This window comes from Pantoea sp. JV6, from assembly GCF_025910055.1.
Taxonomy (GTDB): domain Bacteria; phylum Pseudomonadota; class Gammaproteobacteria; order Enterobacterales; family Enterobacteriaceae; genus Pantoea; species Pantoea agglomerans.
Genome location: NZ_JAPCIM010000002.1, coordinates 1 through 56,991, shown reverse-complemented (window position 1 = coordinate 56,991; position 56,991 = coordinate 1). Strand labels below are relative to the sequence as shown.

At 55.5% G+C, this 56,991-nt stretch carries 53 protein-coding genes, 6 tRNA genes and 1 other RNA gene (1 of these 60 only partly in view); 33 read left to right on the top strand and 27 right to left on the bottom strand.

Annotation, left to right across the window (positions count from 1 at the left end; genetic code table 11):
* On the top strand, positions 1-356 hold the end of the coding sequence (locus OK412_RS01015; RefSeq protein WP_264352583.1) for an HlyD family secretion protein. It extends 673 nt beyond the left edge of the window; 356 of the gene's 1,029 nt are visible here — the last part of the coding sequence; its start codon lies beyond the left edge, outside the window; its stop codon occupies positions 354-356.
* Between the two features lie 202 nt (positions 357-558).
* Complete coding sequence (ypdK, locus tag OK412_RS01010) at positions 559-633, top strand: membrane protein YpdK (protein ID WP_099257831.1); 75 nt, start codon at positions 559-561, stop codon at positions 631-633.
* Between the two features lie 51 nt (positions 634-684).
* Here the strand turns inward: ypdK and alaC are convergent, their stop codons facing one another.
* On the bottom strand, positions 685-1,917 hold the full coding sequence (gene alaC / locus OK412_RS01005; protein WP_052272202.1) for an alanine transaminase: 1,233 nt from the start codon (positions 1,915-1,917) through the stop codon (positions 685-687).
* Between the two features lie 117 nt (positions 1,918-2,034).
* Complete coding sequence (locus tag OK412_RS01000; protein WP_031590544.1) at positions 2,035-2,559, bottom strand: GNAT family N-acetyltransferase; 525 nt, start codon at positions 2,557-2,559, stop codon at positions 2,035-2,037.
* Positions 2,560-2,838: 279 nt separating this feature from the next.
* Between OK412_RS01000 and OK412_RS00995 the strand changes: the two genes are divergently transcribed.
* Positions 2,839-4,509: a sensor histidine kinase gene (locus OK412_RS00995; RefSeq protein WP_010257859.1), complete on the top strand. Its 1,671-nt coding sequence runs from the start codon at positions 2,839-2,841 to the stop codon at positions 4,507-4,509.
* Positions 4,506-5,234: a LytR/AlgR family response regulator transcription factor gene (locus OK412_RS00990; RefSeq protein ID WP_033769736.1), complete on the top strand. Its 729-nt coding sequence runs from the start codon at positions 4,506-4,508 to the stop codon at positions 5,232-5,234. Before OK412_RS00995 ends, OK412_RS00990 begins: the two co-directional genes overlap by 4 nt.
* 154 nt (positions 5,235-5,388) lie before the next feature.
* Here OK412_RS00990 and glk read toward each other — a convergent pair whose 3' ends face one another.
* Complete coding sequence (glk, locus tag OK412_RS00985; protein WP_010257856.1) at positions 5,389-6,354, bottom strand: glucokinase; 966 nt, start codon at positions 6,352-6,354, stop codon at positions 5,389-5,391.
* A 160-nt stretch (positions 6,355-6,514) separates the two neighbouring features.
* Complete coding sequence (gene ipdC, locus OK412_RS00980; RefSeq protein ID WP_264352582.1) at positions 6,515-8,167, bottom strand: indolepyruvate decarboxylase; 1,653 nt, start codon at positions 8,165-8,167, stop codon at positions 6,515-6,517.
* Between the two features lie 219 nt (positions 8,168-8,386).
* Between ipdC and mgrA the strand changes: the two genes are divergently transcribed.
* Complete coding sequence (mgrA, locus tag OK412_RS00975; RefSeq protein ID WP_010257851.1) at positions 8,387-9,376, top strand: L-glyceraldehyde 3-phosphate reductase; 990 nt, start codon at positions 8,387-8,389, stop codon at positions 9,374-9,376.
* Positions 9,377-9,548: 172 nt separating this feature from the next.
* Positions 9,549-9,944: a DUF2502 domain-containing protein gene (locus OK412_RS00970; RefSeq protein ID WP_010257849.1), complete on the top strand. Its 396-nt coding sequence runs from the start codon at positions 9,549-9,551 to the stop codon at positions 9,942-9,944.
* Between the two features lie 46 nt (positions 9,945-9,990).
* Here OK412_RS00970 and OK412_RS00965 read toward each other — a convergent pair whose 3' ends face one another.
* Positions 9,991-11,232 (bottom strand): Nramp family divalent metal transporter, encoded by a 1,242-nt coding sequence (locus OK412_RS00965; protein ID WP_010257845.1) that lies wholly within the window; start codon positions 11,230-11,232, stop codon positions 9,991-9,993.
* Between the two features lie 369 nt (positions 11,233-11,601).
* On the opposite strand from OK412_RS00965, the gene OK412_RS00960 reads away from it, so the two are divergent.
* Positions 11,602-12,792, top strand: a complete 1,191-nt coding sequence (locus OK412_RS00960; protein WP_010671371.1) for a NupC/NupG family nucleoside CNT transporter — start codon at positions 11,602-11,604, stop codon at positions 12,790-12,792.
* A gap of 326 nt (positions 12,793-13,118) precedes the next feature.
* Here the strand turns inward: OK412_RS00960 and OK412_RS00955 are convergent.
* Both OK412_RS00955 and OK412_RS00950 read right to left on the bottom strand, forming a co-directional pair.
* Positions 13,119-13,194, bottom strand: a tRNA-Ala gene (locus OK412_RS00955).
* Between the two features lie 44 nt (positions 13,195-13,238).
* A tRNA-Ala gene (locus OK412_RS00950) sits at positions 13,239-13,314 on the bottom strand.
* A gap of 359 nt (positions 13,315-13,673) precedes the next feature.
* On the opposite strand from OK412_RS00950, the gene OK412_RS00945 reads away from it, so the two are divergent.
* From OK412_RS00945 to OK412_RS00935, 3 genes are all read left to right on the top strand, one after another.
* The gene (locus OK412_RS00945; protein ID WP_010257841.1) at positions 13,674-14,462 is read left to right on the top strand and encodes a formate/nitrite transporter family protein; all 789 of its coding nucleotides are present in this window, start codon (positions 13,674-13,676) and stop codon (positions 14,460-14,462) included.
* 111 nt (positions 14,463-14,573) lie between these two features.
* A complete protein-coding gene (locus tag OK412_RS00940; RefSeq protein ID WP_010257838.1) occupies positions 14,574-14,927 on the top strand; it encodes a YfeC-like transcriptional regulator in 354 nt (117 codons plus the stop codon).
* A 24-nt stretch (positions 14,928-14,951) separates the two neighbouring features.
* A complete protein-coding gene (locus OK412_RS00935; protein ID WP_010257835.1) occupies positions 14,952-15,305 on the top strand; it encodes a YfeC-like transcriptional regulator in 354 nt (117 codons plus the stop codon).
* Positions 15,306-15,338: 33 nt separating this feature from the next.
* Here OK412_RS00935 and gltX read toward each other — a convergent pair whose 3' ends face one another.
* The gene (gene gltX / locus OK412_RS00930; protein WP_010257834.1) at positions 15,339-16,754 is read right to left on the bottom strand and encodes a glutamate--tRNA ligase; all 1,416 of its coding nucleotides are present in this window, start codon (positions 16,752-16,754) and stop codon (positions 15,339-15,341) included.
* Positions 16,755-17,026: 272 nt separating this feature from the next.
* Between gltX and OK412_RS00925 the strand changes: the two genes are divergently transcribed.
* The 6 genes from OK412_RS00925 to OK412_RS00900 all read left to right on the top strand — a co-directional run bounded on the left by OK412_RS00925 (position 17,027) and on the right by OK412_RS00900 (position 18,403).
* Positions 17,027-17,102, top strand: a tRNA-Val gene (locus OK412_RS00925).
* A 41-nt stretch (positions 17,103-17,143) separates the two neighbouring features.
* A tRNA-Val gene (locus tag OK412_RS00920) sits at positions 17,144-17,219 on the top strand.
* A gap of 34 nt (positions 17,220-17,253) precedes the next feature.
* A tRNA-Val gene (locus OK412_RS00915) sits at positions 17,254-17,329 on the top strand.
* Positions 17,330-17,333: 4 nt separating this feature from the next.
* A tRNA-Lys gene (locus OK412_RS00910) sits at positions 17,334-17,409 on the top strand.
* A gap of 43 nt (positions 17,410-17,452) precedes the next feature.
* A non-coding RNA gene (locus tag OK412_RS00905) (RtT sRNA) lies at positions 17,453-17,588 on the top strand.
* A 473-nt stretch (positions 17,589-18,061) separates the two neighbouring features.
* Complete coding sequence (locus OK412_RS00900) at positions 18,062-18,403, top strand: FlxA-like family protein (RefSeq protein ID WP_010259880.1); 342 nt, start codon at positions 18,062-18,064, stop codon at positions 18,401-18,403.
* Here OK412_RS00900 and OK412_RS00895 read toward each other — a convergent pair.
* Positions 18,400-19,320 (bottom strand): LysR family transcriptional regulator, encoded by a 921-nt coding sequence (locus OK412_RS00895; protein ID WP_010259882.1) that lies wholly within the window; start codon positions 19,318-19,320, stop codon positions 18,400-18,402. The genes OK412_RS00900 and OK412_RS00895 overlap by 4 nt on opposite strands.
* 95 nt (positions 19,321-19,415) lie before the next feature.
* On the opposite strand from OK412_RS00895, the gene OK412_RS00890 reads away from it, so the two are divergent.
* Complete coding sequence (locus OK412_RS00890; RefSeq protein WP_124890186.1) at positions 19,416-20,429, top strand: bile acid:sodium symporter family protein; 1,014 nt, start codon at positions 19,416-19,418, stop codon at positions 20,427-20,429.
* A gap of 27 nt (positions 20,430-20,456) precedes the next feature.
* Here OK412_RS00890 and OK412_RS00885 read toward each other — a convergent pair whose 3' ends face one another.
* The 3 genes from OK412_RS00885 to zipA all read right to left on the bottom strand — a co-directional run bounded on the left by OK412_RS00885 (position 20,457) and on the right by zipA (position 23,770).
* The gene (locus OK412_RS00885; RefSeq protein WP_003848878.1) at positions 20,457-20,675 is read right to left on the bottom strand and encodes a DUF3820 family protein; all 219 of its coding nucleotides are present in this window, start codon (positions 20,673-20,675) and stop codon (positions 20,457-20,459) included.
* Positions 20,668-22,695, bottom strand: a complete 2,028-nt coding sequence (gene ligA / locus OK412_RS00880) for an NAD-dependent DNA ligase LigA (RefSeq protein WP_022624163.1) — start codon at positions 22,693-22,695, stop codon at positions 20,668-20,670. Before ligA ends, OK412_RS00885 begins: the two co-directional genes overlap by 8 nt.
* A 76-nt stretch (positions 22,696-22,771) precedes the next feature.
* Positions 22,772-23,770: a cell division protein ZipA gene (gene zipA, locus OK412_RS00875; protein WP_207091446.1), complete on the bottom strand. Its 999-nt coding sequence runs from the start codon at positions 23,768-23,770 to the stop codon at positions 22,772-22,774.
* Positions 23,771-23,988: 218 nt separating this feature from the next.
* On the opposite strand from zipA, the gene cysZ reads away from it, so the two are divergent.
* From cysZ to crr, 5 genes are all read left to right on the top strand, one after another.
* Positions 23,989-24,756, top strand: a complete 768-nt coding sequence (gene cysZ, locus OK412_RS00870) for a sulfate transporter CysZ (protein WP_264352581.1) — start codon at positions 23,989-23,991, stop codon at positions 24,754-24,756.
* Positions 24,757-24,897: 141 nt separating this feature from the next.
* Positions 24,898-25,866: a cysteine synthase A gene (gene cysK / locus OK412_RS00865; protein ID WP_010671366.1), complete on the top strand. Its 969-nt coding sequence runs from the start codon at positions 24,898-24,900 to the stop codon at positions 25,864-25,866.
* A gap of 387 nt (positions 25,867-26,253) precedes the next feature.
* On the top strand, positions 26,254-26,511 hold the full coding sequence (ptsH, locus tag OK412_RS00860; protein WP_003848868.1) for a phosphocarrier protein Hpr: 258 nt from the start codon (positions 26,254-26,256) through the stop codon (positions 26,509-26,511).
* Between the two features lie 161 nt (positions 26,512-26,672).
* On the top strand, positions 26,673-28,400 hold the full coding sequence (gene ptsI / locus OK412_RS00855; protein ID WP_010259908.1) for a phosphoenolpyruvate-protein phosphotransferase PtsI: 1,728 nt from the start codon (positions 26,673-26,675) through the stop codon (positions 28,398-28,400).
* A 42-nt stretch (positions 28,401-28,442) separates the two neighbouring features.
* The gene (crr, locus tag OK412_RS00850; protein ID WP_010259911.1) at positions 28,443-28,943 is read left to right on the top strand and encodes a PTS glucose transporter subunit IIA; all 501 of its coding nucleotides are present in this window, start codon (positions 28,443-28,445) and stop codon (positions 28,941-28,943) included.
* Between the two features lie 61 nt (positions 28,944-29,004).
* On the opposite strand, the gene OK412_RS00845 is transcribed toward crr, so the two are convergent.
* From OK412_RS00845 to OK412_RS00800, 10 genes are all read right to left on the bottom strand, one after another.
* A complete protein-coding gene (locus tag OK412_RS00845) occupies positions 29,005-30,345 on the bottom strand; it encodes an ATP-binding protein (RefSeq protein WP_010259915.1) in 1,341 nt (446 codons plus the stop codon).
* Positions 30,342-31,022 carry a response regulator transcription factor gene (locus OK412_RS00840; protein ID WP_010671364.1) on the bottom strand — a complete coding sequence of 227 codons (681 nt, stop codon included), beginning with the start codon at positions 31,020-31,022 and terminating at the stop codon, positions 30,342-30,344. The genes OK412_RS00845 and OK412_RS00840 overlap by 4 nt, the downstream gene beginning before the upstream one ends.
* A gap of 168 nt (positions 31,023-31,190) precedes the next feature.
* Complete coding sequence (cysM, locus tag OK412_RS00835; RefSeq protein WP_033772372.1) at positions 31,191-32,075, bottom strand: cysteine synthase CysM; 885 nt, start codon at positions 32,073-32,075, stop codon at positions 31,191-31,193.
* 81 nt (positions 32,076-32,156) lie between these two features.
* Positions 32,157-33,245, bottom strand: a complete 1,089-nt coding sequence (gene cysA / locus OK412_RS00830) for a sulfate/thiosulfate ABC transporter ATP-binding protein CysA (RefSeq protein ID WP_010259925.1) — start codon at positions 33,243-33,245, stop codon at positions 32,157-32,159.
* Positions 33,235-34,110 (bottom strand): sulfate/thiosulfate ABC transporter permease CysW, encoded by an 876-nt coding sequence (cysW, locus tag OK412_RS00825; protein ID WP_010259929.1) that lies wholly within the window; start codon positions 34,108-34,110, stop codon positions 33,235-33,237. Before cysW ends, cysA begins: the two co-directional genes overlap by 11 nt.
* Positions 34,110-34,943 carry a sulfate/thiosulfate ABC transporter permease CysT gene (gene cysT, locus OK412_RS00820; RefSeq protein WP_010259932.1) on the bottom strand — a complete coding sequence of 278 codons (834 nt, stop codon included), beginning with the start codon at positions 34,941-34,943 and terminating at the stop codon, positions 34,110-34,112. The genes cysW and cysT overlap by 1 nt, the downstream gene beginning before the upstream one ends.
* The gene (locus OK412_RS00815) at positions 34,943-35,959 is read right to left on the bottom strand and encodes a sulfate ABC transporter substrate-binding protein (protein WP_192072746.1); all 1,017 of its coding nucleotides are present in this window, start codon (positions 35,957-35,959) and stop codon (positions 34,943-34,945) included. The genes cysT and OK412_RS00815 overlap by 1 nt, the downstream gene beginning before the upstream one ends.
* 253 nt (positions 35,960-36,212) lie before the next feature.
* Entirely contained in the window at positions 36,213-36,830 is a 618-nt protein-coding gene (locus OK412_RS00810; protein WP_264352580.1) for an RpoE-regulated lipoprotein, read from the bottom strand.
* 65 nt (positions 36,831-36,895) lie between these two features.
* The gene (locus OK412_RS00805; RefSeq protein ID WP_010259942.1) at positions 36,896-37,363 is read right to left on the bottom strand and encodes a DUF2919 family protein; all 468 of its coding nucleotides are present in this window, start codon (positions 37,361-37,363) and stop codon (positions 36,896-36,898) included.
* On the bottom strand, positions 37,353-37,778 hold the full coding sequence (locus OK412_RS00800; RefSeq protein ID WP_003848834.1) for a GNAT family acetyltransferase: 426 nt from the start codon (positions 37,776-37,778) through the stop codon (positions 37,353-37,355). Before OK412_RS00800 ends, OK412_RS00805 begins: the two co-directional genes overlap by 11 nt.
* Positions 37,779-37,985: 207 nt before the next feature.
* On the opposite strand from OK412_RS00800, the gene amiA reads away from it, so the two are divergent.
* From amiA to ampH, 5 genes are all read left to right on the top strand, one after another.
* Complete coding sequence (amiA, locus tag OK412_RS00795; RefSeq protein ID WP_061703712.1) at positions 37,986-38,834, top strand: N-acetylmuramoyl-L-alanine amidase AmiA; 849 nt, start codon at positions 37,986-37,988, stop codon at positions 38,832-38,834.
* 100 nt (positions 38,835-38,934) lie between these two features.
* Positions 38,935-39,849, top strand: coding sequence for an oxygen-dependent coproporphyrinogen oxidase (gene hemF, locus OK412_RS00790; protein WP_010259951.1), 915 nt, complete (start codon positions 38,935-38,937; stop codon positions 39,847-39,849).
* A 368-nt stretch (positions 39,850-40,217) separates the two neighbouring features.
* Positions 40,218-41,168, top strand: coding sequence for a transaldolase (gene tal / locus OK412_RS00785; protein ID WP_010259954.1), 951 nt, complete (start codon positions 40,218-40,220; stop codon positions 41,166-41,168).
* 57 nt (positions 41,169-41,225) lie between these two features.
* Positions 41,226-43,226 carry a transketolase gene (gene tkt, locus OK412_RS00780; protein WP_264352579.1) on the top strand — a complete coding sequence of 667 codons (2,001 nt, stop codon included), beginning with the start codon at positions 41,226-41,228 and terminating at the stop codon, positions 43,224-43,226.
* Between the two features lie 256 nt (positions 43,227-43,482).
* Positions 43,483-44,646: a D-alanyl-D-alanine-carboxypeptidase/endopeptidase AmpH gene (ampH, locus tag OK412_RS00775; protein WP_010259962.1), complete on the top strand. Its 1,164-nt coding sequence runs from the start codon at positions 43,483-43,485 to the stop codon at positions 44,644-44,646.
* Here ampH and OK412_RS00770 read toward each other — a convergent pair.
* The 4 genes from OK412_RS00770 to OK412_RS00755 all read right to left on the bottom strand — a co-directional run bounded on the left by OK412_RS00770 (position 44,643) and on the right by OK412_RS00755 (position 48,674).
* Entirely contained in the window at positions 44,643-45,716 is a 1,074-nt protein-coding gene (locus tag OK412_RS00770) for a DUF1176 domain-containing protein (protein WP_033772384.1), read from the bottom strand. The genes ampH and OK412_RS00770 overlap by 4 nt on opposite strands.
* Before the next feature lie 189 nt (positions 45,717-45,905).
* Entirely contained in the window at positions 45,906-46,484 is a 579-nt protein-coding gene (gene nudK, locus OK412_RS00765; protein ID WP_031592577.1) for a GDP-mannose pyrophosphatase NudK, read from the bottom strand.
* Between the two features lie 142 nt (positions 46,485-46,626).
* Positions 46,627-48,123, bottom strand: a complete 1,497-nt coding sequence (gene ansP, locus OK412_RS00760; RefSeq protein ID WP_010259970.1) for an L-asparagine permease — start codon at positions 48,121-48,123, stop codon at positions 46,627-46,629.
* Positions 48,124-48,401: 278 nt separating this feature from the next.
* Entirely contained in the window at positions 48,402-48,674 is a 273-nt protein-coding gene (locus OK412_RS00755) for a DUF1471 domain-containing protein (protein ID WP_010671356.1), read from the bottom strand.
* Between the two features lie 254 nt (positions 48,675-48,928).
* On the opposite strand from OK412_RS00755, the gene narQ reads away from it, so the two are divergent.
* From narQ to acrD, 3 genes are all read left to right on the top strand, one after another.
* Positions 48,929-50,617: a nitrate/nitrite two-component system sensor histidine kinase NarQ gene (narQ, locus tag OK412_RS00750; RefSeq protein ID WP_029519734.1), complete on the top strand. Its 1,689-nt coding sequence runs from the start codon at positions 48,929-48,931 to the stop codon at positions 50,615-50,617.
* A gap of 137 nt (positions 50,618-50,754) precedes the next feature.
* Positions 50,755-51,384, top strand: coding sequence for a response regulator (locus tag OK412_RS00745; RefSeq protein ID WP_033758590.1), 630 nt, complete (start codon positions 50,755-50,757; stop codon positions 51,382-51,384).
* 167 nt (positions 51,385-51,551) lie between these two features.
* Positions 51,552-54,668, top strand: a complete 3,117-nt coding sequence (gene acrD / locus OK412_RS00740; RefSeq protein WP_033758593.1) for a multidrug efflux RND transporter permease AcrD — start codon at positions 51,552-51,554, stop codon at positions 54,666-54,668.
* 104 nt (positions 54,669-54,772) lie between these two features.
* On the opposite strand, the gene OK412_RS00735 is transcribed toward acrD, so the two are convergent.
* Positions 54,773-54,964, bottom strand: coding sequence for a hypothetical protein (locus tag OK412_RS00735; protein WP_010259981.1), 192 nt, complete (start codon positions 54,962-54,964; stop codon positions 54,773-54,775).
* A 284-nt stretch (positions 54,965-55,248) separates the two neighbouring features.
* On the opposite strand from OK412_RS00735, the gene OK412_RS00730 reads away from it, so the two are divergent.
* The 3 genes from OK412_RS00730 to OK412_RS00720 are packed head-to-tail and all read left to right on the top strand — an operon-like array spanning position 55,249 to position 56,957.
* A complete protein-coding gene (locus OK412_RS00730) occupies positions 55,249-55,617 on the top strand; it encodes an ArsC family reductase (protein WP_187492419.1) in 369 nt (122 codons plus the stop codon).
* A 1-nt stretch (position 55,618) separates the two neighbouring features.
* A complete protein-coding gene (gene dapE, locus OK412_RS00725; protein WP_264352578.1) occupies positions 55,619-56,746 on the top strand; it encodes a succinyl-diaminopimelate desuccinylase in 1,128 nt (375 codons plus the stop codon).
* Positions 56,747-56,768: 22 nt separating this feature from the next.
* Entirely contained in the window at positions 56,769-56,957 is a 189-nt protein-coding gene (locus OK412_RS00720) for a YpfN family protein (protein ID WP_003848800.1), read from the top strand.
* Positions 56,958-56,991 lie beyond the last annotated feature (34 nt).

Sequence of the window (56,991 nt, the reverse complement as noted above, 5' to 3'; positions counted from 1 at the left end):
CGGTGCGGACCGGCGCGTACGTATCAGCCGGCACCCGTCTGCTGGCGGTGGTGCCACTGCAGCAAACCTACATAACCGCTAACTATCTTGAGACGCAGTTAAGCGATGTGCGTCCCGGCCAGCGGGCGCGGATCCGGGTGGACGCCCTGCCGGGCGAGACCTTTACCGGTCATGTGGACAGCATCGCACCGGCCACCGGCGCAACTTTTTCGGCGATCTCTCCCGATAACGCCACCGGCAACTACACTAAAGTCGTTCAACGTCTGCCGGTGAAAATTGTGCTGGATGGCGACCAACAGCATCTGGCTCAGTTACGTGTAGGCATGTCGGCGATCCCTGAAATCGAAGTGCCGTAAAATTGTGAGCAATATCTCAGAACGGACCTATTTCATTTGGGGAGGATTACGCGTAAATTAGCGCTCGATCCTGTTCTGAGTTATTCAGATCAACCCGGAAGAGAGCAGACCATGACTGTAAATGGCGATCTCTTTTCCACATCTGTTCGCGTTGCACTGGTTTGGGATCGCCATCATCGTAACCGCTCAGAGGAGTTGCTTTGTGAAATATGCCTTGATGGGAATATCTTTTTTCGCGTTACTTTGGTTCGGAACCTTTGTTCTGCTGCTGAAGTAATGGCGTGACAGTGCCGCCACGGGGCGACCCCTGAGTCGCCCCTGCTGGCTGTCAGCGTTCTTCTTCCATTTTTATGCTGCCTGGCAATATGCCATCGGCACGAAACATTGCTTTAATTCCCCGTACCGCCTGACGAATACGATCGCTGTTCTCTATCAGCGCAAAACGCACGTGCGTGTCGCCATAGTCGCCAAACCCGATACCGGGCGAGACACAGACTTTCGCCTCCTGCAGCAGTCTCTTGGCAAACTCCAGCGACCCCAGATGTGCGTAATGGTCCGGTATTTTTGCCCAGACGTACATTGAGGCTTTCGGGTTATCCACCATCCAGCCCGCTTCATGCAATCCTTTGACCAGCACATCACGGCGACGTTTGTACTGCTCTGCGATGTCGCGTACGCACTGTTGATCCCCTTCCAGCGCCGCAATCGCCGCCACCTGCAGTGGCGTAAAGGTGCCGTAGTCATGATAACTTTTGATTCGCGCCAGCGCGGCGACCAGCTCTTTGTTGCCCACCATGAAACCGATACGCCAGCCCGCCATGTTGTAGCTTTTTGACAGGGTAAAGAATTCGACGGCGACATCACGCGCGCCCGGCACCTGCATAATCGATGGCGCTTTCCAGCCATCGTAGACGATGTCGGCATAGGCCAGATCGTGGATCACCAGCACGTTGTACTGCTTCGCCAGCGCAATCACCCGTTCGAAAAAGTCGAGCTCCACACACTGTGCGGTGGGGTTGGACGGGAAGCCGAGGATCATCATTTTTGGCTTGGGATAGCTCTCGCGGATGGCGCGTTCCAGCTCATTGAAGAAGTCGACACCCGCCACCAGCGGCACCGAGCGTACCTGCGCCCCGGCAATCACCGCACCGTAGATATGGATCGGATAGCTGGGATTGGGCACCAGCACGGTATCACCGTGATCCAGCGTCGCCAGCATCAGGTGCGCCAGCCCCTCTTTGGAACCGATGGTGACAATCGCCTCTGATTCAGGATCGATCTCAACCTGATAGCGATCGGCGTACCAGCGCGAGATCGCCCGGCGCAGGCGCGGAATACCGCGAGAAGTGGAATAACCGTGGGTATCGTCACGCTGCGCCACCTGGCATAACTTTTCGACGATGTGTGGCGGAGTCGGACCATCCGGGTTGCCCATTGAAAAGTCGATGATATCTTCGCCGCGCCGACGCGCAGCCATCTTCAGTTCAGCGGTGATGTTGAAAACGTAAGGGGGTAAACGTTCGATACGCGAGAAACGACGGGGTGTGCTGTTATCAGCCATGATGTCCTCTGGATTACGTAAGCGCCCGGACCGTCCGAGCGACGCGGGTCACTGTGGTGACCCGTTACGAACATAACGTGGCGAGGATCATTTTGTCGAGGGTGGCGGAAAATATTTTTATTTTTGCGGATTCAGCCGCCCCAGCAGCCAATCGTTCACCCAGCAGCCGTTCAGCAGATAATTATCCCGTAGCGTGCCCTCCAGCTGAAAGCCGTTTTTCTCCAGAATACGGCGTGACGCCCAGTTCCCTTCAATCACCATCGCTTTGAGTTTGTGGAAATCGGCTTCAAGCAAAAACTGACACAGCGCCGCCAGGGCTTCGCTGCCATATCCCTGCCCACAGTGGCGATGCAGCAGCATATAGCCCACCTCCGCCTGACGGTATGGCTCCCATTCGGGGCTGCAGCCAAACAGGCCAATCGGCTCACCGTTGTCACGACGTCGCGCAACCAGGCAGAGCATATGAAAACTGCTCGCCTGCCAGGGGGCCAGACGCTCGGTGAAGCGCTGGCGGATATCCGCTTCATCGGGGACTTCGCTCACCCAGGTCATGGTGTCGCGATCTTCATGGACGGCACGAAACAGTTGCCAGTCTTCTGGCTGTAATTTACTCAGGGTTAATCTGGCGGTGACAAGTTGCATCTGCTGCTCCCGATGGGCGCGGTTTTCCAGCGGTCACTGGCGCACCTCATCGCGCAACATAGCAAAACACCACCTTAGCGACCAGCCTCTGCAGGGCGAAAAAACTGTTCCCCTTTAATGCACTCAACCTTTCCTCTTTTTGCAGATATGCCGTAAAAATTGATCTGAAACACTAACTCCCGCCGTGATTGATCGGGACGCTAGCGGTTCGCGATCACATTTTTTATCATAGAGGCACTTTCCATTGCCGACGAGTCGCCTGTGTCCTCCCACTTCACGATGTTACTGGCAGTATTTGACCGCGCCGCCCTGATGCTGATCTGCCTGTTCTTCCTGACACGCACCCGCCCGTTTCGTCAGCTGCTGCAAAAAGATGAACACACCCGTGCGGAGAAAGTAGCCGTTACTGCCATCTTTTCCCTGTTTGCGCTGTTCAGTACCTGGTCGGGTGTCGATGTCGATGGTTCACTGCTGAATGTGCGGGTCATCGCCGTGATGGCGGGTGGCATTCTGTTTGGCCCCTGGGTCGGGATCGCCACCGGGGTTATCGCCGGTCTGCACCGTTTTCTGATCGATATTCACGGCGTGACCTCCGTGCCCTGCCTGATTACCAGCATCATTGCCGGTATCGTCGCGGGCGGTATTAATCGCCGGGTACTGAAAGAGCACCGCTGGCGTGCCGGTATCGTCGGCGGCATGCTCTGTGAAGCCCTGACGATGTTGTTGATTGTTGTGTGGGCGCGCCCCACCTCACTCGGGCTGGCGATTGTGTCAGAAATTGCTCTGCCGATGATCCTCGGTGCCTCCAGTATCGGCATCATTGTGCTGCTGGTGCAGAGCGTCGAGGGGGAAAAAGAGGCGATTGCCGCCCGCCAGGCCAAGCTGGCGCTGGAGATCGCCAATAAAACCCTGCCGCTGTTCCGTCAGGTGAACAGCGACTCGCTGCGCAACATCTGTGACATTATCCGACGGGAGATCAAAGCCGATGCGGTGGCGATGACCGATAAAAAACAGATTCTGGCCTACGTCGGCTATGGCGAACATAATTATAAACATGGGGATGATGGCATCAGCCCCACCACGGCGCAGTCGATCGCCAGCGGTAAAATTATCATTAAGAACAACGATGAAGCGCATCGCACCAAAGATATTCACTCCATGATCGTGATCCCGCTGTGGGAGAAAGGCAAAGTCACCGGCACGCTGAAAATCTACTATCGCCGCGCACACCGTATTACCGGCTCGCTGAAGGAGATGGCGATCGGCCTGTCACAAATCATCTCAACCCAGCTTGAAGTGTCGCGTGCCGAGCAACTGCGCGAGATGGCTAATAAAGCGGAACTGCGTGCGCTGCAAAGTAAAATAAATCCCCATTTCCTGTTCAACGCCCTGAATGCTATTTCCTCTTCTATCCGGCTCAATCCCGATACCGCCCGCCAGCTGGTGATCAACCTGTCACGCTATCTGCGCTACAACCTGGAACTGAACGACGATGAGCTAATCGACATCCGTAAAGAGCTGTGGCAGGTGAAAGATTACATCGCCATCGAGCAGGCCCGGTTTGGCGATAAGCTGACGATGATCTATGACGTCGATGAGGATCTCCATTTTCTGCTGCCGAGTCTGCTGATCCAGCCTCTGGTGGAGAATGCCATTGTCCATGGCATCCAGCCCTGTAAAGGCAAAGGCGTGGTGACGCTGAGCGTCCGGGATCTGGGCGATCAGGTGCGGATCTCGGTGCGGGACACCGGTCAGGGCATCAGTGACGAAGTGATAGCACGGGTGGCGCGTAACGAAATGCCCGGTAATAAAATCGGCCTGCTCAATGTGCATCATCGGGTAAAACTTTTGTCGGGTCAGGGATTGAATATCGTGCGGCATCAGCCGGGCACCGAGATTTCCTTTACGCTGAGTAAGAATGGCCAGCGCCTGGCGGAGAATCTGTTATGAAAGCCATTATTGTGGAAGATGAATTCCTGGCGCAGCAGGAGCTGAGCTGGATGATTCAGCATCACAGCAAAATCGAGATTGAAGCCTGTTTTGACGATGGTCTGGACGTGCTGAAGTATCTGCAACAGCATCGGGTTGATGTGATTTTTCTCGATATCAACATCCCCTCACTGGATGGCATGCTGCTGGCACAGAATATCCATCAGTTTGCCCATAAGCCACTGATTGTCTTTATTACCGCGTGGAAAGAGCATGCGGTAGAAGCGTTTGAGCTGGAGGCGTTTGACTACATTCTCAAGCCCTATCAGGAGTCGCGGATTGTCACCATGCTGAACAAGCTCGAAGCCACAGCGCAGGCGCAGCAGGCGGTCAGCCATCTCAGCGCCACGCCCGCGCCGCAGACGGTCAACCTGATCAAAGATGAGCGCATTATCGTCACTGACGTGAATGATATTTACTACGTTGAGGCGCATGAGAAGCTGACCTTTGTTTATACCCGGCGCGAATCCTACGTGATGTCGATGAATATTACCGAGTTCTGTTCACGCCTGCCGGAACAGCAATTTTTCCGCTGCCACCGCTCTTTCTGCGTCAGCCTCAGCAAGATTCGTGAAATCGAGCCGTGGTTTAACAACACCTATCTGCTGAAGCTGCGCGATCTGGAGTTTCAGGTGCCGGTCAGCCGCAGTAAGGTGAAGCAGTTTCGACAGCTGATGCGCCTGTAGCGCAGGAGGGTTAAAGACCTGTTCAGAAAGAGGTGTGGCGAAGCAGGAGAGCAGCAAAAAGTCCGGGGGGATTTCCCGATCCTGCCCCGCTGAAGCAGGCAGATCGGGAAAATCGCTCGCGCGCAAATGGCAGTGCGCGCGAGGTAAAGCAGAATCAGATTTCGCGACCCAGCGTCTGGCGCAGATGCGCGCCCGCGCCCAGCAGGCCAGGCTGGTCGTGCGTAATCATATAAACCGGGATGCTGGCAACATAGTCGCGGAAGCGGCCTTTATCTTCAAACGCCGCACGGAAACCCGACGACTTAAAGAACTCCAGGAAGCGTGGCACGATGCCGCCGGCAATATAGACACCACCAAAGGTGCCAAGATTCAGCGCCAGGTTGCCGCCGAAACGGCCCATGATGACGCAGAACATTGACAGCGCGCGACGGCAGTCGGTGCAGCTGTCATCCAGCGCACGCTGGCTGACATCTTTCGGCTTCAGGTTTTCCGGCACGCGATTATCCACTTTAACAATCGCACGATAGAGGTTAACCAGACCGGCACCTGACAGCACACGTTCCGCTGAAACATGGCCCAGCTCTTCGCGCAGCACTTCCAGGATCTGATCTTCTTCTTCGCTGTTGGCAGCGAAGTCGACATGACCGCCCTCACCTGGCAGGCTGACCCAGCGCTTGTCCACATGCACCAGATGGCTGACGCCTAATCCGGTGCCGGCACCATAAATCGCGATAGGTTTATCTTTGACTGGCTCTGTACCGCCAAACTGAATCACGTTTTCGGCGGTCAGCATCGGGATCGCCATGGATACCGCAGTGAAGTCGTTAATGATTTCCAGGTGTTCAAAACCGATGTTCTCTTTGAGCTTGCGCGTGGAAAACGCCCAGTCATGGTTGGTCATTTCAACCCAGTCATCGGTAATCGGGCAGGCAATGGCAATACAGCCATCTTTAACGTCCTGCTGTTGTTCATCAAGATAGTGGCGGATGACGGCTTCGAGGCTGTCGTATTCTGATGTTGAGAATGTTTTGGCCTGGGTGATGCTGCCGCTTTCCACCTCACACAGGGCGAGGCGTGCGTTAGTACCGCCGACATCGCCGACCAAGGCATAGGTTGTCATTCTTCTGTTGCTCCGCTTGGGGTCTTAAGAGTTGGAGGACACTATAAAATTCTGCCCATAAAACAACAACGCTCACCGGTGCGATTGGTGAGCGTCTTACTCAGGTGTGCTACAGCCTAACCGCGATAGTCCACCCTGCACAGCGGCAACTATCTGAATCTTAGCCGCCGTTGCGTTGATTCAGGCAGGCGGTGACTTTTCGTAGCAGTGGCGGCAAATCCTCTTTCTGCATAACGACTTCAACCAGAGAGAGCCACTTCGGCTCTGAGAGTCGCGCCATCACTTCCTCTAACTGCACCGTTTCACTGATACGCCAGCTCTGCGCCTGGCCCTGCAGGCTAAGGGCGTGCGGTAAGGCCGTCCAGTTCCATTGGGCAATATCATTGTAACGTTGTGTTGCGCCGTGAATCGCCCGTTCAACGGTATAGCCTTCATTATTCAGCAAAAAGAGTATCAGTCGCTGCTGGTCGCGCAGCATCGAACCCAGTTCCTGAATTGTCAGCTGCGCCGAACCGTCCCCGATGATCAGGATAACCCGGCGATCAGGATCGGCAGTCTGCGCGCCAAATGCTGCCGGAAGAGTATAGCCGATTGATCCCCATAATGGCTGAACCACCAGCTGCGCCTGCGAGGGCAATCTTAACGCGGCGGCCCCAAAGGCGGCTGTCCCCTGCTCGGCCAGAATAAGGTCGCCGGGTTGCAGGAATGCCTGCATCGCCTGCCAGAACGCCTGCTGGCTGATCACCGCCGCCGGTTCTGCAGGCTGCGCGGCGGGCGGTGCGGCGGCGGGTTGCCACTGCTGGCCATAGCGTTTAAACAGCGGCAGCAGTTCGCTCAGCGCATCCGCCATCGACAGCGGCGCAAAACGTTCACCGCCCACGCTGGCGCTGGAGGGCTGCAGATCAATCAGTCGCTCAGGGTTAAACTGCTGCGTGAAGCCAGCAGTAATGGTGTCGGTAAATCGCACCCCGACGCAGATCGCCACATCCACCTGCTCGATCTGTTCGCACACCTGACCTGCGCTGGCCTCACCGGCATAGGTACCGACGTAACCCGGCTGCTGTTCATCCAGAACCCCCTTGCCCATCAGCAGGCTGGCACAGGGAATCGCACGCTGTTCACGCAGCGCGGCCAGTGCGGACTGCTGCTGCCAGCGCAGCGCAAGAAAATCGGCCAGCAGTGAAACCCGCTGCGCCGGTGCCAGCAAACGTTCCGCCGCGTCGCTGAAAGCGCGACGCGCAGCGGGCGAAGAGGATTGATGACTGTTCAGGGGCTGCGCGGGTGGCTGCACCTCCATGGCCGCCACGTCGACGGCCAGCGATAAATAGCCGGGACGGCGGGCCTGCAGCGCACAGACGATCACCCGATCAATCTCAGCCGTGGCGTTGTCGGCGGTAAGCTGTGCCGTTGCCGCACTGACTTCTGCGGCCATGCGAATAAAATGCTGGAAATCGCCATCGCCCAGCGAATGATGAACACAATCCCCCTGCAACTGGGCCTGCGTCGCAGGCGCGCCAACGATATGGATCACCGGCAGATACTCGGCATAACTGCCTGCAATGCCATTAATCGCGCTGAGCTCGCCCACACCAAACGTGGTCAATAGCGCTCCTGCGCCGTTGCAGCGTGCATAACCGTCTGCCGCATAGGCTGCGTTAAGCTCATTAGCGCAGCCTACCCAGCTGATGGCCGGATGGGCGATGACGTGGTCAAGAAATTGCAGGTTATAGTCGCCCGGCACGCCAAACAGATGCTTTACACCAATCTCCTGCAGACGGGTCAGCAGGTAATCTCCAACAGTGAACGTGGACATCGCGCATTCCTTTCAGGGAAGAGTCGGGTTAAGTATCTGACAGAGGATGAAATTAGCGAGGCGTGCCGCTATTTTAGCCAGCCGCAATGGCTGGAAAGGCGACGTTACGCTGGCGGAATATTCTGTAAAAATGCGAATTGCAGCGCGCTGTCACTAAGTGTAACCGTATACACTGATAGACTTTTGGCACATATCCCCGTTTTTACCCAGGAGCGCTGAATGTCCCTTTTCCCTCACCCCGATCGCTATCAACAGATGGAATATCGCCGCAGCGGCCGCAGCGGCATTAAACTGCCCGCCATTTCGCTGGGACTGTGGCATAACTTTGGTGACAGTACCCGGGTCGATAACAGCCGTGAGCTGCTGCGTCATGCGTTTGACCTTGGCATCACGCACTTCGACTTAGCCAACAATTACGGTCCCCCCCCTGGCTCAGCCGAAGAGAACTTCGGGCGTATTCTGCGGGAAGATTTTCGTGCCCATCGTGATGAGCTGATCATCTCCACTAAAGCGGGCTATACCATGTGGCAGGGGCCTTATGGGGATTGGGGTTCGCGTAAATATCTGGTCGCCAGTCTGGATCAGAGCCTGAAGCGAATGGGGCTGGAGTATGTGGATATTTTCTATCATCACCGTCCCGATCCGGAAACCCCGCTGGAAGAGACGATGCGCGCGCTGGATCATGTGGTGCGCCAGGGCAAAGCGCTTTACGCTGCCCTTTCAAACTATCCGGCCGATCTCGCCGCCGAAGCGATAGCTATCCTGCGCGATCTAGGCACCCCTTGTCTGATTCACCAGCCGCGCTATTCGATGTTTGAACGCACACCTGAGCAGGGATTGATTCAGACGCTGGGCGATGCGGGCGTCGGCTGTATCGCCTTCTCTCCGCTGGCAGGCGGCGTGCTCACCGATCGCTATCTGCAGGGCATTCCGGAAGATTCGCGCGCGGCCAGCGGCAGCAAGTTCCTGAATGAGAACCAGCTGACGGATGAGAAGATGGAGAAAGTCCGCAAGCTTAATGCTATTGCGCAGCAGCGCGAACAGAAGCTGGCGCAGATGGCGCTGGCGTGGGTGCTGCGCGATGAGCGTGTGACTTCAGTGCTGATCGGGGCCAGCAAAACGGCCCAGATCGATGACGCGGTGGCGATGCTCGCTCGCCGTCAGTTCAGCGATAGCGAGTTAGCTGCGATTGACGCGGCACTACTGTAACGGTTTTAGCGCCCGGCTGACGCCGGGCGTTTTCTGCGCCAGAATAGTCTCAAACCCCTTTCTCTCCCCAATTTCCTCACAATCTTCCGACACAATGATGCGGTAACAACAGCAATACGCAGGCATAATCGCTGCGCCGCAACAGCGTCAGACTGTTGATGAGGAGAAGAAAATGAAAAGAGCCCTTATTTTTGCTGCCCTGCTGGCCCTGTTGTCGCCGCTGGCACACCACACAGCCCAGGCCTCCAGTGCCTCTATTACTCTGGCCCCCGGCGTCACCCTGAATCTTGGCGATCGCGATCGCCGTGGCTATTACTGGGATGGTGGTCGCTGGCGTGAACCGCGCTGGTGGAACGACCGCTATTCTTACAACGAACGCCGCTGGTGGCGACACGAAGAGTGGCGTCGTCAGCAGCAGTGGGAGCGCGAACGCCGCTGGCATGAGCGCGACCGTGAGCGTCGCTGGGAACATCAGTATCGCCGCGATCGTGATCGTGGCTGGGATCATCATGACCGTCGTGGTCCTGACCATCGCGGTCCAGACCATCACGGACACGATCGCCATTAATAAAAACGCCCGGCAGAACCGGGCGTTTTCTTGTTTACCATAACCGCTACAGCCCCAGCGCTTCACCCACCAGCAGGTAAAGATTCAGCGTAATCACCAGCAGCACGATCAGTCGCCCGGTATTCTGCATCAGACGCGAGTTAACCATATCATCGCCCATCAGCTCGCGGTTGCCGGTAAAGGAGAGCAGCGGAATCAACGCCAGCGCAATACCGAAACTCAGCAGCACCTGACTCATCACCAGCACCCTTGTCGGGTCCCAGCCTGCCCAGATGACAATAAAGGAGGGCAGCATGGTGACGGTTCGGCGCACCCACAGGGGAATATGGAAGTGGATAAAGCCCTGCATCACCACCTGCCCCGCCAGCGTACCGACCACCGTTGAAGATAATCCGGCGGCCACCAGGCTCAGACCAAACACCGTCGCCGCTGCCTGACCTAACAGCGGTTGCAACGTCAGATAGGCCTGATCGAGTTCAGCGATTTTACTGTGCCCGCTGAAGTGAAACGCCGCTGCGGCAGTCGCCATCATTGCCAGGTTAACAAATCCGGCGATGGTCATGGCAATCGCCACATCCAGTTTAGTTGAGGAGTACCGCTGACCTTTGCTGTCCTCACTTTTGCCCTGCGTCAGCGCGGAGTGCAGGTAAATCACGTGCGGCATAATGGTCGCACCCAGCACACCCGCCGCCAGGAATACAGCATCCGACGTTGGTAACGCGGGCAGCGCCATACCGATCACCAGCTCTTTGACACTGGGCTGAGAGAAGAAGAGTTCGACGATATAGGCCGCCGCCACAAACAGCAGCAGTCCGCCAATCACCAGCTCCAGCGGCTTTTGCCCACGGCTCTGTAACATCAATATCAGGAACGTGGCGATGCCGGTCAGCACCGCGCCCTGCATCAAAGAAATGCCGAGCAGCAGTTTGAACCCCAGCGCGGCACCGATAAATTCCGCCAGGTCAGTGGCCATGGCGATAATTTCCGCCTGCACCCAGTAAAACCAGACGGCAGGCCGGGGAAAACGATCGCGGATGTGTTCAGCGAGATTTTTGCCGGTAGCGATACCCAGCTTGGCTGACATCAGCTGAATCAGCATGGCCATGATGTTGGCCCATACCACCACCCACAGCAATTTGTAGCCGTAAGCAGCGCCCGCCTGAATGTTGGTCGCAAAGTTGCCCGGATCGATATAGCCGATAGCGGCGATAAAAGCGGGCCCCAGTAGTGCGAGTTTGACTTTTCTGACTCCGCGAGCGGCGCGCTCGGCGGTACGACTTTCAAACATATCCGGTACCCTGTCTGAACATTTGCCTGCCCCAGCAGCTTAGGGGTTAGCAGGTGCAAGTGAAATTCGTTTATTGTTATCGGTGTAATAGATGCTGCTATAAAGTATAGCCATTGCTATACATTACAGTAAAGGATGTGATTGCTAAAAATGTGAGCAATAGTGTCACTTTACGCCCGGTGTAAAATTCAGACAATAATTATGTGGTTATCTGAAGTGAAGTATTTGTAAACAGGACGTGATCTCTGGAACTTTTCTGGAAAATATAACGATAGCGAATACTTATATTGTGGTTCACATCTCGTTTTTAAGTAACGCGTTACATAGAATACGCAACAAAATACAACCCTCCTCAAATTTGGAGCAACCATGTCCCATATTTTGCAATTTCTTTTAGCACTGGTGGTGGTCGGGATACTCGCCTTGCTGGTTAGTCACGATCGTAAAAGCATTCGCATTCGCTACATTATACAGCTACTGGTGATTGAAATTGTGCTCGCCTGGTTCTTCCTGAACTCAGAAGCGGGACTCGGTTTCGTCAAAGGATTCGCGGGCTTCTTTGACCATCTGCTGAAGTATGCCGCTGAGGGTACTAACTTCGTCTTTGGCAACATGAGCGACAAAGGTCTGGCCTTCTTCTTCCTTAACGTATTGTGCCCTATCGTCTTTATCTCTGCGCTGATCGGTATTCTGCAGCATTTCCGTATCCTGCCATGGGTGATTCGCGGTATTGGTACCGTACTGTCGAAAGTGAATGGCATGGGAAAACTGGAATCTTTCAACGCCGTGAGTTCTCTGATACTGGGACAATCAGAAAACTTCATCGCCTATAAAGATATCCTGGGCCAAATGTCACAGCGCCGCATGTACACCATGGCCGCGACCGCGATGTCGACCGTATCGATGTCGATTGTCGGCGCCTACATGACCATGCTGCAGCCGAAGTATGTAGTCGCCGCGCTGGTGCTCAACATGTTCAGCACCTTTATCGTGCTGTCGCTGATCAACCCTTATCGTGTAGAAAACGAAGAAGATCTGCAGTTGCAGGATCTGCACAAAGGCCAGAGCTTCTTTGAGATGCTGGGCGAGTATATCCTGGCCGGTTTCCGCGTCGCGATTATCGTTGCCGCCATGCTGATTGGTTTTATCGCGCTGATTTCAGGTCTGAATGCGCTGTTTGATCTGATCTTCGGCATCTCCTTCCAGGGCGTTCTCGGCTTTGTCTTCTATCCGTTTGCCTGGGTGATGGGCGTGCCTGCTGGCGAAGCGTTGCAGGTCGGCAGTATTATGGCGACCAAGCTGGTGTCGAATGAGTTTGTTGCCATGATGGATCTGCAGAAAATCGCGGGTCAGCTGTCGCCACATTCAGAAGGTATTCTTTCTGTGTTCCTGGTCTCGTTCGCTAACTTCTCTTCTATCGGCATCGTGGCCGGTGCGATTAAAGGTCTGAACGAAGAACAGGGCAACGTGGTTTCCCGCTTTGGTCTGAAGCTGCTGTACGGCTCTACGCTGGTCAGCGTGCTTTCCGCTGCTATCGCCGGTCTGGTTCTGGCGTTCTAAGCACGGTTCTGCGCACTACTCTAAGCATCAAAGGGCGAGCAGGTCTCGCCCTTCTCTTTCTGCTCTATCCTTGCTCTGCTTCCCGCTGATTCCACTTTCCTGCGTTAACTCTTTCATTGCACATGTCACATCTGCATTCAGATCGTGCACGAGAGGCGGCACAACGTCCTGCAAACAGCATCGGATGTCATGACAGGTTATGCCGGTTAATAACGCAATTAAGCGTGCGCAGCAGCGTGAATGGCAAAGCAATAGCGTTGGGATCCGCAGCAACTGGCGAATAAGAGATTAATCAGAAAGGATTTTGACAACGGCGTGTCAGAAAATGGTGGAGATAAGCGGGATCGAACCGCTGACCTCTTGCATGCCATGCAAGCGCTCTCCCAGCTGAGCTATACCCCCACATCTGGAATCGTTTTTCAGTGCCAAACTTTTGGGAAGAAGTTTGGTGGAGCTAAGCGGGATCGAACCGCTGACCTCCTGCATGCCATGCAGGCGCTCTCCCAGCTGAGCTATAGCCCCGAACCGAAAAACTGTCGCGTTAAGCGACGGACGGCATAATATGAAACCCCCTCCGGGGTGTCAACGGCAAAATGACATTCTCTGTTTGATCGCTGAAAAAGGCGGCAACCTGCGAAGTTTCAGCAGCATGCTGCAGGGGAAAATCGTGTCTGTTCACACAGGACCGTTTTTTAACTGTTATTCAGTCTGCCGTCAGGTTAATTCACGGTTAAATATGTTATAGGAATTTTCTTGTCTTCGGCTTTTTCGCATGCAAAACTTAGCCCGCTAATTAAGTGGTCGCCGGGACCCTCTCCCGCGTACCACGCGTCCACCAGGCGTTATCGTCCCATTAATCATAAAAAAACTACTGAGATACTATGTCGCTGCATACACCTAAAGAAATCGCACAACTGGCGATCCAGTCAGGCGTGGCTAAAAGCCGTGCACCTGTCAGCATCCTTCTGATTCTCGGCTTTATGGCGGGCGCATTTATTGCGACCGGCTTCCTGCTGGATCTTCACGTGATCAACACCCTTCCCGCTGAATGGGGCTCTTTTGGCGGCCTGTTAGGCGCCGCGGTCTTTCCGGTGGGGATCATCATGACCGTGCTGGCGGGTGGTGAACTGCTGACCGGTAATATGATGACCTTACCGGTGGCCTGGTTCGCCCGTCGCATCAGCTTTATGAGCGTGGCGCGCAACTGGTTCTGGGTTACCCTGGCTAACTTTCTCGGCAGCGTGGCTGTCGCCTGGTTCTTTGGTCACATGCTGGGTATGACCGAGGGCGATTACCTGAAGAAGACCGTTGCTATCGCTTCTGCAAAAGTCCACGCTGATTTCCTGCACGCCTTTATTTCCGGCATCGGCTGTAACTGGCTGGTTTGCCTGGCGGTATGGCTGGCCTTTGCCAGTAAAGATGTGGTCGGCAAGATCTTCGGCATGTGGTTCCCGGTGATGGCGTTTGTGGCCATTGGCTTCCAGCACGTTGTCGCCAACATGTTTATTATTCCGGCCGCCATTTTTGCCGGTCAGATGAGCTGGGCAGAGTACTTCCCTAATTTTATTGCCGTCTTCTCAGGCAATGCCGTGGGTGGTGCCGTGTTCGTTGGTCTGGCCTATTTCCTTGCATTCCGCCCTGCCGCTGAACCCGCCAGTAATCCTCAGTAATGATGTTTTGCCTTTTGTCGAGAGACAAAAGGCAATTTCAGCTTCAGTTACTTTCACCCGTTACGTTTTGCTGTAATATGTCCTGCTAATGTATTAATCAGGGACTGCATCGTGAAAAAGGAATGGCTTACCCCCGAAGAGCTGGCTGCAGAGACGGGTTACAGTCGGCAAACGGTGAATAAATGGATCAAGCGGGAAAACTGGACGACCACGCCGAAGCCCGGTGTGCAAGGCGGTAAAGCCCGATTGATTCACATTGATGAGCGCGTGAAAAGTTTTATTCAGTCGACCCGTAACCTTAACGAGCCGACGGCAACTTATGGCACTCCGTCCAATTCATTGCCTGCGTTATTAATAAGTTCCGTCCAGCAAATGACTCAGGACGAGCAGGATCAATTCACTGCACTAATCTTACGCGAAGGTATCAAGGGCGTTTTGCAGCGACTGGGAATCAGCGAAGAGTAAGGTGTATTTATCAGGGAAGGTATGATGAAAAAGGAATGGTTAACACCCGAAGAACTCGCCTCAGAGACGGGCCTGAGCCGACAGACAGTGAACAAATGGATTAAGCGCGAAAACTGGACCACCCTGCCCAGACCCGGCATTCAGGGCGGCAAGGCGCGATTGATTCATGTCGATGATCGCGTAGAAAAATTTATCCATTCGACGCGTAGCCTGCACGAACCCGCCGCAATGTATAGGGTTCCGGCAGATTCACTGACGGCACTGTTGGTAAATGCGGTTCCGCAAATGAGTCAGGCTGAACAGGAGCAGCTGTCAGCGCTGATATTACGTATAGGTATTAAAGGCATGTTGCAGCGTCTGGATATCACTGAAGAGTAAAAACCGGAAGCGCGAAGCTTCCGGTTCTGTTTATTAAGCCTGCGCTTCCCGCTCACTGATAAAGGCCAGCGCCTGCTCAATACGTGCAACGCTGCGGCTGCGGCCTATCGCTTCCACGGTCACATCCAGTCCGGGTGACTGACCGGCACCGGTTACGGCCACGCGCAGCGGCATGCCCACTTTCCCCATCCCGACTTCCAGCTCATCTGCGGTGCTCTGAATAGCCTGATGTACGTTTTCAGCCGTCCACTCTTCGATCGCGGCCAGCTTATCGCGTACCACTTCCAGCGGCTGACGTGCTACCGGACGAAGATGTTTCTTCGCGGCATCGGCATCAAATTCTGCAAAGTCTTCATAGAAGTAGCGGCAGGATGCAGCCATCTCTTTCAATGTTTTGCAGCGCTCGCCTAACAGACCAACCAGCTTCGCCAGTTCCGGCCCCGTGCGGGTATCAATTTTCTGCTCTTCAATATGCCACTGCAGGTGTGTCGCCACATATTCTGGCGGCAGCGTATTGATGTAGTGATGGTTCAGCCACTGCAGTTTCTCAGTGTTGAACGCACTGGCAGACTTACTGACTGCATCCAGGGTAAAGAGCTCAGCCATTTCGGCCACGCTGAAGATTTCCTGATCGCCATGTGACCAGCCCAGACGAACCAGGTAGTTGAGCAGCGCTTCTGGCAGGTAGCCATCATCACGATACTGCATCACCCCTACCGCGCCATGACGCTTGGAGAGCTTTTTGCCGTCATCGCCAAGGATCATTGAGACGTGGGCATAGACCGGAACCTGTGCGCCAATTGCTTTGAGAATGTTGATCTGACGTGGCGTGTTGTTAATGTGGTCTTCACCGCGAATCACATGGGTGATGCCCATATCCCAGTCATCCACGACGACGCAGAAGTTGTAGGTTGGCGAACCATCGGTGCGGCGAATGATCAGATCATCCAGCTCCTGGTTGCTGAACTCAATCGGGCCACGGATCTGGTCGTCAAAGATGACCGAACCTTCCTGCGGATTGCGGAAACGCACAACGCACGGCTCATCATCTGCATGATGTTCATGGCTGTCACGGCAGCGGCCGTCGTAACGCGGCTTTTCGTTGTTGGCCATCTGCTCTTCACGCAGCGCTTCCAGACGTTCTTTAGAGCAGTAGCATTTATAGGCTGTGCCCGCTTCCAGCATTTCATCAATGACCGCGTTGTAACGATCAAAACGTTTTGTCTGGTAGTAAGGGCCTTCATTCCAGTCGAGGCTCAGCCAGTTCATGCCATCCATGATGGCTTCGATAGCTTCCGGCGTGGAGCGCTCCAGATCGGTATCTTCAATGCGCAGCACGAACTCGCCCTGGTTGTGACGGGCAAAGAGCCAGGAGTAAAGTGCGGTACGGGCGCCACCTACATGCAGATAGCCAGTCGGGCTGGGCGCGAAGCGTGTTTTGATTTTCATTGAGTATTGCCTTAGATGCGCGGGTTCTCTGTCTGGATGACAAAAAACAGGTTAGACGCGAAAAAACAGTGGGCACATTCTAGCATCTGACGGTGAATCCTCAATGCATGCCCGCCGGTTGCCGCCCGGGAAAAGGGGCTTTTCTGCCAGTAAAACCAGCACATTGGCTAAAAGCGCGACAGGGTGTTTAAAAATAAACCGAACGCACATTTATGTTTTAAAAAGCGTTGACTCAAAATCAACTATCCCTATAATGCGACTCCACACAGCGGGGGTGATTAGCTCAGTTGGTAGAGCATCTCCCTTACAAGGAGGGGGTCGGCGGTTCGAACCCGTCATCACCCACCACTCTTAACAGCGTGGCCCGCAGTGAACAGGTATGAAGATATGGGTGATTAGCTCAGTTGGTAGAGCATCTCCCTTACAAGGAGGGGGTCGGCGGTTCGAACCCGTCATCACCCACCATATCTTACCTGTTAGTAGTACTGAAGTACGAAGTGGGTGATTAGCTCAGTTGGTAGAGCATCTCCCTTACAAGGAGGGGGTCGGCGGTTCGAACCCGTCATCACCCACCACTTCGGGTCGTTAGCTCAGTTGGTAGAGCAGTTGACTTTTAATCAATTGGTCGCAGGTTCGAATCCTGCACGACCCACCAATTCAGAATAAAGCGCCTTTAAGGCGCTTTTTTCGTTTCCGGGGCTCGGACTTTACCGTGCAGGCTGAGAACCTGCTGCAGGTTCGACTGAATCGCCGGGAGCGATTCAGGCTGATGCGACAGCATCACCCGCAGGGCGAGGCCCACGACGGGCCGTGGCTATCCTGCACGACCCACCAATTCAGAATAAAGCGCCTTAAGGCGCTTTTTTCGTTTCTGCTATTGAGAGATTTCCTGCGCTTCAGAGTGGAACTGCTTTTTCCAGCTATTTCAGACTTTAAACAAAGTGCTGGCTCAGGGAGCACAGGCCTTTCGCAAAGACGCAAAATCGCCATCCATGGCAGGCTCAGCGCGGGCGATTACGCACCTCATCCCTGAGGTGCGCCCGCAGACGGGCCAACGCTTTGCGTTGTTCAAAAACGCTCCCGGCGTTTTTGTCCCTGTCCCGCGATGCTTTGCTACAGGCCTGTGCTCCCCTCGCTTTAAGCTTATCTGCTGTCTTTTAGCCCTTTTGGTGCCTGTTTTTTTTCTGCTGCACTGACATTGGCTTAACAGATAAGCTCTCACCTTTTCGCAACCTTAACAATTTCAGCTCTCAAGTCGTTTCACAGCGTGCCGATAACGTATCTGACAACTTACAGGGAGAAAAATGATGTCTTCAATTTCCGGAATTCTAAGCAGTGCAGTCAGTGGCGGTGACAGCGGTGGCGGCAGTGTTGCCTCGCAGGTCGCGGCGCTGAATAAACAGATTCAGAACGTCTTAACGCAAGTCAAAGAGCTGGCCGACAACAAAGAACTGACTGACGAACAGAAGTCTGAAATGCAGCAGATGTATCAGTCACAAATCACCATGCTGCAGGCACAGATTGCTCAGCTGGAACAGAAGCAGGCCGAGCAGGATCAGCCAAAGAGTGACAGCTCATCCGTCAGTGAGAGCAAAGCAGACGGGATTAACCGCCCTACCGACACCAACAAAATTGACGTCTACATCTAAAATGCGGGCCTGGCCTCGCGTTGTTGCGCCAGCAGCGTCGCCTGCTGGCGCACCTCCTGCCAGATCGCTTCGGCAGCAGGCGTCAGCGAACGGTTTTTACGCTTGATCAGCGTAAGGCTGCGATTGATTTCCGGATATAGACGCCGCACCGTTAATGCGCGATCCGCCGGTAACGGTAACGCCAGCGCGGGCAGAATACTGATGCCGATCCCCACCTGCACCATCGGAAACAGCGTAGCGGGATGACCAATCTCCTGAACGACTTCAGCCCTGATATTCTGCTGCTGCATCGCCGCATCAATGAGGACCCGACTGCCCGAAGCGTAGTCCTGAAGCACCATGGTGCGGCCATCCAGCATTGACCACTCTGCCCTTTCCACCTGCGCCAGCGGATCATCATCACGGCATAACAGCAGGAAAGGCTCATCAAGAATCGCGATGCTGTCAAAATCGCTGTCGCTGAGTGGCCCAATCACAATCCCGAAATCGACTTCGGCGTTACGCACACTTTGCAGCACCCACTGCTGGGCGCGATCGTGCAGTATCACTTTGATGTCAGGAAAGTGTTGCTGGCTGGCAGCCAGACATTGCGGCATCAGATGAGCGGAAATGGTCTGGCTGGCTGCCACCCTGACGGTACCACTGCGCTGTTCGCCAAAACTGCGGATATCCAGCAGCGTGGTATGAATCTCCTCCAGCAGGCGCTCCATGCGTGACGCCAGCTGTTTTCCCGCTTCAGTCAGCATCACCTCCCGGGTGGTTCGATCCAGCAATCGCACGCCGGTTTCCGCTTCCAGCTCTTTAATACTGTGGCTGACCGCCGACTGACTCAGACCTATCGCCTGCCCCGCCTGGCTGAATCCGCCATAGTGAGCCACCGCAATAAAGGTTCGTAACTGACGCAGGGTGTAATTCATCGATTCTGCTCATAGATTAATTCAATAAATCAATTTTATTTCTAAACAGGTTTCACGCACAATCGCGCTATTGAAAAATTTACCGGAATTTAACAATGGGATTTTTAAAACTCGATCCGATGATGATTAAACTCATCATCACCGTGCTGCTGGCCTCTTTTCTGCCAGCCAGAGGGATCTACGTTGATATATTCAGCTATCTCGCGACGGCAGCGATAGCACTGCTGTTCTTTATGCATGGTGCCAAGCTGTCGCGTGAAAAGATCATCTCAGGCAGCAGTCACTGGCGGTTGCATCTGTGGATTATGTTCAGCACCTTTGTGCTGTTTCCGGTGCTGGGTCTGTTGCTGGTCTGGTGGCATCCGGTTAATGTCGGCCCGGAAATTTATACCGGCTTTATCTACCTCTGTATCCTGCCTGCGACCGTGCAATCCGCTATCGCGTTTACCTCCATGGCGGGCGGTAACGTTGCGGCAGCGGTATGCAGCGCCTCTGCATCAAGCCTGCTGGGTGTGTTTATTTCGCCGTTGCTGGTGAACCTGGTGATGGATATTCACAGCAGCGCGCCCAGCGATGGACTGGAGCAGATCGGGAAGATTATGCTGCAACTGATGGTGCCTTTCGTGCTGGGACACCTCTCACGGCGCTGGATCGGGGGCTGGGTTGAAAAGCACCGCAGCCTGATTGGCAAAACCGACCAGACCTCCATTCTGCTGGTGGTCTACTCCGCCTTCAGTGAAGCGGTGGTTAACGGCATCTGGCATCGCGTTGGGTTGATTACGCTGCTGTGGATTGTGGCAGGCTCAATCATCCTGCTGACCGCCGTGCTGATTATCAACCTGCTGGCCTCGCGTCTGTTCCGCTTTAAACGCGCCGATGAGATTGTGGTGCTGTTTTGTGGTTCGAAGAAGAGTCTGGCGAATGGCGTGCCGATGGCGAATATCCTGTTCCCGGCCAGTACCGTGGGGATTATTGTGCTGCCGCTGATGATTTTCCATCAGGTACAGCTGATGGTCTGCTCATTTATTGCCGGACGTTATAAGAAGACCAATGAGAAGCAGCAGCAGGCTGTGCAGGTCAAGGATTCGGTGATGGAGTCTCAGAAATAGATCGGCTGCCCGCCAGTGCGGGCAGCGTTACTTGCGGGTCTGAAGCGGTTTAACTAACCCTTCCAGACCCTCAATTTTTATTGTCAGGGTGAGTTGCATGAGATCACCCAGCAGACCAGACGGAAAGTCCCCACTGCGGGCAAACCACAGCAGATAAGGCTCAGGCAGATCGATCAGCATCCGCCCCTTATATTTGCCAAACGGCATAGGCGTATTGGCTATCGCCACCAGCTGATGTTCATCCATCTGAGGCTCCCAGCAGGCGGATCATTTCCGCTTCATCAATCACTTCAATGCCAAGCTCCGCTGCTTTCGCCAGCTTTGAACCAGCCGCTTCACCGGCAATCAGCAAATCGGTTTTCTTCGAGACACTGCCGCTGACTTTTGCGCCCAGCGCGATCAGCTGCGCTTTGGCATCATCGCGGTTCATCTGCGACAGTGAGCCAGTCAGCACCACCGTTTTACCCGCGAACGGACTGTCGATCTCTTCGGCTCTCACCACCACCACCTGCGGCCAGTGAATACCGATATCCTCGACCAGCTGGCGGATAACCTCACGGTTGCTTTCTTCTTCCATGAAGTTGCGCACGTGTGCCGCAACGACTTTGCCGACATCCGGCACCGCAATCAGCGCCTCAAGATCGGCATCCATGACCTTCTGCAACTCACCAAAATGGTTAGCCAGATTGGCAGCGGTGGCTTCACCCACTTCACGAATGCCCAGTGCATAGAGGAAACGCGCCAGCGTAGTCGATTTCGCTTTCTCCAGCGCGTCGACAACGTTTTGCGCCGATTTCGGCCCCATGCGATCCAGTCCGGTCAGTTTGCCCGCCGTGAGACGGAACAGATCCGCAGGTGTGTTGACGTACTCTTTCTCCACCAGCTGGTCGATAATCTTATCGCCCATGCCATCAACATCCAGTGCCCGGCGCGAGACAAAATGCTTCAGCGCCTCTTTGCGCTGAGCACCGCAGATTAAACCGCCCGTGCAGCGCGTGACCGATTCCCCTTCGACCCGTTCAACCTCGGAACCACAAACCGGACAGTGTGCCGGGAACAGGACTTCACGCGTCTGTTCAGGGCGCTCGGCGAGCACCACGTTGACCACCTGCGGGATCACATCACCGGCGCGGCGAATGACCACCCGATCCCCGATGCGTAATCCCAGCCGCTCGATTTCATCCGCGTTATGCAGCGTGGCATTGCTGACGATAACGCCCGCGACCTGCACCGGCTCAAGGCGAGCCACCGGTGTGATAGCCCCGGTGCGGCCAACCTGAAATTCGACGTCCCGCACCCAGGTCAGTTGTTCCTGTGCCGGGAATTTAAAGGCAATCGCCCAGCGCGGCGCGCGCGCCACAAAGCCCAGCTTTTCCTGCAGTTCCTGTGAATCGACTTTGATCACCACGCCATCAATATCAAAACCCAGATTCGGACGCTGTTGTTCAATATCACGATAGAAGGCCAGGGCTTCTTCTGCGTTGTGCACCAGCTTAATGCGGTCGCTGACCGGCAGGCCCCAGGCTTTAAACTGTTGCAGACGCCCCATGTGACTGTGCGGCATCTCACCGCCTTCCAGCAGGCCAAAGCCGTAGCAGAAGAAGGTCAGCGGACGTTTGGCGGTAATGCGCGGATCCAGCTGACGCAGAGAACCGGCTGCTGCATTGCGCGGATTAGCAAAGACTTTGCCATCAGTCCGGCGTGCTTCCTCATTCAGCTTTTCAAAGCCGCGCTGCGTCATAAATATTTCGCCACGCACTTCCAGCCGTGCCGGAATGTTGTCGCCTTTAAGCCGCAGCGGGATAGCGCGAATGGTGCGGACATTGGCGGTAATGTTCTCGCCGGTTGTGCCGTCACCGCGCGTTGCGGCCTGGACCAGCAGACCATTTTCATACATCAGGCTGACCGCAGCGCCATCAAGCTTGAGTTCACAGCAGTAGGTTATGTCGTCACTGCTTTTCAGGCGATCCTGCACCCGCTTGTTGAAAGCCATAAACGTGGCTTCATCAAAGGCGTTATCAAGCGACAGCATCGGGACTTCATGGCGCACCTGCTCGAAGACCGTCAGCGGCGCGGCACCCACGCGTTGTGTCGGCGAGTCTGGCGTAATGAGATCCGGGTGCTCCTCCTCCAGCTGACGCAGTTCACGCATCAGACGATCGTATTCAGCATCCGGCACTTCCGGCGCATCCATAACGTGATAGAGATATTCATGATGGCGCAACGTGGTGCGCAGTTCGGTGATGTGATCCTGGACGGATTTCATAAAGCCCCATCAGATAAAAAACCCCCGACAGGCGGGGGTTTGTTTTTAACAATTCAGATAGCGTTTAGCGCAGGTCTCAGACGCCAACCACATCGCGGATACGCGCTTTGTAAGTTTCCAGCTTCTGTGGTGTCATCATGCGACGCTCATCATCCAGCACCACGCCACCTACATCATCAGCGATACGCTGAGCCGACTGCAGCATCAGCTTGAAGTTCTGATTCGCATCGCCATAAGAAGGCACCATCATGAAGATAGAGATGCCAGGCGTGCTGAAATCGGTCATCAGATCAGGATTGAACGAGCCCGGCTTAACCATATTGGCCAGACTGAACAATACCGGGCCGCTGCCAGCCGGACTGAGATGACGATGGAAAATGTTCATTTCACCAAACTGAAAGCCCGCCTGGAGAATACCCTGCAGTAGTGCCTCACCGTTCAGTTCACCGCCCGAATGTGCGGCAACATGCAGCACCAGTACCGCTTCTTTCGGTTTTTCCGCTGGCGCTTTAGCAGCAGGCTGTGCCGGCGCGGGCGCCGGTGTCACTTCAGGCTGCGGCTCAGGTTCTGCCTGGTACTGTGGTGCTGGCTGTACAGATTCCAGCGGGTCGAGATCCAGCAGCGGGTCGGCCTGAACGGGCGGCGCGACAAAAGTGGGTGCGGGCTGCTGACGAACCGGTTCAGGGCGCGACTTCGGAGCAGGCTGCGGTGCCGTGTTAAAAAGCGGGTCGCTTTCAGGTTCGGGTTGCGGTGCGGGTCGTGGCGCAGGCTGACGCACAGGCTCAGCGGGCGCAGGCTTACGCGGCGCTTCTGGCTGTGGCTCGCGAATCTCATCGAAACGCGGTTCCTGATGTACGTTGCGATCAGAACGAACGCGAACCTCGCCGACGCCATCATCCTCGTCGTCAATCAGGTCCTGCTCATCATTTTCATCACGTTGTTTTAGACGTTTGTGCGGGCGATCGCGGAACACTGACGAACGCTCTTTACGGCTGGTCCACAGCCCGTGAAGAAGGAGCGCTATAATGGCGATCGCGCCAACAACGATTAATATCAGACGCAAATCCTGCATCATTGTATTCTCTGTTGTTCCAATACCTTGCCACCGCGGCAAACTTTATCCTCTAACTGTATTTGCCCTGCTACACAAGTGCAAGTCTGTGCACTATTTTCTGACAAATAAGATAGGCAACCCACGCTTTTTCGCTGTTTTTTTACCCAAACGGCACCTGGCCTGGAGAAAAAGCCAGGTTATAGTGGGCGCGCCTTAACATCTTCAGGAGAACTGGCTTTATGGCCATTGAGAATTCCGTCTCAAATTTTAACGGCATGCACTACTTTAGCCAGGGCTGGAAACTGGTACGTCTGCCTGGCATTCGCCGCTTTGTGGTGATGCCGTTGCTGATCAATATCGTGATGCTGGGTGGCGCTTTCATCTGGCTTTTCTATCGTCTCGGTGACTGGATCCCGCGTCTGATGGCCCATATTCCGGACTGGCTGCAGTGGCTGAGCTATCTGTTATGGCCGCTGTCGGTGATTGCGATTGTGCTGGTGTTTAGCTACTTCTTTTCGACCCTGGCAAACTTAATTGCCGCTCCGTTTTGCGGCCTGCTGGCCGAGCAACTGGAAGGCCGCCTGACAGGCAAGCCCCTGCCGGACAGCGGCTGGGCTGGGATGATTAAGGATGTGCCACGCATCATGAAGCGCGAACTGCAAAAACTGGGTTATTACCTGCCTCGCGCGCTGGGACTGCTGCTGCTCTACTTTATTCCTGGCTTTGGCCAGACCGTTGCGCCGGTGCTGTGGTTCCTGTTCAGCGCCTGGATGTTGTCCATCCAGTATTGCGACTATCCGTTCGATAACCACAAAGTGCCGTTTCAGCAGATGCGCAACGCCCTGCGTCAGCACAAAACGGCCAATATGCAGTTTGGCGCGCTAATCAGTCTGTTCACCATGATCCCGGTTCTGAACCTGGTGATCATGCCGGTTGCCGTCTGCGGTGCCACCGCCATGTGGGTCGATCGCTACCGGCCAACGCTGGCACGTGATGAGTTGCGCTAAATTCATCAGTGCGCCTTATGCTCTTTTTAGCAGGGCTTATTGCCGGGCGACATATAGATATACGATTTCTTTCCTTCCGCCACCAGGCAGAAAAGGTATGCTCATAGGGTTCCCAATAATTCATACAGTTAAGGACAGGCTATGAGTAAGATCTATGAAGACAACTCTTTGACAATTGGTCATACGCCATTGGTTCGACTGAACCGCATCGGTAACGGCCGCATCCTTGCGAAAGTTGAATCCCGTAACCCGAGCTTCAGCGTAAAATGCCGTATCGGTGCCAATATGATTTGGGACGCAGAAAAACGCGGTATTCTGAAACCGGGTGTTGAACTGGTTGAACCGACCAGCGGCAACACCGGTATTGCTCTGGCCTATGTCGCCGCAGCGCGTGGTTATAAATTAACGCTGACGATGCCAGAAACCATGTCAGTGGAGCGCCGTAAGTTGCTGAAGGCGCTGGGCGCGACGCTGATATTGACCGAAGGCACCAAAGGCATGAAAGGTGCCATCAGCAAAGCTGAAGAGGTTGTTGCCAGCAATCCGGATAAATATGTGCTGCTGCAGCAGTTCAGCAACCCGGCCAACCCGGAAATCCATGAAAAGACCACCGGCCCGGAAATCTGGGAAGACACGGACGGCGAAGTGGATGTCTTTATTGCCGGTGTCGGCACCGGCGGTACGCTGACCGGCGTGAGCCGCTACATCAAAAACACCAAAGGCAAAAAAGATCTGATTACCGTCGCGGTTGAGCCGACCGATTCCCCGGTGATTGCTCAGGCGCTGGCGGGCGATGAGATCAAGCCCGGCCCACACAAAATTCAGGGTATCGGCGCAGGCTTTATCCCGGGCAACCTTGAGCTGAATCTGGTGGACCGCGTCGTGGCCATCACCAATGAAGAGGCGATCAGTACGGCGCGTCGGCTGATGGAAGAGGAAGGTATTCTGGCCGGTATCTCATCCGGTGCTGCCGTTGCCGCGGCGCTGAAGCTGCAGGAAGATGAAGCCTTCGCCAACAAAAATATTGTGGTGATCCTCCCCTCCTCCGGTGAACGCTATCTGAGTACCGCCCTGTTTGCCGATCTCTTCACTGAAAAAGAGCTTCAGTAGCAGAGGCCGATAGTCCGAAAATGGAGAAAAAAGCACCCAATCGGGTGCTTTTTTGTGGTGCAGATCTCACTTTCATCACCCGGCAGATTGATTTCAGTGACGCCGCTCTGGTATTTAGACTGCCAATTATTTCGATGCCTGAAATTAATCCGCGTTTGAAGTGGATCAAGCTGAATCGATTTACGGATTCAGTGAAACGGCGAATCACGGCATAATTAACCGGTGACGTGTAGAATCGGTTTTGAGACGCAACGGACTGTAGATTTGACGCATGCGCGTCTTTGGTCAGCATGAAGCTATACCCGCGCACCTACACAGGCTAAAGTAAAGGCTCCAGGCTAGACTTTAGATCCATAACACTCATCCTGATAACGTTGGGGAAATAGAATGTTCCAGCAAGAAGTTACCATTACTGCACCAAACGGTCTGCACACTCGCCCAGCTGCGCAATTCGTTAAAGAAGCCAAAGCTTTCCAGTCAGAAATTACCGTGACCTCTAACGGTAAATCAGCGAGCGCGAAGAGCCTGTTCAAGCTGCAGACACTGGGTTTAACCCAGGGAACGGTTGTGACCCTTTCCGCGGAAGGTGAAGACGAGCAGAAAGCAGTTGAGCATCTGGTCAAACTGATGGCTGAACTGGAGTAATCTCCGCTCAGCTCTCCAGCAAATCGACTCCTCTGCGCCATTGAGTGCAAACATCTTGATCGCGGACAACCTGTCCGCGTTATTGCTTTCGTAGAGTACGTGTCCCGCGACAATGGCACCGCACAGAGTCCCATCAGCCATCGTGATTAAAAGGTAGCGTTATGATTTCAGGCATTTTAGCATCACCAGGTATCGCTTTCGGCAAAGCACTGCTGCTGAAAGAAGACGAGATCGTCATCAACCGCAAGAAAATTTCTGATGACCAGGTTGAGCAGGAAGTTCAGCGCTTCCTCGATGGCCGCAGCAAAGCGGCATTACAACTGGAAGCGATTCGCGTCAAAGCGGGTGAAACCCTCGGTGAAGAGAAAGCAGCAATCTTCGAAGGCCACATTATGTTGCTGGAAGATGAAGAGCTGGAGCAGGAAATCATCGACCTGATCAAAAAAGATCACGCTTCTGCCGATGCTGCTGCTTACTCGGTCATCGATGGCCAGGCGAAAGCACTGGAGGAGTTAGATGACGAATATCTGAAAGAGCGTGCGGCTGACGTACGTGACATCGGTAAGCGTCTGCTGCAAAACATCCTCGGTCTGCATATCGTTGACCTGAGCGCTATTCCGGACGAATCCATTCTGGTGGCAAAAGATTTAACGCCGTCAGAAACCGCACAGCTGAACCTGAAGAAGGTGCTGGGCTTTATCACCGATCTGGGTGGCCGTACCTCACATACCTCAATCATGGCGCGCTCGCTGGAGATCCCAGCCATTGTCGGTACCGGCAATGTGACCGTCACGGTTAAAAATGGCGATTTCCTGATTCTGGATGGCGTTAACAATGCGATTCACGTCAATCCTTCAGAAGCGATTCAGGAAGAGCTGAAAGCCGTACAGAACCAGTATCTGTCGGAAAAACATGAATTAGCTAAGCTGAAAGATCTGCCAGCCGTTACGCTGGATGGTCATCAGGTTGAAGTCTGCGCCAACATCGGTACTGTGCGCGATATCGCCGGTGCTGAACGTAACGGCGCTGAAGGCGTGGGTCTCTACCGCACCGAATTCCTGTTTATGGATCGTGACTCACTGCCAAGCGAAGAAGAGCAGTTCCAGGCGTACAAAGCCGTCGCTGAAGCCATGGGTTCACAGGCCGTTATCGTGCGTACCATGGACATCGGCGGCGACAAAGATCTGCCTTACATGAACCTGCCAAAAGAAGAGAACCCGTTCCTCGGCTGGCGCGCTATCCGTATCGCCATGGACCGCAAAGAGATTCTGCATGCGCAGCTGCGTGCCATCCTGCGCGCCTCCTCTTTCGGTAAACTGCGCATCATGTTCCCGATGATTATTTCGGTTGAAGAAGTACGCAGCCTGAAAGCGGAACTGGAACTGCTGAAAGCGCAGTTGCGTGAAGAAGGTAAAGCCTTTGATGAGAGCATCGAAGTCGGCATCATGGTGGAAACCCCGGCTTCAGCCGTGATTGCTCATCATCTGGCGAAGGAAGTCGACTTCTTCAGTATTGGGACAAACGATCTGACGCAGTATACTCTGGCGGTCGATCGTGGTAATGATTTGATCTCGCACCTGTACAACCCAATGGCGCCGTCTGTGCTTAACTTAATCAAGCAAGTCATTGATGCATCTCACGCTGAAGGTAAATGGACCGGCATGTGTGGTGAGCTGGCAGGTGATGAACGTGCTACACTACTTTTACTGGGAATGGGGCTGGACGAGTTCAGCATGAGTGCCATTTCTATCCCTGGCATCAAGAAAATCATTCGTAATACTAATTTTGAAGATGCGAAGGCATTGGCGGAGCAGGCACTGGCTCAACCGACAGCGGAAGATTTAATGAACCTGGTAAACAAGTTCATTAAGGAAAAAACGCTCTGCTAATCCGCATGATGCTGGCCCCAAATTACTGCTTAGGAGAAGATCATGGGTTTGTTTTCTAAACTTTTTGGCGAAAAAACGGATAGCGCTGGGACAATTGACATCGTAGCGCCTCTGTCAGGCGAAATCGTGAACATTGAAGACGTACCAGATGTGGTGTTTGCAGAAAAAATCGTGGGCGACGGTATTGCGATCAAGCCCAGCGGCAACAAAATGGTTGCTCCTGTTGATGGCACTATCGGTAAGATTTTTGAAACCAATCACGCTTTTTCGATCGAATCAGACAATGGCATTGAGCTGTTCGTCCACTTCGGTATCGATACGGTAGAACTGAAAGGTGAAGGCTTCAAACGCATCGCTGAAGAAGGCCAGAAGGTCAAAAAAGGCGACGTGGTTATCGAGTTTGACCTGCCGTTGCTGGAAGAGAAAGCGAAATCAACCCTGACACCGGTTGTCATCTCCAACATGGATGAAATCAAGGAATTGATTAAGCTCACTGGCCAGGTCACCGTCGGCGAAACGCCGGTGATTCGCATCAGAAAGTAAGCATTCGTTCATAACATAACGGCACCCGCGGGTGCCGTTATCGTTTCTGCTGTATGCCTGTTCAGGGCTGCCAGTGCGGCAGACGCAGCGTCAGTTCCAGTCCGCCTTCTGGCCGGTTTCTTGCCTCAACCTCACCATGATGCGCCAGCACCACCTTGCGCACGATAGCCAGTCCCAGACCATAACCTTTGCCCATCAGCGGCGAATTCACCCGCACAAACGGGTCAAAGATGCTGGAGAGCTTATCCTCATCGACACCCGGCCCCTGATCGCGCACCTGAATCACCAGCCACTGCTGTTCTGCGCGCAGATGAACATCAATCCGCTGCCCTGGCTGAGAGAAGCGCAGCGCATTGCGTAATACATTCTCTGCTCCGCGCCGTATCAGCTCTGCATTGCCTCGCACGGTGTAATCAGCCCGATCGTCGACCTGCAACTCTACCTGCACGCCTGGGATCTGCGCTTCATAACGGACATCGGTAATAACCGCCTGCAGCAAGCCGGTCAGATCAAAATATTGCTCATCCGGGATGCTTTCATGCTCAGCCCGCGACAGTGTCAGCAGTTCACCGATCATCTTGTCCAGCCGACGCGCCTCTTCATCAATGCGATCAAGCGAACTGTTCACACTTTCTGGCGTCTGTCTGGCCAGCCCGGTCGCCAGCTGCAGTCGGGCCAGCGGTGAACGGAGCTCATGTGAGATATCATGCAACAGTTCTTCACGGGCGCGCACCAGGGTATCGAGCCGCTCGACCATAGCGTCAAAGGCTTCAGCGACGTTTGAGATCTCGTCGTGGCGCTTACGCATGATCGGAAACAGCCGCACGCTTAAATCGCCCTCAGCCACGCGGGAAAATCCTTCCCGCAGCTGACGCATAGGTCGCGTCAGATTCCAGGCCAGCAGCAGACTGAACAGCAATCCCACCGAGCCAGCGAAGACAAACATCGGCTCAGGAATATTCAGAAATTTGCGCGGCATCATGTTCAGCGTGCTGTCTTTACGCATGCCATCCAGGTCGTAGCGCAGCTGATAGGCTTTGCCATCCGCGCCGCGAACCCAGCGCACCACCTCTTCAGGAAAGCGCCCTCTGATATCCAGGTTGCCGCTGTTTTCTGATTGGGACGGCTTTGTCTGTTGGGTGACGTGGAAGAACTGCCGATCGCTGTTATCCCAGTCCGAGAGCATCGCATTCAGCGCATCAGGCCCGCCCCGCTCCAGCACGGACGCGGCGGAGGTCATCTGCAGATCCACAATACGACGGATAGCTACGAGTTCAGGCGGTTCATGCCGTTTACCGGAGAGCGTAAAGCCGAGCCAGATAAGCTGGCTCATAATGACGAAAACGATCCAGAAGCCGATAAAGATCTTCCAGAACATGCGTCCACGGTAACTCTGCTTCATCGAATACGGTAGCCGATGCTGCGAACGGTTTCGATGTTGATGCTGTCAGCGGTTAATGCACTGAGCTTCTGACGAATGTTACTGATATGCACATCGACGCTGCGGTCATAGGCTTCACGCGGACGACCGAGTCCCTTTTCGGAGAGCTCATCTTTTGACACCACTCTGTCCGGCGCACGCAGCAGCAGATCCAGCAGATTAAATTCCGACGCCGTCAGATCAAAGGTTTTACCCTGCCATTCGCTGATGCGGGTGGCGGGATTAAGCATCAGCTCTCCCCAGCGCAGCGGCTCTCTGGCGTCTGGCTGTGGCGCCTGCTCTTCGAAACGGCGCAATACGGCGCGCAGACGCGCCACCAGTTCACGGGGATAGCAGGGCTTGGGCATATAGTCATCCGCGCCCATCTCAAGACCGATCACGCGATCAATATTATCGCCTTTGGCGGTCAGCATAATCACTGGTATCCGGCTGTTCTGGCGCACCTGACGCAACACATCAATGCCGCTCATGTCAGGCAGCATAATGTCCAGGATCATGGCGGTGAACTCTCCCGATAACGCGCCCTGCACGCCAGCGCTGCCGGTCAGAACCAGCTGGGCATCAAACCCTTCCCCGATCAGGTACTGACTTAACATCGTGCCTAATTCAACATCATCATCAACAAGCAAAATTTTCATGATTATCTCTCTGGAGAATTGCCGCTATTTTGTCCTGTGCTGAACATTCGCGCAGCCTGATTTACGCGATCCTTACAGATTCAGTCTATCTGGCACTGAAAATTGGGGTTAAAAAAAGGCCTGTGGGCAGTAAATGCACGCACAGGCCTGATTCCGCATTGGCAGAGGTTACTGATGATAGAGTCCGGTAGAGAGATAACGGTCACCGCGATCGCAGGCGATCGCCACCACCACGCTGCCAGGATTGGCCTGCGCAATGCGCAGCGCACCCGCCACCGCGCCGCCTGAACTGACGCCACAGAAAATGCCTTCACGGCGTGCCAGCGCGCGCATCGTCTCTTCCGCTTCCTTTTGCGTCATATCCATTACATCATCGACCAGATCGGGACGATAGATCCCCGGCAGATAGGCCAGCGGCCAGCGACGAATACCCGGAATACTGCTGCCTTCGCTGGGCTGCAAACCGATCACCTGCACGCCCGTGTTGAGCTCTTTCAGATATCGTCCTACGCCGGTAATGGTGCCGGTGGTGCCCATGCTGGAGACAAAATGGGTCATGCGCTGGTTCGACTGCTGCCACAATTCCGGGCCGGTGGTCTGATAGTGACCCAGCGGATTATCGGGATTATTAAACTGGTCCAGCACCCGGCCTTCACCGCGCGCCGCCATCGCCTGCGCCAGATCGCGTGCGCCCTCCATGCCCTGTTCACGTGGCACCAGGATTAACTCTGCACCATAGGCGCGCATCGCGTCCTGCCGCTCCTGACTCATGTTGTCGGGCATCAGCAGGCGAAGTCGGTAGCCTTTCATCGCCGCGATCATCGCCAGCGCAATCCCGGTGTTGCCGCTGGTAGCTTCAATCAGCTGATCGCCAGGTGAAATATCACCACGCAGCTCTGCCTGATTGATCATCGACCAGGCCGCGCGATCTTTTACCGAACCTGCCGGATTATTGCCTTCCAGCTTGAGCCAGACCTCGCTGCCGTTGGCGGGCGTCAGGCGCTGCAACTTAATCAGCGGGGTATTGCCGATGGTATTTTCGAGAGTCGTCACGGTGCGGTTCCTGGCATCTTACAAACCAGATGCGAAAAAAAGGCGGGAGTGTCACTCCCGCCCGGTGTTGAAGAGAAAATATCAGGCGCTTTGTGCAAAGGCAACTGCGCGCAGTGGCGTATCGCCCTTATAGAGACGCGCCTGCTGCAAGCCAACAAACAGACGCTCGCCGCGAATCGGCGCTGTCTGCTCACCTTCAAACACCACCGAGACCGGCTCGCTTTGCCAGCCTGCAGGCTGGACGACCAGCTGCCAGAAGTGTCCACGCGGGCTCACCTCCAGTACCTGTACCGGCAGCGGGGTTTCCAGACTGCTGCGGCGTGACACGTCGATTTCCCACGGACGCAGGAACAGCTCAACCGCGCCCTGGTGGGCCGAGGTATAGCCCAGCGGCCAATGGTGCGCGCCAACGTGGAACTGTGATCCCTGAATCTCGCCATCAAAGCGGTTCACTTCACCCAGGAATTCCAGCACAAAACGGGTCGCCGGATCGCGCCACACATCATCTGGCGTGCCGACCTGTTCAATATTGCCCTGGCTCATCACCACCACGCGATCCGCCACTTCCATCGCCTCTTCCTGGTCGTGGGTGACAAACACACTGGTGAATTTCAGCTCTTCATGCAGCTGACGCAGCCAGCGGCGCAGCTCTTTACGCACCTGAGCATCCAGCGCGCCAAAGGGTTCATCCAGCAGCAGAATCTGCGGTTCAACCGCTAACGCACGCGCCAGCGCCACACGCTGTTTCTGGCCGCCCGACAGCTGTGCCGGGAAGCGATTCGCCAGATGAGCCAGCTGCACCATCTCCAGCAGACGGGTAACACGCTGTTTGATCTCCGCCGTTGAAGGACGCTCACGACGCGGCAGCACGGTCAGGCCAAAGGCGATGTTGTCGAATACCGTCATATGACGGAACAGCGCGTAGTGCTGGAAGACAAAACCGACCTGACGATCGCGCGCATGCAGGCGGCTGACATCGTTGCCATGAAAACGGATATGACCGCTGTTCTGATGCTCCAGCCCGGCAATAATGCGCAGCAGCGTGGTTTTACCCGAGCCTGATGGGCCAAGCAGCGCCACCATTTCACCCGAGGCAATATCCAGAGAGATATCGTTCAGCACCGATGTGCGACCAAAGGATTTGTTGATCTTGTTAATCTCAATGCTCATGATTTCCCTCCTGTTGCAGGCGTTTGTGCTGTTGCTCTAAACGCCACTGCACAATACTTTTCAGAAACAGCGTCACAATTGCCATCAGGGTTAACAGGGCGGCAGCGGTAAACGCGCCAACGGTGTTGTAGTCCTGATGCAATAATTCAACCTGAAGCGGTAACGTGTAGGTCTCACCGCGAATCGATCCCGATACCACCGAGACCGCACCAAATTCACCAATCGCACGGGCGTTGGTCAGCACGATGCCATACAGCAGCGCCCAGCGAATGTTCGGCAGCGTTACGCGGCGGAACATCTGCCAGCCAGAGGCGCCCAGCAGCACCGCCGCTTCATCTTCGTGACTGCCCTGACTCAGCATCACCGGCACCAGTTCGCGCACCACAAACGGACAGGTCACAAACACCGTCGCCAGCACCATGCCAGGCCAGGCAAACATAATCTGGATGTTATGCGCATCCAGCCAGCCGCCTGCCGGGCCATTAACGCCCCAGAACAGCAGATACATCAGACCGGCCACGACCGGCGACACGGCAAAAGGAATATCGAACAGGGTCAGCAGCAACTGACGCCCCGGAAAGGTAAAGCGCGTCACCAGCCAGGCGAGCAGCGTGCCGAACACCAGGTTAACCGGTACGGTGATCAGCGCCACCATCACGGTCAGCCAGATGGCATGCAGCATGTCCGGATCCGCCAGATTGCTGAGGGCGACAATGAGCCCCTGATTCAGCGCTTCCCAGAAGATGGAGGCCATCGGCACCACCAGCAGCAGAATCGAGATCAGCGCGCCGATACTAATCAGCAGCCACTTGCCCCAGTTCACTGGCTGACGTGCAGCGTGATTAATCTGTGAAACCTCAGCCATTAGTGACCTCCCAGACGACGGCCAAAGCGGCTCTGTAATGTGTTAATCGCAAATAACAGAATCAGCGATGCCGCCAGGATCACCGAGGCGATGGCGCTGGCCGCCGGATAGTCGAACTCCTGCAGCCGGACAAAAATCATCAGCGAGGTGACTTCCGTTTTCCAGGCGATGTTACCGGCAATAAAGATCACCGCACCAAATTCACCCAGGCTGCGGGTAAAGGAGAGCGCCGTTCCGGCCAGCAGCGCCGGTGCCACTTCCGGCAACACGACGCGGCGGAAGCTCTGCCACGGCGTGGCACCCAGCGTTTCGGCCGCCTCTTCATACTCCGGGCCTAACTCTTCCAGCACCGGCTGTACGGTACGCACCACAAACGGAATGCTGGTAAAGGCCATGGCGATGGCGATACCAATCCAGGTGTAAGAGATTTTGATGTCGAACTGAGCGAACCACTGTCCATACCAGCCGTTGACCGAAAAGAGTCCGGCCAGGGTCAGACCCGCCACCGCCGTAGGCAGTGCAAACGGCAGATCCATCAGGCCATCCAGCAGCGTCCGGCCCGGAAAACGGTAACGGGTCAGGATCCATGCCATCAGCATGCCGAACACCGCATTAAACAGTGAGGCGACGCCTGCAGAGAGCAGCGTTACTTTATAGGCGGCAATCAGCTGCGGATTGGTCACCACATCCCAGTACTGTTGCAGCGTCATCTGCGACAGTTGCATGATCACCGCGCTGATAGGCAGCAGCAGAATCAGACAGGTAAAGAGCAGACTGGTGCCGAGGCTGAGACCAAAGCCGGGCAACACGCGTTTCTGGCTGGCTGCAAACATTATCCGCGCCCCGCCGCTAACAACTTATCAAGCTCACCGCCGCTGACGAAGTGCGTCTTCATCACCTTATCCCAGCCGCCAAACGCCTCTTCCACCCGGAACAGGTTGGTCTGCGGGAAGCGATCTTTCTGCTCCGCCATCAGCTGTGCATTGTTCACGCGATAGTAGTAGTGAGTAATAATATTCTGCGCTTCAGGCGTGTAGAGATAGTTCAGATAAGCGCTGGCCGCATCAGCGGTTTTATTGGTGGTGACGTTTTTATCCACCCATGCCACCGGAAACTCCGCCAGAATGTTGGTTTTCGGCACCACCACTTCATACTCATCTTTGCCGTACTGGTTGCGGATGTTATTCACTTCGGACTCAAAGCTAATTAATACGTCGCCCAGGCCACGCTCAGCAAAGGTCGTGGTCGCACCGCGACCGCCGGTGTCGAACACTTCAACGTTTTTCAGGAATTGCGTCATAAAGGCACGGGTTTTGGCCTGATCGCCCCCGTCCGCTTTCTCCGCTGCGCCCCAGGCGGCCAGATAGGTGTAGCGGCCATTCCCGGAGGTTTTCGGATTCGGGAAAATCAGCTTCACATCACTGCGGGTCAAATCTGACCAGTCGTGAATCTGTTTTGGATTTCCTTTGCGCACCAGAAACGCCATGGTGGAGTAGAAAGGCGAGCTGTTATTCGGCAGACGGCTTTTCCAGTCTGCGGCAATCAGGTTGCCTTTATCGTGCAGCACCTGCACATCCGTAACCTGATTGTACGTGACGACATCCGCGCGCAGTCCCTGCAGGATTGCCAGCGCCTGCTTCGATGAACCGGCGTGCGACATCTTAATGGTCAGTGGATCGCTGGGATGGCTGGCATCCCACTGCTTAACGAAGGGAGCATTCAGGGCGACAAACAGCTCCCGCGAAACATCGTAAGAGCTATTGAGGAGTTCAGTGGCATTGGCTGCGCCGGCCAGGCTCAGCGACAACGCGATACCGCTCACGATTTTTTTCATCGCTTGTAATGTCATTTGGCACCCTGAAAAAGTTTGATGCGGATCTCACCCGCTGAGGCACCAGTTTATTTATAACTCAGTGAAAACCAGTAACGGTTTTATATATCGTTTGATGATTTCAAAGTCGAAAAAAGCATAAGACGACGGCACTGTTTATGCAGAAATCAGCAAAAGCCGATGGGTAGGAGGAACCCCGTGCCGTGCGCGCCGGCAAAGGTTTTGAGAGGCTCAGCGGCCGCCTGACGGGCGGCGCGCTGAAGACGAGGGATTAACGCTGCCAGACAATCTTGCTGATTTTCCAGCTTTTCAGCGTATCGTCCGAGGGCATTAATCCCTCCGGTCCATGCCAGTCACCCTGATAAACATAGGTCAGATGCTGACTGCCAGGCGCACGGCATGCCACGTCACGCGCATCGGTGCCGCTGGCTAAGGTGCAGTTGTCGAAGGCTTTGCTGAACTTATTACTGAAGAGATCACCCACTTTGCTGCCATCGCTGCTGGCGATTGCGCTGTCCATGACCTCAATACGTTCGACCTGCGACTGCCCGTAAATCACCAGCTTAACGTTGCCATCATCCAGCGCCTGCCAGAAAGAGACCACCTGACCATTCTGGCTGCGCATGCCCTGACGCAGGCTATAGTCACCGTTCAGTCCGGCATTAATCGCGTCCTCTTTCATGGCGGTCAAGGCAGTTAACCCACCCACACCCTGTTCTGTCGCGGTCAGCGAGGAACCGAACCAGTTCCACGGCAGCGCCGAAGACCAGTGATACGTCAGCGGATTCCACCAGCTTGCCTGCTGGCTGCTGTCAGCGCCGGAACCCGAACTGGCACAGCCGCTCAGTACAACGGCGGCGATCAGTAGCGTGGAACGAACAGCTTTCATGAGAACTCCTGTAAATGCGATGCCGGAAAGGCGGAACTGATTGGAGTCGCAAAGCGACAAAAAGTTTAGTGAAGATGATGTTCGGGCAGAAAGCAGTCGCGACAGCGGCGACTGGATTGCAGCCAGATCAGCGCCAGCAGGTCAAACAACGTCAGCAGCAATGGCAGCGGTGAGGTGAGCAGATCGCCCTGCACAAACTGCATTCCCTGCCAGAGCAGATTCACCAGCAGCGACAGCGCCAGCACGCTGCGCCAGTGCTGCCAGAGTCGCGGCAGGCGGGTGCGATAGCCAGTCAGCAGCAGGCCTGCCAGCGCCGGTAAACCCAGCGCAAGGCCGATCCAGAACGCCTGACGATCCGGATAGAACAGCGCCAGCAGATCGTTGCCCTGCTGCCGTGACGCCCCGGCCATTACCAACAGCAGCCAGGTCCGTGCCTGGAGTAACAGGATCAGCCAAAAAAGAAACGGCAGCCGCAGCTGCCCTCTGGCGTCATACTCGTCCGGCAGATAGCCCGGTGACGGCTTAGTATTCACGATCTTCGATCAAACGTTTACCAAACAGCAGCGCATCGACCGGCTCATAATCAAGCTTCTCATAGAACGCCACTACCTGATCATTCTCTTCGCGGATCATCAGATGCAGTTTCGGACAGCCGCGCGCGATAAGCTTCTTCTCCAGACGGTTCATCAGCGCATTCGCAAAGCCGCGTCCCTGATAGTCGGGATGCACGGCCAGATAGTAAGCCGCGCCGCGATGGCCATCATAGCCGCCCATCAGTGTGCCCACGACCACGCCGCCCACTTCAGCGACCAGAAAGAGATCGGGGTCGTGATTCATTTTGCGTTCGATATCCAGCTCAGGATCGTTCCATGGCCGTAACAAATCGCAACGTTCCCATAAGGTGATCACTTCTTCAAAATCTTCCTGGCGGAAGGCGCGGATTTCCATCTTCTTTACCTGCAAATAAGCACAATTTGCTGATTATCACGCATTCTCTGCCGCACGCAACCCTCCATGACGGGCGACAAATAAAAAAGCGCAAATTTACTGTTCGCGACCTGCAATACAAAGTAATGCCCTGAAATGGTTCTGTGATCGCAGGCAGCAGCCCCTTAGGCTATAACACCGGCAAGATTCCTGTTACCGGACCCGCACATGCACCTGCTTAAACGTTTGATTCATCGCCGTCAGTTACTGCTTTCCGGGCTGGCTCTGGCCATTTTATCGCCGCGCGCGGTTCAGGCTAAAGAGCAGTCTGCGCTTACTGGTGCAAATCGTCACTCGCGCCCTGCCCCGCCCACTAAGAACGGGAAACGTATCGTGATGATCGACCCCGGTCACGGCGGCATCGACTCTGGTGCCGTTGGCGAAGAGGGTTCCGAAGAGAAACACATCGTGCTGGAGATTGCCGGCAACGTGCAGCGTCAGTTACAGAGCCATCCGCGCATAGAAGTGCGTCTGACCCGCGACAGCGACCACTTTATTCCGCTCTATCAGCGGGTGGAGATTGCCCACCAGCACGGCGCCGATCTCTTTATGTCGATTCATGCCGACGGTTTTACCAGTCCCGATGCCAGCGGTGCCTCGGTGTTTGCGCTCTCTAATCGCGGTGCCAGCAGCTCGATGGCGCGCTATCTGTCACAGCGGGAGAACGATGCGGACAAGCTGGGTGGCGTGAAAGCGCAGCAGCAGGATCACTATCTGCAGCAGATTCTGTTCGATCTGGTGCAGACGGACACCATCAAAAACAGCCTGACGCTGGGCAAGCATGTACTGGATCAGATCCGCCCGGTTCATCATCTTCACAGCCAGCACACCGAGCAGGCGGCCTTCGCAGTACTCAAGTCACCGTCGATCCCCTCGGTGCTGGTCGAAACCTCCTTTATTACTAATCCGCGTGAAGAGCAGCTGCTCGGCACCACCGCGTTTCGTCAGAAAATCGCCTCGGCTATTGCCAGCGGCATCGTCAATTACTTTGATGAGTTTGATCGGCGCAACGCCTGATGCGTGTCGCCGGTTCAGGCCGTGCGACTCGCCGCACTCATGCAAGCGGCGCGGTTTTGCGTATAATCGCGTCAGACTTTGACAAACCATAAGCGAAAAAATGGCTGATATTTCCCGCGTAAAAGCGTTCCTGCTCGCATTGCAGGATGAGATTTGTAACCAGCTGGCGGCTGAAGATGGCGGCGCAGCGTTTGCTGAAGATAGCTGGCAGCGTCCTGGCGGCGGCGGCGGTCAGAGCCGCGTGCTGCGCAACGGCGCGGTGTTTGAGCAGGCGGGCGTCAACTTTTCGCACGTGCATGGCGATCAGATGCCGGCATCCGCCACTGCACACCGGCCGGAGCTGGCGGGTCGCAGCTTTGAAGCGATGGGCGTGTCGCTGGTGATCCACCCGAACAATCCCTATGTACCTACCAGCCACGCCAACGTGCGCTTTTTTATCGCGGAGAAACCGGGTGCCGATCCGGTCTGGTGGTTTGGTGGCGGATTTGACCTGACCCCTTTTTATGGCTTCGAAGAAGATGCGCTGCACTGGCACCAGACCGCCGCTGACCTCTGCCAGCCTTTTGGCGAGGATGTCTATCCGCGCTATAAAAAGTGGTGTGATGACTATTTCTATCTGAAGCATCGTGATGAGCAGCGCGGCATTGGCGGCCTGTTTTTTGACGATCTCAATACGCCCGACTTTGAGCAGAGCTTCAGCTTCATGCAGGCGGTTGGCCGCGGCTTTATGGATGCCTATCGGCCGATTGTGGCGCGCCGTAAAGCGCACCCGTGGGGCGATCGTGAGCGTCAGTTCCAGCTCTACCGCCGTGGCCGCTATGTGGAGTTTAATCTGGTGTGGGACCGCGGCACGCTGTTTGGTCTGCAGACCGGCGGTCGCACTGAATCGATCCTGATGTCGATGCCCCCGCTGGTGCGCTGGGAATATGATTATCAGCCCGATGCCGACTCACCTGAAGCCGCCCTCTATCGCGATTTCCTGCCGGTGAAGAACTGGCTGAATCTGCCAGTCTGATCGTTTCTGCCGCTGCAGCGCGCGTCTCAACCCGCTGCAGCGCGCGTCTCAACCCGCGCTGCGCTTACCTCTCGCCTGATCGGCCTCTTCTTTTTTACAGGGCACAGATTGCTACAGTGTGGCCTGCGTCATTCCTCCTGACTGCTATGCTTAAGGATGGAATATGGCGCACCCCACGGTTAACACCGCATGACGGCTCCTTCGCACCGCCTCGCAGCGCAACAATCAGAGAAACCGCATTTTCATCAGAAACTCTCTGTTGCAATGTTATGGGTTCGCGTTCCCGGTAGCAGAACATGCCACAGACCGGCTGCGAGGCCTGAGGTGCCCCCTGTTCGCTTTCATTTTTCTTTTCAAGGAGTTTAGAGATGAACCAGCTAGAAGCCCTAAAACAGTTCACCACCGTGGTGGCGGACAGTGGTGATATCGAATCGATTCGTAATTACCACCCGGAAGACGCCACCACCAACCCCTCACTCATTCTGAAAGCGTCCGGTCTCGAAGGGTATAAACACCTGATGGATGACGCGATTGAGTACGCCAAAAAACAGGGCGGCAGCAAAGAGACGCAGATTATCAACGCCAGCGACAAAGTGGCGATCAACCTTGGTATGGAAATCCTGAAAAGCATACCGGGCCGTGTTTCGACCGAAGTGGATGCGCGCCTCTCCTTCGATCGTGGCATGTGTGTGACCAAAGCAGAAAAACTGATTCGGATGTATGAAGAGCACGGTATCGATCGCTCACGCGTACTGATTAAGCTGGCCTCGACCTGGGAAGGCATCCGCGCAGCGGAAGAGCTGGAGAAAAACGGCATTCAGTGCAACCTGACACTGCTCTTTTCCTTTGCTCAGGCGCGTGCCTGTGCCGAAGCGGGCGTGTTCCTGATCTCCCCGTTCGTTGGACGCATCTACGACTGGTATAACTCGCGCAAACCCATGGACCCCTACGTGGCAGATGAAGATCCGGGCGTGAAATCCGTGCGTCGCATCTACGATTACTACAAAAAGCACCGTTACAGCACCATCATCATGGGCGCCAGCTTCCGTAAAGTGGAGCAGATTATCGCGCTGGCAGGCTGCGACCGCCTGACCCTGTCACCTAACCTGCTGGAAGAGTTGCAGAACAGTGATGCGCCGCTTGAGCGCAAACTGGAGCCTTCAACTGAAGGTTTCCACCAGCCGTCGCCGCTCTCCGAGGCGGAGTTCCGTTGGGAACATAATCAGGATCCAATGGCAGTTGAAAAACTCTCTGACGGCATCCGCCAGTTCGCGGTTGACCAGCAGAAGCTGGAAGATGTGCTCGCCGCACGCCTGTAGTCTTTATTTTAGTCGGGCGGGACTTTCCCGCCCTGATGCATAACAAGGGAGAACTTTATGTCCTCACGCAGAGAGTTGGCAAACGCGATTCGTGCACTGAGCATGGATGCGGTACAGAAGGCAAATTCAGGCCACCCCGGTGCGCCAATGGGAATGGCCGATATCGCCGAAGTGTTGTGGCGCGACTTCCTCCAGCATAATCCGACCAATCCCGCCTGGCTTGATCGCGACCGCTTTATCCTCTCCAACGGCCACGGCTCGATGCTGCTTTATAGCCTGCTGCACCTGAGCGGTTATGACCTGCCGATTGAAGAGCTGAAAAATTTCCGTCAGCTGCACTCTAAAACGCCAGGTCACCCGGAAATCGGCTACACCCCAGGCGTTGAAACCACCACCGGCCCGCTGGGTCAGGGACTGGCTAACGCCGTGGGCTTAGCCATTGCAGAACGCACGCTGGCCGCGCAGTTTAACCGTCCGGATAATGAGATTGTCGATCACCACACCTATGTTTTTATGGGCGATGGCTGTCTGATGGAAGGCATCTCGCACGAAGTCTGTTCACTGGCGGGGACCCTGGGTCTCGGCAAACTGATCGGCTTCTATGACCATAACGGTATCTCGATCGATGGCGAGACCGAAGGCTGGTTTACTGACGACACCCATAAACGTTTTGAGTCCTACAACTGGCATGTGATTGGCGATATCGACGGCCATGACGCTGATGCCATTCGTGAGGCGATCAAAGAGGCGCAGAGTGTCACCGATAAGCCTTCACTGATTATCTGCCGCACCATTATCGGTTTCGGTTCGCCGAACAAAGCCGGTAAAGAGGAGTCGCACGGCGCGGCGCTGGGTGAGGCAGAAGTTGCCCTGACCCGCAAACAGCTCGGCTGGAACTATCCGGCGTTTGAGATCCCGGCTGAAATCTACCAGCAGTGGGATGCCAAAGCGGCGGGTGCTGAACGTGAAAAAGCCTGGGATGCAAAATTTGCGGCTTACAAAGAAGCCCATCCAGAGCTGGCGAAAGAGTATGAGCGCCGGATGAATGGCGAAATGCCCGCCAACTGGGAAACCGAAGCGACCCGGTTCATTCAGGAGTTGCAGGCTAACCCGCAGAAAATCGCCAGCCGTAAAGCGTCACAAAACTCGCTGGAAGCCTACGGCAAAATGCTGCCGGAGTTCCTCGGCGGTTCTGCTGACCTGGCACCGAGTAACCTCACCATCTGGTCTGGTTCTAAATCGATCAAAGAGGATCCGGCCGGTAACTACATTCACTACGGCGTGCGTGAATTTGGTATGACGGCGATTGGTAACGGTATCGCGCACCATGGCGGTTTCGTTCCCTACACCGCAACCTTCCTGATGTTTGTCGAATATGCGCGTAACGCCGCGCGTATGGCTGCGCTGATGAAGGCACGACAGATTCTGGTCTACACCCATGACTCCATCGGTCTGGGCGAAGATGGCCCGACGCACCAGCCGGTAGAGCAGATCGCCAGCCTGCGTCTGACACCAAACATGAGCGTATGGCGTCCGTGCGATCAGGTCGAAACAGCCGTAGCGTGGAAAGCCGCCGTCGAACGTCATCACGGCCCGACTGCGCTGATCCTTTCGCGTCAGAATCTGCTGCAGCCGGAACGTACCCCGGAGCAGATCGAAAACATCAAACGCGGCGGCTACGTGCTGAAGGATTGCGACGGCACACCAGAAGTGATTCTGATCGCGACCGGTTCAGAGATTGAGATCACCCTGGGTGCAGCGGACAAGCTCACTTCAGGCGGTCACAAGGTGCGGGTGGTTTCACTGCCTTCTACTGACCTGTTTGATGCGCAGGATGCCGCTTACCGCGAATCCGTACTGCCGAGCGGCGTGAAAGCGCGTGTGGCGGTAGAAGCGGGTATTGCTGACTACTGGTTCAAGTATGTCGGTCTTGACGGTGCGATTGTCGGTATGACCACCTTTGGTGAATCGGCCCCGGCCAGTCAGCTGTTCCCGGAGTTTGGCTTCACGGTTGAGAATATCGTCAGCCACGCTGAAGCATTACTCAAGCCAGTTTAATGCTTATGCCCTTCCCGGCTCACCGGGAAGGGCCATTTCCACTTATAGCCTGATACATAAAAAAAACTCCATTCCCCTCTTCCCGCCCTGCGTAAACTCATTACTATAGAGCCGTCATACTTAATGCTGCCTGTGCGCTGGCTGTCCGTCTGTTCCCGCTGTTGTTCTGCCGGGATAACGCGGTTCTGTCCTGATGCATCCCGATGAGTGAAGGCAGATTTCCTCCGATTTTATAGCGAAGCCACTTCCGTTGAACATGCGCACACCCTATTTACTGGCCCTGATGGTTTCACTGCTTCCATTAAAAAGCATGGCGCAGGTCGCGCCCGATCCACTGCTGGCCTCTCAGATTGTTGATCGCTATGCGGAACATATCTTTTACGGCAGCGGTGCAACCGGCATGGCACTGGTGGCGATTGATGGTAATCAGCGGGTGTTCGCCAGCTTTGGTGAAACCCGTCCCGGCAACAATGTCCGTCCGCAGAAAGATTCGCTGATCCGCATCGCCTCGCTGAGTAAGCTGATGACCAGTGAAGTGATGGTGAAGCTGGCTGAGCGCGGACAGATCCGCCTCGACGATCCCCTGAGTAAATATGCGCCGCCGGGTTCACGCGTGCCCACCTACAATGGTCAGCCCATTCGCCTGATCAATCTCTCGACCCACACCAGCGGACTGCCGCGCGAACAGCCAGGCGGCAAAGCGCAGCGTCCGGTATTTGTCTGGCCGACCCGTGGTGAACGCTGGGCGTGGCTGTCACGCGCTAACCTCAAAGCAGCACCGGGCAGCAGTGCCGCCTACTCCAACCTGGGCTACGATCTGCTGGGTGATGCGCTGTCGCGCGCCACGGGCAAACCCTATCCGGCGCTGTTTCAGCAGCTGATTACCCGCCCGCTCGGCATGAAGGACACGACGTTTACGCCTTCGCCAGAGCAGTGCGGACGCCTGATGGTGGCGGAAAAAGGGGCCAGTCCGTGCAATAACACCCTGGCGGCGATTGGCAGCGGCGGCGTTTACTCAACGCCGGATGATATGGGCCGCTGGATGCAGCAGTTCCTTAACTCTTCGGTTAACCACCGCACGCCGCAGATCGATCGACTACAAACGCTGATCTATCGTCGCGATCAGCTGAGCAAAGTAGAAGGCATGGATGTGCCGGGTAAAGCGGATGCGCTGGGGATGGGCTGGGTCTTTATGGGGCCGAAAAATGGTCGTCCTGGCATTATTCAGAAAACCGGCGGCGGCGGCGGTTTCATCACCTATATGGCGATGGTGCCGCAGCATAACGTGGGGGTATTTGTGGTGGTGACTCGCTCGCCGCTGACCCGCTTTACGCCAATGAGCGACGGCGTGAATAATATGCTGGCCGAACTGGTCGGTAATCAGCTTGGCTCACCGATGATGGTGCAGGCGATTCGTTAACGCTGCTGTACGCCACCGTCAGACTGGCTGACCCACAGGGTTGGCCAGTCATCACTGCTGTGCCAGGCATCACAGGTCGACTCTTCCGCATACTCCGCTAACACAAAACGCGCGCCATCAAACTGCCAGCGTGTGGCACTGCCGCAGTCACCCAATCCACGTCCTTTACCAAAAGTGTAGAGCTGGCCGCTGGCCGCATCATATTCGGCGTTAATCAGCTCAAGCTGCCGATCACTGGCACCTGGTGGGGTAAACGGCAGAGTTAAGGTGATGCCGCGCGCAACATACGGCTGGCTGCGCGTCACTTCAAACGCCAGATCGATCACGTTATAAGCCCCCATTTCACAACTCACCAGCAGCAGCGCGCGCTGATCGGTGAGTGGCGCAACGCTGACTTCACGGCGCAGTGGATCGAGTGAGCAGGAGTCGGTATTGACCCGCCAGGTGCCGTAATCAATTAATCCGCTGGTCTCGTCGCGCGTCAATGCCGCGGGTGGCTCGACAGCAGGCGGCAATGGCGGCAGCGCAGGCGGTGGTGGAACATCCCAGCTGGCGCGATCGCCACGCTTAACCCATGCGCTCATGCTGTTGACCCGCCCCTGGGTGTCATCCATCAGCAACAGCGCGGCCTTCATACCGCGCAGGGAGATCAGCGCATTGGGATCGAAAGTGAGCTGAAGGGTTTTCGCCTCCATCACCAGATCAAGAAACTCATCAATTGCGATGGCATTGCTGGTGGCGAGATGATGCGGTTCAACCGTCCAGTGTTTGAGGTCGGGTTTCAGACGGCGCTGATCCAGTAGCAGGTTATCCTGAAGCGAACCGCCAGGCAGCGCGCCACTGTAGGCACTGCCGTAGTCGATTCGCAGCAAGGGGCGATCGTTGACGCCCGCATGCCGCGAAATCGTCATCACTAACCCTTTGTCGCCCGGAATATTGCGCGCCACGCAAAAGGCTTCATTGTTGCAGGTGATTTGCCAGTCGTTGAATGACTTTTGCAACGGTTCCGCCTGAACACAGGCAACCCACAGAGACGGCAACAGCCACAGCGATTTCATCCAATACGACATTAAGAAAATCGATCCCCGAATACCCAGAGTGGAGAGGATAGCGCATCAACGGGCCTGCCAGGGTTCCCATTCTGTGAACCTGTGCAAAAAGCGCAGTTAACTGCTTAAAAAGCGTGCATGAAAAGTGGATTATGCTTCACTTTCCACGCTCAACGCCGTCACGCTGCAACAGGCTAACTGCATGATTTTTTATGGTATCAGCCAGCCAGCGATCTGCGCATGCTGCAACAGCATGACGGTTTTGCCGTCGCGAATGCGGCCATCGGCGACCATTGCCAGTGCATCAGGGAAAGGCAGTTCCAGCACGTCGATCGACTCATCTTCAACGCCGCCGCCCGCATTGTCGCGCAGCGATTCATTATATTCTGCCGCGAAAAAGTGGATCAATTCAGTGACGCCGCCCGGCGACATATAGCAGGCATAGAGTTTCTCCACCTCGCCCACCGCATAACCGGTCTCTTCAATCGCCTCTTTGCGAATGCAATCTTCCGGAGAGTCGTCGTCCAGCAAGCCGGCACAGGCTTCAATTAACATGCCGCCCTCGTTACCGTTGACGTAAGTGGCGATACGGAACTGGCGCGTCAGAACCACGCTGTTCTTTTCACGGTTATAGAGCAGGATGGTCGCCCCGTTTCCGCGATCGTAGACTTCACGTTTATGGCGGATAACCTCGCCACGACCATCGGTGATCTCATAGGTGTAGTTACGCAGCACAAACCAGTTTTCGGACAGGAGCTTATCTTTGATGATGTTGATCTTAAACGACATGAGGACTCCGCTACCGCATAAAGGGAGCCTTTCATCATAGGGGCAAGCTTGCGGGAAAACTATCTTAATTCTCGCGGTGAATGAGGCGGTTTACGCCAAAAAAAAGCCAGCCCGAAAGCTGGCCTGATTGCTGCAGCGCTTATCAGCGTGAGGTGTCGTCAGCCAGTCGGGTCGGCTGAGGCTCCTCTTCGTGATGATCCTGTTCGGTCTCAGCTATGGCGTGAACACGCTTACGCACGCCAAACCATCCCAGCACCAGCAGTACCGCGATCAGCGGAATGGAGGCGATGGTGTAAGTCCCGTTCGGGTAGTCAAACGCCATCAGCACCAGCACGCTGAACAGGAACAGCAGCGTCAGCCATGAGGTAAACGGCGCGCCTGGCAGCTTGAAGCTGACATCATCCGCCTTGCCCTCTTTAATCGCTTTGCGCAGACGCAGCTGACAAACCACGATAAAGGCCCAGGAGGAGATAATCCCCAGCGAGGCGACGTTCAGGACGATCTCAAACACCTGAGAAGGCACATAGTAGTTAAGCACCACACCAATCACATAGACGGCGATGGTCACCAGAATACCGGCATAAGGCACCTGCTGACCGTTCATCTTAGACATGAATTTCGGTGCAGAGCCACCCATCGACATGGAACGCAGAATACGCCCGGTTGAGTAGAGGCCCGAGTTCAGGCTGGAGAGCGCGGCACTCAGCACCACGATATTCATGATGCTGCCAACGTAAGGCACGCCCAGCTTCGAGAAGAAGGTAACAAACGGACTCTGACCCGCCTGATAGGCGTTCCACGGCAGCAGCAGCACCAGCAGGACCACGGAGCCAACGTAGAACAGGCCGATACGCCAGATCACGCTGTTGATCGCTTTCGGCAGCATGGTTTTCGGGTCTTTACATTCTCCCGCCGCCGTACCTACCAGTTCGATAGAGGCAAAGGCGAACACCACACCCTGAATCAGCACCAGCGCAGGCAGTAAGCCGTGCGGGAACATGCCACCGTTATCGGTGATCAGATGGAAGCCGGTGCTGTTGCCATCCAGCGGTTTGCCGGTGCCAAGGAACACCACGCCCACCACCAGGAAGATCACAATTGCCAGCACTTTCACCAGCGCGAACCAGAACTCCATCTCGGCAAACCACTTTACGCCGATCATGTTCATGGTGCCGACAATCGCCAGCGCGCCCAGGGCGAACACCCACTGTGGCACATCACCAAATGCGCCCCAGTAGTGCATGTAGAGCGCGACGGCGGTGATATCGACGATGCCGGTCATTGCCCAGTTGACGAAGTACATCCAGCCCGCCACGTAGGAGGCTTTCTCACCCAGGAATTCACGGGCGTAGGAGACGAAGCTGCCGCTGCTGGGACGGTGTAACACCAGTTCGCCCAGCGCACGCAGAATAAAGAAGGAGAAGATGCCACACACCAGATAGATGATGGCTAAGGCGGGGCCAGCAGCCTGCAAACGGCCACCTGCGCCCAGGAACAAACCGGTACCGATGGCACCGCCGATCGCAATCATCTGTACGTGACGGTTACCCATCGCCTTCTGGTAGCCGGCGTCATGAGAGTTGAGCCAGCGTCGTTTCGCAGCGCGCATCTCGCCTGGGGTTTTGTTTTTAGATTTCATAGCATTCCTGTTTGTCCTGACTATCAGTCGTCGCCCCCATTTCAGGCGTAATGCCCTGTGAAACGGGGTATTTTCCTCTGTGCGTTTGCCTGTGAGTGAGTGCCAGGCAGCGCGGGAATTTACGGCGATGAATCCTACCCGTTCTGCAAGAACGAAGCAAAATATACCGGGCAGATGCACAGGCTGATTTGTAAGAATCCATCCTGATGCACAAAAACAAAAAAACCGGCCATTTTCAGGCCGGTAAAAGCTACAGGGATGGAAACAGGAGGGTTGGGTTAGCGATAAATCTCTGCGGTGCCGCTCCACAGGCTGGAGTCGCCTGGGTTATCGACACCGATAACGCGGTAATGGCTGGCGCCCATCTCTTCCGCTTTTTGCGACAGCTGGCGATTCGCATCGTCCAGCGAGCCGCGAACGCCGGAGACCGAAACGCTACCGATGCTCTGCATACTCTGCGCCTGCGACTGATCGACCGGCGCGGCGGCAAAAGTGGCAAATGAGGCGGTAGCCAGTAATGCGCCTGCCAGGACAGCATTCAGCTTTTTCATTGGATGCTCCTTAATCTGTGTTCGGGGTTGAGTTGATGACTGGATGAATTATTAGCGCTGCAATGAAAAGCAACATCGGGACGATGTAAACCTGTTCCTTTTTTAAGCGTTGAACAGCAGCACGTCCTGGGAACTGTCAGTTGCGGTCATTTTATGTGCGATGTGTAACGTCCTGTGCGATAAACAGGGAATGGATCATTTGCGTTACGTTAATGCGCTCTTATAATTCCCGCACTCTCAACAGGGCCATTCATGTGATTGTTAAACGTTCCGTAACTCAAAGCATCGCTCAGGCGCTCAGCGCCATTGTCCTGCTGTCGCTGCTCACCACCGGTCTGGCATTAGTCACGCTCCTGAGCAGCCAGCGCGACGCGGAGGCGATCAATCTGGCGGGTTCACTGCGCATGCAGAGCTATCGCATGGCCTGGGATGCCAGCCGGCAGCCGCAAAATCTGGCTCATCATCTGGCGCGCTATCAGCAAACGCTGGATGCCCCGGTGCTGCAGAAACTTGATCGGCCCTGGGTACCCCGTGAAGTAAGTGTTCGCTATCAACGGCTGCGTGCCGCCTGGCCCTCGCTGCAGCAACAGTTGCAACAGGGCGATACCGTGGCTTATCAGCAGCAGGTGCCGATCTACGTCGGTGAAATCGATCGCTTTGTACTGGGTCTGCAACGCTATACCGAGTTGAAAATGCATCTGGTGGCCGCCAGCAGCCTGGTGGGGGTCATTGCGATTGTGGCGCTGGCACTGATGACGATTCGCTTTACCCGACTGCAGGTGGTGCGCCCGCTTAATGCGCTGGTCACCGCCAGTCGCTACGTAGAGAGCGGCAACTTTGCTTTTCCGCCGCTGCACGTTGAGCAGCAGAATGAACTGCGGGTGCTGTCGCATGCCTTCAGCGGCATGGCGGCACGGCTGCATTCGCACTACCAGCTGCTGGAAAGCACGGTGCGCGCCAAAACAGAAGATTTAACCCAGGCGAATCGCACGCTGTCGCTACTCTATGACAGCTCACAAATGCTGACCGCCAGCCCGCTGCATCCGGCACTGTTTGAAGCCGTGTTAACCAATGTACTGACGCGCGAGAAACTGACGGCGATCCGGCTCGACAGCGACCAGTTTCAGTTTCGTGCCGGTGATGATCAGGCAGCCGGTCAGTGGCAACGTCTGCCGTTACAGCAGGACGAGCAGCAGATTGGCGAGCTGCGCTGGCAGACAGCTGGTGCCTCGCCTCCGGATGAACTGATGCGCAGCCTGGCGGCGATGCTGGGACGGGCTATCTGGATCTGGCAGGCACAGCAGCAGTATCAGCAGATGCTGCTGATTGAAGAGCGCACGACCATTGCCCGGGAATTACATGACTCGCTGGCGCAGTCGCTCTCGTTTTTACGCATTCAGCTGACCCTGCTGCGCCGCGCCGTTGATAAAGACGATAGCGCCGCCCATACCATTATCGCGGACTTCGATCAGGCGCTGGCCGAGGCCTATCGTCAGCTGCGTGAGCTGCTGACCACCTTCCGTCTGACCATTGAGCAGGCGGATCTGGTGGCGGCCATGCAGGCGATGATCGCCTCGCTGCAGGAGAAGAGCAGCGCAGAGATACACTTTAACTATCAGACCGGCCTGCAGAGTCTGGAAGCACAACAGCAGGTGCATGTGTTGCAGATCGTCCGTGAGGCGCTGCTGAATGCGATTCGTCACGCCAGTGCGCAGGTTATCCGGGTGGATTATCAGCACAGTGAAAAAGGTGAGCACTTACTGACGATTACGGATGATGGCGTGGGGATGAACAGCACTGACGAACCGCCGGGCCATTACGGCCTGACTATTATGGCGGAGCGCGCTCAGCGCCTGAGCGGCCATCTGACCCTCCATGCACAGCCACGGGGTACCAGGGTGGAGTTGCGCTTTCCACCGCAACCGGCGCGCCCGCTGGAATAGCAGGCCAGAGCGGGTCTTAATTCATTAAAATAATCTATCGGTTTGCGACCGCGGACTATTCGATACAAAACAGGGTGTTGTCCCTGAACAATACCGTCTGATCTGCCGCAGTCTGAAACCTATGAAACGGAGAAAATATGCAACAGCCCGCATTAACATTGATGATTGTGGATGACCACCCGCTGATGCGCCGCGGTGTCCGTCAGCTGCTGGCGCTGGATCCCCGGCTGGAGGTGATCGCCGAAGCCAGCAACGGCACTGAAGCGCTGGCGGAGGCCCGCCATCAGGAACCGGACATCATTCTGCTCGACCTGAATATGAAAGGCATGTCCGGACTGGATACGCTGAAGGCGCTGCGCCATGAAGGGATCAGTTCGCGCATTCTGGTGCTGACCGTCTCTGACGCCCGCAGCGATATTTTTGCCATGGTGGATGCCGGTGCTGACGGCTATCTGCTCAAGGACAGCGAGCCGGAGGTCCTGCTGGGGCATATCCTGCAGGCATCGCGGGGCGAAAAGGTCTTCAGCGAGGGCGTCACCCGCTATCTGGCTAATCGCCAGCACAGTGCCGATCCTCTGCGTCAGCTCACCGAGCGCGAACGGGATGTGCTGCAGGAGGTGGCGCGTGGCCTGTCGAATAAAGAGGTTGCCGCTATTCTGCATATCTCTGAAGAGACGGTAAAAGTGCACATTCGTAACCTGCTGCGGAAACTGGATGTCCGCTCACGCGTCGCCGCCACGGTGATGTGGCTTGAAAGCCGCAAATAGCCAACGAATTTACATTTTCTCCTCAATTTCTCCACGATTTCCCCCGCTGCCGCACGTAGAGTAAACGGCGGCGGAGAATCATGGCAAAGACCCGCCGAGTTTCCTGCCAGAGCGCCCGTTGCTGGTGGGCCTGACCAACGATAAAAGTAGTGAGGAGTGTCGATTTAATGTCGAATTTCTTTATCGACCGCCCTATCTTTGCCTGGGTTCTGGCGATTCTGCTGTGCCTGTGTGGCACGCTTTCGATTATTTCGCTGCCTATTGAACAGTACCCCGATCTGGCACCGCCCAACGTGCGCATCACCGCTAACTATCCGGGCGCATCCGCCCAGACGCTGGAAAACACCGTTACCCAGGTGATCGAGCAGAACATGACCGGCATCGATAATCTGATGTACATGTCCTCTAACAGCAGCAACACCGGCCAGGCACAGATCACCCTCACCTTTACCGCCGGGACCAATCCCGATGAAGCCCGTCAGCAGGTACAGAACCAGCTGCAATCCGCACTGCGCAAATTGCCACAGGCGGTGCAGTCGCAGGGTGTGACCGTCAATAAAACCGGTGACAGTAATATTCTGATGGTGGCATTCGTTTCAACCGACGGCAGCATGGATAAGCAGGATATTTCAGACTATGTCGCCAGTAATATTCAGGATCCGCTAAGCCGTATTGATGGCGTCGGCCAGGTTGACGCTTACGGCTCGCAATATGCGATGCGTATCTGGCTCGATCCCAATAAACTGATCGCCTATTCGCTGACCACGGAAGATGTGGTCAGTGCGATCCAGTCGCAGAACACCCAGGTTGCCGTGGGTCAGGTGGGTGGCCTGCCGTCGGTAGAGAAACAGGCGCTTAACGCCACGGTCAACGCCCAGTCGATGCTGCAGACCCCTGAGCAGTTCCGGGCGATTACCCTGAAGAACAATCCCGATGGTTCGGTGGTGACGCTGGGCGATGTCGCCAGCGTGGCGCTGGGCGCTGAGAAGTATGATTATCTGAGTCGTTACAACGGCCAGCCCGCGTCAGGCCTGGGGGTGAAGCTGGCATCCGGTGCCAACGAGATGAACACCGATAAGCTGGTGCGGGCGCGCATTGAGGAGCTGTCCCACTACTTCCCGCACGGTCTGGAAGCAAAAATCGCCTATGAAACATCCCCTTTCGTTAAAGCGTCAATCACCGATGTGGTGAAGACGTTGCTGGAGGCGATTGTGCTGGTATTTGGCGTGATGTACCTGTTTATGCAGAACTTCCGTGCCACCTTAATTCCTACTATTGCAGTGCCGGTGGTGCTGTTCGGCACCTTCAGCGTGCTCTATGCCTGCGGGTTCAGCATCAATACCCTGACCATGTTTGCCATGGTGCTGGCAATCGGGCTGCTGGTGGATGATGCCATCGTGGTGGTGGAAAACGTTGAACGTATCATGCATGAAGAGGGACTCTCGCCGCGTGCCGCCACCCGAAAATCGATGGGCCAGATTCAGGGCGCGCTGGTGGGTATCGCGCTGGTGCTCTCTGCGGTGTTTGTGCCGATGGCGTTTTTCGGCGGCACCGTCGGCGCCATCTACCGTCAGTTCTCAATTACCATTGTGTCGGCGATGGTGCTGTCGGTGCTGGTGGCGATGATCCTGACACCGGCGCTCTGTGCCACGCTGCTCAAACCCGTTTCACAGGGCGAGCAGCCTGAGCGTCGCGGCTTCTTCGGCTGGTTCAATCGTCACTTTAATCGCAATGCTGACCGCTACGAGCGCGGGGTCGCGGGTATCCTGCGCAAGGGCGGTCGCTGGCTGCTGCTCTATCTCGGCATCATCGGCCTGATGGCCTTTCTGTTTCTGCGTCTGCCGACGTCGTTTCTGCCGCTGGAAGATCGCGGCGTATTCCTGACGCAGGTTCAGCTTCCGGCAGGCGCGACACTTGAGCAAACTGCCAGCGTCGTCGCCAAAGTTGAAAACTATTATCTCACCGAGGAGAAAGCCAATGTGCTGTCGGTCTTCTCCACCATCGGCGCAGGTCCGGGCGGCAATGGACAAAACGTGGCGCGTCTGTTTGTGCGGCTGAAAGACTGGGAAGCGCGGCCCGGTGCCGATCGCACCTCGTTCGCGATTATCGAGCGCGCGACGAAGGCATTTCAGAAGATCAAAGAGGGCCGGGTGATTGCCAGCAGCCCGCCAGCCATCACCGGCATGGGCAGCAGCTCCGGCTTTGACCTGCAACTGCAGGATCACGCGGGCGTCGGTCATACCCAACTGATGGCGATGCGTGACAAACTGCTGGAGATGGCGGGCAATGACAACGCGCTGTCGCGGGTACGGCACAATGGACTGGATGACAGCCCGCAGCTGCAGATCGATGTTGATGCACGTAAAGCGCAGGCGCTGGGCGTGTCGCTGGATACCATCAACGACACCCTGACCACCGCGTGGGGTTCCAGCTACGTGAATGACTTCCTGGATCGTGGCCGGGTGAAGAAGGTCTATGTACAGGCTGCCGCTGAATTCCGCATGCTGCCAGACGACATCAACAAATGGTACGTGCGCAATAGCAGCGGCAAAATGGTGCCCTTCTCCGCGTTTGCCACCAGCCGCTGGGAGACCGGTTCCCCACGTCTTGAACGCTACAACGGCTATTCGTCGCTGGAGATTGTCGGCGAAGCGGCCAGTGGCGTCAGCAGCGGCACGGCGATGGATGAGATGGAAAAACTGGTTAATGCCCTGCCCCTGGGCGTCGGGTTCCAGTGGACCGGTGCCTCTTATCAGGAGCGGCTCTCCGGTTCGCAGGCGCCGGCACTTTATGCGATTTCGCTGCTGGTGGTCTTTCTCTGCCTGGCCGCGCTGTATGAAAGCTGGTCGATCCCGTTCTCGGTGATGCTGGTGGTGCCGCTGGGCGTGGTCGGCGCGCTAATCGCCACCTGGATGCGTGGGCTGGAAAATGACGTCTATTTCCAGGTTGGCCTGCTGACGGTAGTGGGGTTATCCGCCAAAAACGCCATCCTGATTGTAGAATTTGCTAATGAGATCAACAGCCGGGGACGCGAGCTGGTGGAATCTACGCTGGAGGCATCGCGTCAGCGCCTGCGGCCGATTCTGATGACCTCGCTGGCCTTTATCTTTGGTGTACTGCCCATGGCGATCAGCAGCGGAGCGGGCTCCGGCAGCCAGCATGCCGTGGGAACCGGTGTGATGGGCGGAATGATCTCTGCCACACTGCTGGCGATCTTTTTTGTGCCGCTGTTCTTTGTGCTGGTACGCCGCCGTTTCCCGCTCAAAGAGAAGCCGCTCGACTAAGTAGAGGCGCAAATAAAAAGCGGTCACTGATATCAGTGGCCGCCTTATTTCTGTGTGTGGTAAGAATTCCAGCAAGCGGGATTAACCTGCTTTTTCTTCGCGCGTTACTTGTTGCGTAACATCGCTTCGATAAATTCTTTCCAGGTTCCCATTTCGGTGTCAATCATAATGCCCTCTCTTATTGTGCTGGCAATGTTACGCTCTTTTTTTATACAGGTGAATACGTTTACACCTGTTATATCTATCGGCATACGCCATAAAAACATGAATGTTGCTGGTTTTGCAAGCTGACGCACACTTCAGCAACTCCTTAACCCCGTTGAAAATAATTTATTTTAAACCCAGCGGTAGACTATTTTATCAACATGGCGAAATTCCTAAGCTCTTATTGATAAGCAGGGTAATGGTTAGATGCGAAATTGATAGCGTTTACCCGATGCCGGACGATGACCTTGCTGCCGTGCTCTGTGGCCCGATTCCCGCGCCTGCGCAGATGCCGCAACGGATCACACTATGGTAAACTCGCACTTTGGCTGCTTTTTTCAGCTTTCACTTCTCACAGGACAATAAGGATCGGGCAATGAGCACGCAGTGGGTGATGTTCGGGATTAAAAATTGCGACACCATAAAAAAAGCCCGGCGCTTTTTAACAGACGCAGGCGTTGACTATCACTTCCACGACTACCGTGCGGATGGCCTGAACGATGTCCTGCTGCAGGAGTTTATCGATGCACTGGGTTATCAGGCTCTGCTTAACACCCGGGGCACCACCTGGCGTAAATTGCCTGAGAGTGATCGCGACGCGGTTACCGATGCCAGCAGCGCCAAAGCGCTGATGCTGGCGCATCCCGCCATGATTAAGCGTCCGCTGTTGCGCGCCCCGGATGGCGCCCTGCTCGCCGGTTTCAGCGAAGCCACCTATCAGAATGCTATCCAGGAGAAGTCATAATATGTTTTGCCCGGTCATTGAGCTGACGCAGCAGCTTATTCGTCGCCCCTCTCTCAGCCCCGATGATGCCGGATGTCAGGCTCTGCTGATCGCCCGTCTTGAAGCCATTGGCTTTAAGATTGAAACGATGAACATCGACGACACCCTGAATTTCTGGGCCACCCGTGGCGAAGGTGAAACGCTGGCGTTTGCCGGTCACACCGATGTGGTGCCGCCTGGCGATGCCAGCCGCTGGATTAATCCGCCGTTTGAACCCACCATCCGCGACGGTATGCTGTTCGGTCGCGGCGCGGCCGACATGAAAGGATCGCTGGCGGCAATGGTGGTGGCTGCCGAACGTTTTGTTGCGGTGCGTCCCAATCACCGAGGGCGACTCGCCTTTATGATTACCTCTGATGAAGAGGCCAGCGGGGCCAATGGCACGGTTAAAGTGGTTGAGCGGCTGATGGCGCGCCGCGAACGGCTCGACTATTGCCTGGTCGGCGAGCCCTCCAGCACGGAAGTGGTGGGTGATGTGGTGAAAAATGGCCGTCGCGGTTCGATCACCGCTAACCTGATGGTGCATGGCGTGCAGGGCCACGTCGCCTATCCACATCTGGCGGATAACCCGGTTCACCGGGCGATGCCCGCGCTGAACGAGCTGGTCGCGACCGAGTGGGATCAGGGGAATGAGTTCTTTCCGGCGACCAGCATGCAGATTGCCAACGTCCAGGCGGGCACCGGCAGTAACAATGTGATCCCCGGCGAGCTGTTTGTGCAGTTTAACTTCCGCTTCAGCACCGAACTCACCGATGAGACGATTCGTCAGCGGGTCGCAGAGCTGCTGGATCGTCACCAGTTGCGTTACACCATTGAGTGGAAACTCTCTGGCCAGCCCTTCCTGACCACGCGCGGTAAGCTGGTTGATGCCGTCGTGAAAGCTGTAGCGCACTATAATGAAATTAAGCCGCAGCTGCTGACCACGGGCGGAACCTCCGATGGCCGCTTTATTGCCCGGATGGGTGCACAGGTGGTGGAACTGGGGCCAGTGAATGCCACCATTCATAAAATCAATGAGTGTGTGAAAGCCTCCGACCTGCAGATGCTGAGCCGGATGTACCAACGCATCATGGAACAACTGATCGCCTGACGGCGGTTTTAAGGAGCAGCAAATGGAATTTATTAAAGATTACTGGTGGATCCTGGTGATCCTGCTGATGGTTGGCGTGCTGATGAACGTTTATAAAGATCTGAAACGCATCGATCATAAAAAATTTATGGATAACAAACCTGACCTGCCGCCGCATCGTGATTTCAACGATAAATGGGATGACGACGACAACTGGCCGAAGAAGAAGTAAACGAAAAAGCCCCTGCTATGCAGTAATGCCAGTC

Excerpts from the sequence above, each read along its gene's own strand:
- OK412_RS01000 (WP_031590544.1), bottom strand. The coding sequence starts at position 2,559 with ATGCAACTTGTCACCGCCAGATTAACCCTGAGTAAATTACAGCCAGAA.
- mgrA (WP_010257851.1), top strand. The coding sequence starts at position 8,387 with ATGTCCCTTTTCCCTCACCCCGATCGCTATCAACAGATGGAATATCGC.
- OK412_RS00990 (WP_033769736.1), top strand. The coding sequence starts at position 4,506 with ATGAAAGCCATTATTGTGGAAGATGAATTCCTGGCGCAGCAGGAGCTG.
- OK412_RS00900 (WP_010259880.1), top strand. The coding sequence starts at position 18,062 with ATGTCTTCAATTTCCGGAATTCTAAGCAGTGCAGTCAGTGGCGGTGAC.
- OK412_RS00960 (WP_010671371.1), top strand. The coding sequence starts at position 11,602 with ATGTCCCATATTTTGCAATTTCTTTTAGCACTGGTGGTGGTCGGGATA.
- ipdC (WP_264352582.1), bottom strand. The coding sequence starts at position 8,167 with ATGTCCACGTTCACTGTTGGAGATTACCTGCTGACCCGTCTGCAGGAG.
- OK412_RS00745 (WP_033758590.1), top strand. The coding sequence starts at position 50,755 with ATGCAACAGCCCGCATTAACATTGATGATTGTGGATGACCACCCGCTG.
- ptsI (WP_010259908.1), top strand. The coding sequence starts at position 26,673 with ATGATTTCAGGCATTTTAGCATCACCAGGTATCGCTTTCGGCAAAGCA.
- OK412_RS00890 (WP_124890186.1), top strand. The coding sequence starts at position 19,416 with ATGGGATTTTTAAAACTCGATCCGATGATGATTAAACTCATCATCACC.
- ampH (WP_010259962.1), top strand. The coding sequence starts at position 43,483 with ATGCGCACACCCTATTTACTGGCCCTGATGGTTTCACTGCTTCCATTA.
- OK412_RS00770 (WP_033772384.1), bottom strand. The coding sequence starts at position 45,716 with ATGTCGTATTGGATGAAATCGCTGTGGCTGTTGCCGTCTCTGTGGGTT.
- OK412_RS00720 (WP_003848800.1), top strand. The coding sequence starts at position 56,769 with ATGGAATTTATTAAAGATTACTGGTGGATCCTGGTGATCCTGCTGATG.
- OK412_RS00965 (WP_010257845.1), bottom strand. The coding sequence starts at position 11,232 with ATGTTTGAAAGTCGTACCGCCGAGCGCGCCGCTCGCGGAGTCAGAAAA.
- OK412_RS00730 (WP_187492419.1), top strand. The coding sequence starts at position 55,249 with ATGAGCACGCAGTGGGTGATGTTCGGGATTAAAAATTGCGACACCATA.
- ptsH (WP_003848868.1), top strand. The coding sequence starts at position 26,254 with ATGTTCCAGCAAGAAGTTACCATTACTGCACCAAACGGTCTGCACACT.
- OK412_RS00800 (WP_003848834.1), bottom strand. The coding sequence starts at position 37,778 with ATGGAAATCCGCGCCTTCCGCCAGGAAGATTTTGAAGAAGTGATCACC.
- glk (WP_010257856.1), bottom strand. The coding sequence starts at position 6,354 with ATGACAACCTATGCCTTGGTCGGCGATGTCGGCGGTACTAACGCACGC.
- hemF (WP_010259951.1), top strand. The coding sequence starts at position 38,935 with ATGGCTGATATTTCCCGCGTAAAAGCGTTCCTGCTCGCATTGCAGGAT.
- amiA (WP_061703712.1), top strand. The coding sequence starts at position 37,986 with ATGCACCTGCTTAAACGTTTGATTCATCGCCGTCAGTTACTGCTTTCC.
- ansP (WP_010259970.1), bottom strand. The coding sequence starts at position 48,123 with ATGAAATCTAAAAACAAAACCCCAGGCGAGATGCGCGCTGCGAAACGA.
- OK412_RS00970 (WP_010257849.1), top strand. The coding sequence starts at position 9,549 with ATGAAAAGAGCCCTTATTTTTGCTGCCCTGCTGGCCCTGTTGTCGCCG.
- OK412_RS00810 (WP_264352580.1), bottom strand. The coding sequence starts at position 36,830 with ATGAAAGCTGTTCGTTCCACGCTACTGATCGCCGCCGTTGTACTGAGC.
- nudK (WP_031592577.1), bottom strand. The coding sequence starts at position 46,484 with ATGTCGTTTAAGATCAACATCATCAAAGATAAGCTCCTGTCCGAAAAC.
- OK412_RS00995 (WP_010257859.1), top strand. The coding sequence starts at position 2,839 with ATGTTACTGGCAGTATTTGACCGCGCCGCCCTGATGCTGATCTGCCTG.
- OK412_RS00755 (WP_010671356.1), bottom strand. The coding sequence starts at position 48,674 with ATGAAAAAGCTGAATGCTGTCCTGGCAGGCGCATTACTGGCTACCGCC.
- OK412_RS00845 (WP_010259915.1), bottom strand. The coding sequence starts at position 30,345 with ATGAAGCAGAGTTACCGTGGACGCATGTTCTGGAAGATCTTTATCGGC.
- cysW (WP_010259929.1), bottom strand. The coding sequence starts at position 34,110 with ATGGCTGAGGTTTCACAGATTAATCACGCTGCACGTCAGCCAGTGAAC.
- tal (WP_010259954.1), top strand. The coding sequence starts at position 40,218 with ATGAACCAGCTAGAAGCCCTAAAACAGTTCACCACCGTGGTGGCGGAC.
- cysK (WP_010671366.1), top strand. The coding sequence starts at position 24,898 with ATGAGTAAGATCTATGAAGACAACTCTTTGACAATTGGTCATACGCCA.
- OK412_RS00935 (WP_010257835.1), top strand. The coding sequence starts at position 14,952 with ATGAAAAAGGAATGGTTAACACCCGAAGAACTCGCCTCAGAGACGGGC.
- OK412_RS00815 (WP_192072746.1), bottom strand. The coding sequence starts at position 35,959 with ATGACATTACAAGCGATGAAAAAAATCGTGAGCGGTATCGCGTTGTCG.
- zipA (WP_207091446.1), bottom strand. The coding sequence starts at position 23,770 with ATGATGCAGGATTTGCGTCTGATATTAATCGTTGTTGGCGCGATCGCC.
- acrD (WP_033758593.1), top strand. The coding sequence starts at position 51,552 with ATGTCGAATTTCTTTATCGACCGCCCTATCTTTGCCTGGGTTCTGGCG.
- cysT (WP_010259932.1), bottom strand. The coding sequence starts at position 34,943 with ATGTTTGCAGCCAGCCAGAAACGCGTGTTGCCCGGCTTTGGTCTCAGC.
- dapE (WP_264352578.1), top strand. The coding sequence starts at position 55,619 with ATGTTTTGCCCGGTCATTGAGCTGACGCAGCAGCTTATTCGTCGCCCC.
- alaC (WP_052272202.1), bottom strand. The coding sequence starts at position 1,917 with ATGGCTGATAACAGCACACCCCGTCGTTTCTCGCGTATCGAACGTTTA.
- cysZ (WP_264352581.1), top strand. The coding sequence starts at position 23,989 with ATGGCCATTGAGAATTCCGTCTCAAATTTTAACGGCATGCACTACTTT.
- cysA (WP_010259925.1), bottom strand. The coding sequence starts at position 33,245 with ATGAGCATTGAGATTAACAAGATCAACAAATCCTTTGGTCGCACATCG.
- tkt (WP_264352579.1), top strand. The coding sequence starts at position 41,226 with ATGTCCTCACGCAGAGAGTTGGCAAACGCGATTCGTGCACTGAGCATG.
- OK412_RS00945 (WP_010257841.1), top strand. The coding sequence starts at position 13,674 with ATGTCGCTGCATACACCTAAAGAAATCGCACAACTGGCGATCCAGTCA.
- crr (WP_010259911.1), top strand. The coding sequence starts at position 28,443 with ATGGGTTTGTTTTCTAAACTTTTTGGCGAAAAAACGGATAGCGCTGGG.
- gltX (WP_010257834.1), bottom strand. The coding sequence starts at position 16,754 with ATGAAAATCAAAACACGCTTCGCGCCCAGCCCGACTGGCTATCTGCAT.
- OK412_RS00895 (WP_010259882.1), bottom strand. The coding sequence starts at position 19,320 with ATGAATTACACCCTGCGTCAGTTACGAACCTTTATTGCGGTGGCTCAC.
- OK412_RS00885 (WP_003848878.1), bottom strand. The coding sequence starts at position 20,675 with ATGGATGAACATCAGCTGGTGGCGATAGCCAATACGCCTATGCCGTTT.
- ligA (WP_022624163.1), bottom strand. The coding sequence starts at position 22,695 with ATGAAATCCGTCCAGGATCACATCACCGAACTGCGCACCACGTTGCGC.
- OK412_RS00840 (WP_010671364.1), bottom strand. The coding sequence starts at position 31,022 with ATGAAAATTTTGCTTGTTGATGATGATGTTGAATTAGGCACGATGTTA.